Genomic DNA, 40915 nt, shown 5'->3' with positions numbered 1-40915 from the left:
TAACAGATGGTTTCATGCTTTTCTCCTTCCCCGACAAAACCCCTGACATCGTAACGCCTCTGGCCTGATTCTGACTTGATGAACCGGATCTTGCCGCTGTCTGCCCATTTTCTCAAGGTGTTGGGATGGACTCCCAGCATCTTTGCGGCAATCCGGCTTGGGAAAAATTCCATTGCGCCTCTTTGTTTGTGTTTATAAATAAAACTAAACAAAGATTAGTATTCTAGGTACTATGTGTCAACCTCCTGTTTCTGTTTTCTGATCGTTAGGGATACGAAAACAATCCAGCGGCTTTGCCATGCTCATCAGGCAACCACTTCTCCAGCATCCTGAAAAGAAGCTCAGGCTCCACGGGCTTGGAAAGATAATCATCCATACCTGCTTCCAGACACTTTTCCCGGTCTCCCTGCATGGCATGGGACGTCATGGCAAGGATGGGAACAAGGGGATTCCGTCCCCCCTGTCCCCGCCGGATGGCACGGGTGGTCTCAAGGCCATCCATGAGGGGCATCTGTACATCCATGAGCACCAGATCATAGGTACCCCGCCCCAGGGCTGAGAGAGCTTCCTTCCCATTTTCCGCCGTTTCCACATGAAAGCCCATTTTACGGAGCAGGCCCGTTGCCACCACCTGGTTGGTCAGGTTGTCCTCCACCACCAGCACCCGCAGACCCCGATCCCGGAAAAACCCCACCATGTGGCGGCAGACATGGTCATCCTCCGGGCATGAGGCATCTGCATCCTCCCACACCTGTTTTCCCAGACATACGGTAAACCAGAAAAGGGAGCCCCTTCCCTCCGCACTGTCCACCCCCATCTCGCCCCCCATGAGCGCCACAAGCTGCCGGGTGATGGCCAGCCCCAGGCCCGTCCCCCCGTATTTGCGGGTCATGGAGGCATCCACCTGGGTAAAGTGCTCAAAGATGCTTTCTTTTTTGGCTTCCGGAATGCCAATGCCCGTGTCCTGCACACAAAAGCGAAGCCGCAGTTCCCCCTGCCCTTCTTCTTCAAGGAGAACCTGCACCGAGACTTCCCCCTCTTCGGTAAACTTGATGGCATTGCCCGCAAGGTTGGTCAGAACCTGACGCAGACGGTGGGGATCTCCCCTCAGGGCATCGGGAATTTCCGGTGCCAGGGTACAGAAAAAGGAAAGCCCCTTTTCCCGGGCCTGCACGGCCAGAGCCGGGACAAAGTCTGCCATCATGCGGGTCAGGCTGAAATCCAGCAGCTCCAGCTCCAGCCGTCTGGCTTCAATTTTGGAAAAATCCAGAATATCGTTGATCACCGTAAGAAGCGTGTTGGCACTGCTCTGAATGGTCTCCGCATAGCTGCGCTGGGTGGAATCAAGGGCCGTATCCAGAAGCAGGAAAGTCATGCCGAGGACACCGTTCATGGGGGTTCGGATCTCATGGCTCATGTTGGCCAGGAACTCGCTTTTGGCCAGACTGGCAGCCCTGGCTTCCATGGCCATATGGTTGGCCCTTTCCATGGCGGCCTCCAGATCCCGGTTAGCGGCAAGAAGGGCTTCCCTGGCCTCCTTTTCCGCAGAGATGTCCTTGATAAAGGCCATGGCAGCGGGCCTTCCGTCCCACTCCAGAAAAACCCCGCTCACCTCCACCCAGGCCAGCACACCGTTTTTTCTGACAAAACGCACATGGTAGTGCTGCTCCACAGCAAGACCTTCCAGCCGTTTTCTGTAATTTTCAAAAATAATGTTTCTATCCTCCGGAAAAACCAGCTCCAGAAAAGGCCTGTCATGCAGCTCTTCTGCCGTATAACCGGAAAGCGTTACCGCCATGGGATTGGCATATTTGAGAAGCCCGTCCTGGGCCACCACAATGGCCTCCTGGGAGGTTTCCACAAGAATCCTGTAGCGTTCCTCGCTGCGACGGACGGCCTCCTCCATGCGTTTTCTGTCCGTAATGTCCTGATGGGTGGCAAGAATACAGCGCCTGCCCTCATGCTGGATGAAAAGGCCGCTGGCAATGACCCAGAGTTCCCTGCCGTCGAGTGTCCGCATGTGCAGCTCCCGATCCCGGACAAGGCCACGGGTCTCGATATCCGTCACCCACTGCTTTCTTTCCTCGGGCTGCATCCAGAGAAGGGGAGCCATCTCCTTACCGAGAACCTTCTCTTCACCCACTCCGAACATTTCAAGGGCCTTGGAATTCACATACAGAATCCCCCCCTCCAGAGACACAATGGCCATGCTTACGGGAAGGGTTTCCACCACCTTCTGGAACTGCACCCTGCTTTCCTGAAGTGCCACATCGGTCTGTTTTTTTTCCGTGATATCCAGCACAACACCCACAAGGCCCTGCACATGCCCATCGCTATCCATCAGACTGGCTTTATGAAAAACCACCTCCCGAAGTTCCCCTCGCTGGTTTTTCACCTGGGCCTCATAGACCTGCTGGCCCGGTCTTGCAAAAAGTTCTTCATCCTTTTCATGGTAGATACGGGCCAGTTCCGGCGGGCTGACATCAAAAGCGGTAGTCCCCACAAGTTCCGCCTCTTTTTTCCCGAAAAACACCTCGAAGGCCGTATTGCAGCCCTGATACCGGCCCTCCCTGTCCTTGTAAAAAACGGGAACCGGAAGGGTGTTGAACAGAAAGCAGGGTTCCCAGACCCGCCCCTTCCCCCCAGCCTTCTGCTCCTCAGAGTACCGGAGTTTGCGTTGCAGGCTGCGGCTGCGCCAGCCCCAGAACAGGGCCAGAGTCAGAAACACAAGGCTCAGTCCCCAGGGAAGCATCTGAAACTCCCCTGCCCCGTGATACCAGAGATCCCGGAAGGCGGTGCTGTCCGGTTCCGAAGCCTGGGCAGGGATCAGGCTTCCTGGAAACAAGAGGAAAAAAAGACAAAACAAAAGCCCCCTGCCGGAAAAAAAACGATCTTTCTCCGGTAAGGGGCATGGGGACAGGGCAAGTGGAAGGACGGTCGCTGTTTTCATGCTTTTTTTTACATCAAAGGCCATCCTCCGCGCAAGGGGTCAAAAACAGCGTTCACTCCGGTTTCACCACCACCAGCAGCATCTTGAAAGGCTCCAGGGCATCCAGGGCATGGGGAATCCCTGCGGGCATGACCACGGATTCTCCCGCCTTCAGCGCCAGTTTCTTTTCTCCGATGGTGATGGCGGCATGACCATCCAGAAGATAGACAAAGGCGTCTCCTGTGGAGGCATGGGCGCTGATGCCCTCACCTGCGGCAAAGGCAAAGAGGGTCACGCCCACGCCCTTTTTCTGGGCCAGGGTACGGCTCACCACCCGGCCTTCCTCATAATCCACAAGGGAGGCCAGCACAATGGCCTCGGAAAAGGGAATGTTTTTCATCAAGGTTTCTTTTTCCATGAGAGATCTCCTTTTCTTTCGAGAAGATGCGTTCTTTTTTAAGGATGCATGGAGAGAGCTCGAAGTGTCACCCTCTTCCCTATTGACGCTTTTATTCTCACATACCCGCGTGTTCCTATTCCTTGATACAGATCAAGATCCGGACAACTATTGTCAAAAATAAGGATCAATACGCTGTTTGGATACACGCCTCCTTGCCATCACAGGGAAAACCGGTCTATGGTATCCCTTCGACGCAGCAAGCCACCTGAACCATAAGCCCTCCCGGACAATCCCGATAATGATAGAAAAAAAATTTGATATCCCCTTCATCGCCCAGCTTGCGCTGCGGGAAAAGCAGATCCAGCAAAACTACAGGCCTGTCATTGCCGTACACAAATGGTTTGCACGACGACCGGGCACCCTGTTCCGAGGTCTGATCCTATCTGAATTTACACAAGATCCCCTCAAGGAAGCCTTCTATAAGAGCCATAATCTCAAGGGCCTCTGCCTGGCGGATCCCTTCATGGGGGGGGGCACCCCCATCCTTGAAGCCAATCGTCTCGGCTGTGATGTCATGGGCTATGACATCAACCCCATGGCCTATTGGATTGTAAAACAGGAAATTGAACATCTGAATCTTGATCTCTATGCCAAAGAGGCACAAAATCTAAGGGCTTACCTTGAAAACGAGATCGGCCCTCTTTACAGAACCCAATGCCTGACCTGCGGATCACACGACGCCCATGTTAAATATTTTCTGTGGGTTAAAACCATCCCCTGTAAAAGCTGCGGAGAAGAGATACGGCTTTTCCCAGGCTATCTTCTCTCCTCGGATGCAAGACATCCCAGAAATGTTTTTGTCTGTCCCCAGTGTGGTGGACTGACCGAAACAAAAGAAAAAAAAAATCCCGGAAACTGCATCCACTGCTCTGAAAAACTCCACCTTCAGGGGCCAGCCGCCAGGGGACACTGTGCCTGCCCCGCCTGTTCATCGGTCAATACCTTTCCCAATCCCTCCGATGGCCCCCCCGGACACAGGCTTTTTGCCCTTGAATACCACTGCCCAACCTGCAAACCTCAGCATATGGGAAGATTTTTTAAGGAACCCGACACCTCCGATCTCCATAAAATTCATGCCACAGAACAACGCTGGGCCAGCCTGATTCCAGCCCATGTTCCTGAAGACGAGATACCCAAAGGTGATGAAACCAACCGGCTGCACCGATGGGGCTACAGGAAGTACCATGAAATGTTCAACATCCGCCAACTTCTCGGACTTGAACTTTCCGCCCGCTTCATCGCCAGCCTTAAAGAAGAACGTACTCGAAACGCCCTGGCAACCAATCTTTCGGATCTTCTGCGCTACCAGAACATGCTTTGTCGTTACGACACCACTGCACTCAAATCCCTGGACATCTTCTCTGTACACGGCTTTCCCGTAGGACTGATCCAATGCGAATCCAATCTGATAGGCATTATGGAAACCGGGCGGCAAACCTGCATCGGAAGCGGTGGCTGGGCCAATATCATCGAAAAATATAAAAAGGCAAAAACTTACTGTACGGCCCCCTTTGAAATTCTTCACAATGGTTCCCAGAAAAAAATCATACCGATAAAAGATGAGTGGATCGGCGATACTCCCCCTGAAAACACGTCCAGGATACCGCGAAAGGTGGTGCTTTCCGTTCAGGATGCCGCCACAGGGGAACTTGAGGAGGCATCCCTTGATGCCGTTTTTACCGACCCTCCCTACTTTGGCAATGTTCAGTATGCAGAACTGATGGATTTCTGTTATGTCTGGCTGCGCCGCCTTCTCGTGTCCACATGTCCCGTTTTCCAGCCCACGTCAACGCGAACCCCCGGAGAATTGACCGGAAATGCGGAAATGGGCAGAGGGCTTGATCACTTCACAGAAGGCCTTTCCGCCGTATTCCGCCATATGGCAAAGGCTTTGAAACCCGGAGCCCCCCTTGCATTCACCTACCACCACAACAGCCTGGATGCCTATTATCCCCTGGCGGTCGCCATTCTTGATGCAGGCCTGACCTGCTCCGCCTCCCTCCCATGTCCTGCGGAAATGGGGGCATCCATACACATCAACGGAACCGGGTCTTCCATTATCGATACGGTTTTTGTCTCCCGCTCAAAAGGGATCACCCTGCGAAGATGGATAGGGCACACGCCGGAAGCACTTGCCGACATGGTGAAAAGGGATGTGTCTTTGCTGCAAGAGGGCAAAGTTACACCCAGTGCAGGGGATATCCGATGCATAGGCTATGGTCATCTCATCCGCCTTGCCATCTGGTTTCTAAGAGAAAACTGGAATCCCCAGAGCCCAACGTCCTCGCGCATTGAGAAGGTGGCTCAATGGATTCAAACCTTTGGGGGACGGGATAAAATCGAATCCCTGCTTTCCCGGCCAGAAAAAGGGACAATGGAGATCCCCTTGCCCGCCGTCCATGAAAACCCATCCCCTTATGGAGAAGACAATGCTGAAATTTCCTTTTGAAGCCACAGAAAAAGAGCTGGAAAACACACCGGATATCTATGTGGATGCCATCTTTTCCTGCCTTGAATCCGAATTCCTCACCATGCCAAAGGGTGCAGGGTTTATATCTTACCCGGTATTTGAAAGTGCCTATGAAGTCCTCAAGGCTGCGACATCAGGCTTTATGGCCCTGACCCCGGAAAAAATTCTTGAAGTCGCATTTTCACATCCCATGGTTCTTGTGGTACTCCGCACCATGCTGGGCTTCACTCCACCGGAATGGGCCTATCTCACGGCACAAAAAACAGGATTTCCACTATCCCAAAACGCCATCCGCACCCTGGACAGAAAAGCGAGAATCAACCCCCATACAGCCTTTCCGGACAAGGGGCTCACGGGGGACAGAATCCGGGCCATGGTCACAACGGCCTGTCTTTTTTTAAATGAAGGCGTTCCTGAAATTCCTGAAGAATACCTGCACCGCCTGGATAAGGCAGATACCCGGAACGGCTCAGAAAGCATCCGCAACCTTTCCCGCATGGGGCTTCCCTATGCCATGCTCCTCTATGAACGTTTCCTTGGACGGCCCTTTGCCGGACACAGGGATTCTGTCAGTGAGCTCATTGGAGATGGACTGGAATCTGCGATTGAAGCCGTTCTGCACAAGGCAGGGATCAGCTTCCGGAAAACCGGAAGGGCTGAACGTATTCCAGGTTTTGATCAGGCTCCGGATTTCATCATCCCCAGTGAATTCAATCCCCAGGTGATCATTGAAGCCAAAATCACCGAAGACGACGGTACGGCAAGGGATAAGGTTACCCGTATTCAGCATCTCGGTCAGCTCAGCCTCAAGGGTGTTTCCGGAACGGAGTCCCCCCGGTATGAGGTAATTGCCTGTATCGGAGGAAGGGGCTTTGGAGTACGGCGGGAAGATATGAAAAAAATGATCCTTGCAACGCGGGGTAAAGTCTTTACCGCAAAAAGCCTGAATCAGATGGTGGCCCATACCCGGCTCAAAGAGTTTAAGACTCTCTGATAAGTTTAATTGATTACCATCTTGTTTCAGCGTGGCAACGATAGCTGAGGCAAGGTGGTAATCAGATAAGTTTATGCTTACAGGAAGGCAAATCCTTCAGCCTGACCAGGAACAGGGGCCCGGGTTTTCCCGGAAACCCCTGTTTTTTTTACTGCATCATCATTCCGCAGCCTCCACCCGCTTATTGAGATCCCATACAGGATCCGCCTCCGGCAAAAGGGGCAGATACCCCAGCCAGGGATGGGAGGCCAGATGCTCCCTGCTCTGCTGAAGTTTCCGGCTGTGCTCCAGAATGGGCGGCACGACTTCCCGGATGTCACCCTCAAGCTTTGGAGCAATGGCATAGCCCGTCGCCTGCATGGCGTAGTTCACCGCCTCCTGACTGTACTGCTGGGAACGGGCCAGGGTTTCCAGGGCCTTGGCCGGATTGTGGAAGCCAGCGCTGTTTTCCGCAGACACCCAGTCCCAGAACATCTGCCCCTTACGGATGCGCTCCTGGGCGGCAATGAGAAGGGTTTCATGATTTTCCGGCTTCTCGCCCTCATATTCCCGTGCAAGACGCACGGCTTCATGGGCTTTTACGGAAAGCTCCTGGGCCTTCATCAGCTGCTCCCAGGTGCGCTCCTGGGTGTAGATCACCCGGCCCTTCAGGTACTCCGGCGTTTTGTCGCTGTGACACTGGCCGCAGGTGCGGCTGATCGACTCCGGACTTTTCAGAGGAGACGTCCAGTGATGGGAAGAAATCTTCTTTTTGCCGTCCATACGGCGGTAGGGCATGTGGCAGTCCGAGCAGGACACCCCGGCAGCGCCGTGGGGGCCGTCATACCAGGTTTCAAATTCCGGATGCTGCACCTTGATCATGGGCGTGTCGGAAACCGCATGGGTCCAGTCCACGAAATTTTCCTCAAAGCCCTTTCGTTTCGTGGAGCCTTTATCCTTATAATATTCATAGACATTTTCAGGATTTCTCCCCAGATCCCAGGGAAAGGTCGGCTTGTAGGGCACACCCACTTCCTTATCCTGAAAATAGTATTCCACATGGCACTGCGCGCAGACGAGAGCCCGCATCTCGTTTCTGGAGGCCTCCCGCCAGTCCTTCCCCATGCGTTTCAGGGCCTCATCCAGGGGAAAGCTTGTGATGCGCAGATCCATGGTCTGGGGCTCATGACAGGTGGCGCAGCCGATGGTGTTGTCATCCAGATCCAGCTCTTCCCGGAAAAGATTGAAATTCTTCGCCCAGAAGGCGTCTCCGTACTCCTCCACCCATCCGGGTATCCTGGCTGTCTTGCAGTTGTAGCAGGTGGCGGGAAGTCCGGCCTCTTCACCGTAACGGTTGATGCGGTCAATGTGCAGCACGTCATACAGGGCATAGGTATGGCCCCGCGCCCGGTTGTACTCGAAACTGAAAGGATAGCCCATCCAGAGATTTTTGAGATAGGGCTGGCAGTATTTGTAGCCCTTGGGAAGATCCCCGCAGCGGTGCTTTTCATGGGGCACGGAACCGGCATACTCCGTCATCTCTGTATCGTCGTTGTTGGCGAGAAAGGTTTCATACTGAAGGGGAAAGCGCTCCTTAAAGGCCGAGTTGCGGATTTCATCCCTGGCCAGACCCGTTTTGTAGGAAGGCGTTTTCGGTTCCGGCACCTCCGTACAGCCCATCCAGAAGAAAACAAAGAGCAAAAGACAGATCCAGGCGGATACGCCACCGCTTTTCACACAAGGCCTATTCATCGGCAACCCTCCTCAGGGCAATGGGAGATTTGGAAAAATGGGGAACCTGGCGATGGCAGTCCGTGCAGGATTCCTTGACATCCGCCACATTGAGGGTGGTCATCACATGGCAGGCCCTGCAGTTTTCATTCACCACATCCTTTGTGGCCTGATTGGTGTGGATCACATCCAGGACATCCCCGAAGGTATTCTGGTACACATCCCAGGCTCCGGCCTTGGCCTTAAACAGAATTTTCCGTATCCCGCCCCTGGGCGCATGGCAGTCATTGCAGGAAAGGGAGGCGTGCACCGAGCGCTGCTGGGTGCGCACCACCTCATACATGATGTGACAGGAGCCGCAGAACTGCGGCGTATCCGTGGCCTTCAGGGAAAAACCCGCTGCGGCATAAAGCCCCGCACCCGCCACCAGCAGGGCGCAGACGAGCAGGAATCCCATCCTGCCACCGGGAGGTGCCTTCATACAAACCTCCTGTAAAAAAGAACTCTGAAAGGGGGATGCGATCCTGAAGAACCGCATCCCGTCAATACACTTACTGATTACCATCTTGCTTCAGCTATCGTTCCCATGCTCCAGCGTGGGAACGCACTACCGGGCGCTCCTGCGCCCAAGGCCAGTATCCTCGGGAATTCCTTTTCTGGGAAATGGGTACTGACGAAGCTCCGGGACGATCCTGACCCAAACATGGGGAGTTTCCGGTTTCTGAACGTCCTACAGGCTTTTGGGCCATGGCAATGTTCCGGGGTTCAAGACGCTGGAGCGTCTTAAGATGCATTCCCACGCTGGAGCGTGGGAACGATGGGTTCAATGTTACAGGGGTAAAATCTGCGATTGCATGGCTGAGTCAGGGTGGTAATCAAAATACACTTTACCGGAAAACCCGCAGGATAAGCTTCCATGGCAACAGACTTTCTTTCCTGCGGGAACGCCCTATTTTCCGGCCATCATGGCCGCCACATCCTCTTCCGCCCCCGAAATGGGCCGGATATCAAATTTTTCCACCAGCACCCTGACCACGGCGGGAGACAGGAAGGCGGGCAGGGTGGGGCCTAAGCGGATACCCTTCACGCCGAGAAACAGAAGGGCGAGGAGCACGGCCACGGCCTTCTGCTCGTACCAGGCAATGTCATAGGAAATGGGCAGCTCATTGATGTCCGACAACCCGAAAACCTCTTTCAGCTTCATGGCGATGACAGCGAGGGAATAGGAATCGTTGCACTGGCCTGCGTCCAGCACCCTGGGAATGCCGCCGATATCGCCGAGATTCAGCTTGTTGTAGCGGTACTTGGCGCATCCTGCGGTGAGAATCACCGTGTCTTCGGGAAGACGCTCGGCCACTTCCGTGTAATAGCTGCGGCCCTTATGTCGCCCGTCACATCCCGCCATCACGACAAAGCGGCGGATGGCCCCGGATTTCACCGCTGCCACCACCTTGTCCGCCAGTGCCAGCACCTGATGATGGGCAAAACCGCCCACGATCTTTCCCGTTTCAAGCTCCCTTGGAGGGGGGCAGCCTTTGGCTCTGGCGATGAGGGCGGAAAAATCCTTGGCCCCGCCCTTCTGCCGCTCCGGAATGTGGATCGCCCCCCCATAACCCACAACCCCTGTGGTGAACAGACGGTCAAGGTAGGTGTTGGTCTTTTTCAGGGGAACAAGACAGTTGGTGGTGAGCAGCACAGGCCCGTTGAAGGCTTCAAATTCCTCGTTCTGATGCCACCAGGAACCGCCGTAGTTGCCCACAAAATGGGGATACTTCTTGAAGGCCGGATAATAGTTGGCGGGCAGCATCTCCCCGTGGGTATAGACATCCACGCCCGTTCCCTCGGTCTGGCGCAGAAGCTCCTCCATGTCCTTCAGGTCATGGCCGGAGATGAGGATGCCGGGGTTGCTGCCCACGCCGATGTTCACTTCCGTGATTTCGGGCTTGCCATAGGTACTGGTGTTGGCCTCATCGAGAAGGGCCATGGTGGCGACGGCCATTTCCCCGGCCTTCATCACAAGACTGATCATGGCCTCCACGCTGAGCTCCTTTGTGGTGGAGACCAGGGCTTCCATCATGAAATCAGAAATCTCATCCTGACGAAACCCCAGAACCGCCGCATGTTCCGCATAGGCGGCAATGCCCTTGAGTCCGATCACAAGCAGCTCCCGCAGGGAACGCACATCCTCGTTTTCCGTGGCCAGAACGCCCACGCTTTTCGCCTTTTCCGCAAAGGCCCCAGCATCGCCCGTCCAGAGTGCTGCATCCGGAAGGCTTCCCTGCCAGTCCTTTCCCTGCCTCTCCCGGTAAAGTTCCAGAAACTTTTCCCGCAGGGCCTCCCTGCGGCGAAGGCCCTCTTCAATCATGGCCGTGAAACGGGCGTCATCCCAGTTGGCGTTGGTGATAGTGGCAAAGAGTCCTTTGAGGATGAAGTCATCATGGCTGCGGTCGGACGCTCCCAGATCCTTCAGTTTTTCACCGTAAACGGCCATGCCCTTCAGGGTGAAGATGAGAAGATCCTGAAGGTTGGCCGTCTCTTCGGGCTTGCCGCAGAAGCCCTTCACCGTGCATCCCGTGTTTTTCATGGTTTCCTGGCACTGAAAACAGAACATGAGCCGTCTCCTTTTTCCCTGAATGATTTCTGTTCAAAAGCCATTGTTCCAGCAGACTCCGAAGACAAGAATAAAAACGATCTTTCAAGCGCTTTCCTTATTCCTGGCAGGCCTCATCCCCAGTACATCTGCATGTGTCTTTATCCTACAGATACAGCGATGATGAAAGAGGAATATATATAAAAAAAATAAACTTCTGAATTCAAAAGATATAAAAATGCAGAAACGGCTGTTCCTTGATACAGGTCAAGGACAGGTATGATTTTCCTGGCTAGTGTTCTCCATGAAAACACATGGCACAAGAGTAGTTCACTCTTAAATTTTCAGGAGAAAGCATGTCTGAAAAAAAAACCGAAGATACCCCCCATGGCTTATCCGATGCGGATATCATGGCCGCAATGCGGGAAATAGAAGGCTACATCGACATCACCCCGACAGATTTCAGGGAAATCTACCTCTCCGCCTATCATCATGCCCTGAAACGTCTTACCCAAAATATCCGGGTAAAAGACATCATGGTTCGTAATCCCCATGTAATCACGACGCACATGAACCTCCTCCAAGCAGCGCAACTTTTTTCAGAAAAAAATATTTCCGGTGCTCCCGTCGTAGATACATGCCAGAGGATCGTCGGCATCCTCTCAGAAAAGGATTTTCTTTCCGTCATGGGCATGAACCCTGAAAAATCCTTTATGCAGGTTGTCGCCACCTGCCTTGCAAACCGGGGCTGCCTCACCACGGACATCCGGCATGTCTCCATCACGGACATCATGAGCCAGCCCCCCGTTACCGCTGGCCCAGACACACCTCTCTACGCGATTTCAAGGCTTTTTCAAAAAAACAGCATCAACCGTATCCCCATCATTGACACCACAGACCGGGTCATCGGAATCGTCACAAGATCCGATCTCTCCAATGTTTTCGCAACCTTTCACAGAACAGAGGATACCTTATGACCTTCTGGCAGAAACTCAAAGGAAGAACCCAGAGTCCGCCAAGGGTGAGTTCCTGGGAAATTTTCTGGTCATGGCTTGCAAGCTTTCTTGGCCTTGCCGCCGTAGGACTCATTCATTTCAAGTATCTGGATCCCAGGGGCATGGTGTTCATCCTGGGATCCTTTGGTGCTTCCGCCGTCCTTATTTATGGCGCTGTCCGCAGCCCCCTGGCCCAGCCGAGAAACCTCATCGGCGGACATGTACTCTCGGCTCTGGTGGGTGTCACCGCCTTTCGCCTTTTCGGGCAGGAACCCTGGCTCGCCGCAGCTCTCGCCGTTTCAACAGCCATTGCCCTCATGCACCTCACCAGCACCCTGCATCCACCAGGTGGGGCCACGGCTCTCATTGCAGTCATCGGAGGCGACGGTATCCACAGCCTGGGCTATAACTATGTCTGGATGCCGACCGCTCTGGGTGCCTTTGTCATGCTTCTTGTTGCACTCATCATCAACAACCTTCCAAAGAACAGACGTTATCCGGAATTCTGGTGGTGAACATCAAGATAGTCCAGACGTATTGGGAACCTTACCGACGATGGCAAAAAGCCCTTTCAGAATGAAGTTATCATGGCTGCGGTCGGGCACTCTCAGAGCTTTCAGCTTTTTACCGTAGACGGTCATGCCCTTCAGGGCGAAGATGAGAAGATCCTGAAGGTTGACCGTCTCCTTTTTTTCCTTGCGGTTTTTGTGTGATTTTCCAGACTTCATGTAAATCCGGAAAACAAAAAAAAACGGATTCTGATGACTCCCCTGACCCCGCTCCAGGTTTTGCCCCTAACCTGTGTCATGCCCTGAGAGGTGGGAACTGGCCTGCATCTTCGCTTTGCAGCATGGACTCCATCGTTTCTGTTCTGCTGTATACACGTCTTTTTTTCTAACCTGATTACCATCTTGCTTCAGCTATCGTTCCCACGCTGGAGCGTGGGAACGATGAATTCAATGTTACAGGGGTAAAATCTGCGATTGCATGGCTGAGTCAGGGGGGTAATCAAATTTTCTAAAGCTGCACCCCGTACATGCAGACACAATCCCGGCCCGAGGCCTTGGCTTCGTACATGGCCCTGTCCGCCCTGTTGGAAAGCTCCATAAAATCTCCCCCATGATCCGGATACACAGCAACCCCGATACTGGCGGAAACCTTCAGGCTGTGCCCTACGATTTCAAAGGGTTTTCGAATCGCCTCGCAGACTTTCCGGGCCACGGTGAGGGCATCCTGAGGTTCCCGGATTTCGGGCAGCAGCATGACAAATTCATCCCCGCCGATACGGGCGGCTGTGTCCGAGTTGCGGAGAACATCCTGAACACGCTTTGCCACTTCCTTCAGAAGAAGATCTCCCACTCCATGGCCCAGGGTATCGTTCACGGGTTTGAAATGATCAAGATCCATGAACATGAGACCCACATGGCGAGGATGCCTGAGGGCTGCACTCAGGGCCATGCCCACCCGGTCTTCAAAAAGGGTACGATTGGGAAGACCCGTCAGGGGATCATGGAGGGCAAGACGGCTGATACGCTCCTCCATCTGCTTGCGTGCCGTGATATCTGTTTCCGTCCCTTGAAAGCCCCTCACCACGCCCATCTCATTGCGCACGGGCATACCGTTGGTCAGCATCCAGAGAACACGACCATCCTGTGTCACCTTGCAGTTTTCCGTATCCTTCAGCTCCTCCCCCGAAGCGATGCACCGAAGGCCATGGATTTTCAGGGCTTCCCTTTCCTCCTCAGGAAAGAATTCATAAAAGTACCGCCGTCCCACCAGCTCTTCCACGGCATAGCCCAGAATGCCCTTCACCGAAGCACTGACATAGGTAAAAAGCCCGTCTGTATCCACTTCCCAGGCATAGGTGCGGCTTTTTTCCGCAAGCCGGTCATAACGTCTCTGGGTCTCCTGCAAAGACATTTCAGCCCGTTTTCTGTCCGAAATATCAAGGATCAGCCCCTCCAGAACCTCCACTTCCCCGTCTTCCGAAAAAATGGGCAGACCCTGCTCCCAGACCCATTTCCGCTGGCCGGAAGCCGTAAGAATTTCATATTCAACCTGTACGGAAGTACGCCGTGCCACCCCCTTTTCCCAGGCCAGCCGGACAAGATCCCTGTACTCTTCAGCAATGAGGTCATTGTAGGCCATACGGAAATTCTCCAGAAGATCCATGGCCGCGTAGCCTGTCAGATCAAGGCAGCCTTCGGAAACGTAGATCATGGTCCACCGCCCGTCGTAACGACAGCGATAGGCCATGCCCTGGAGGTTTTGCAGCAGGACGGATTTGCTGCGCTCGCTTTCCCGCAGCCTGTCCTCCATCCGCCTGCGCTCCGTAATATCCACGGCAAGTCCCAGAACAGCCTGACACCTGCCTCCATTGTACAGATACGGAACCCGACTCACCTGAAACCAGCCCAGAACGTCTTTTCTCAAGAAAACCGGCTCTTCGGTCAACAAGGGCCTGCCACTTTCAATCACCTTCCTGCTGACATCCTGCCAGGCCTGCACCTCTTCCGGAGGCAGATCCATGTCCTCATCCTTCTTTCCCAGAAGGGCTTCCATGGGTGTTTCCAGAAGATTGGCAAGGGCCTGATTGGCAAACAGAAAATGGCCTTCACTGTCCTTTGCAAAAAGATAGCCGGGGATGATGTCCATGACCTGCCTCAGGTTCAGGGCCGCCATTTCCGCCTGACGGGCCATGTCCGTGGCCCGCTCCGTTGCTGCGGTAAGCTTTCCGTTGAGACGCTTCAGCTGAAGGCTCCAGACAAGCCCCAGAACAAGAAGAAATCCCAGAACACCAGCCACCTGAAAAACAAGGACATAATCCACCCGATAACCAATGGTCATGGCTACATGACGGTTGACGGCATCCTGTACCTCCTGAGCCGAGAGGCTGGCCACCCCCCGGTTCAGGATATCCCGTAAAAGAGGTTTCTCCCGGACAACCCCCACCCGCATCCGGTTCGCGTATTCAGGAATTTCCCCTGCGATTTTCAGGTTGAACCATCCCTCCTTCCGGATGACATGGGCGGCCATGGTCAGAGAACGCAGGGTCATATCCGCCTCTTTTTCCTCCACCATGCGAAAGGTCTCCGCCTCTGAATCCGCAATGCGCATCTTCAGGTTGGGATAGTCCCGCCGTACCCGCTCCTCGATGCTGGTACCTGCGGGAAGAGCAAGGGTCTTTCCCCTGAGGGCGGCGGCATTGGCGATATAATCATGCTCCACACGGGTAACAAAGACATTGGGATTGACAAAATAGGGTTCCGTAAAAAGAAGCCAGGTGTCGCGGTCGGGGGTCTGGTTCAGAAAGGCAAGGATGTCACAGCGACCCGTTCTGGAAAAATCAAGACTTTCGTCCCAGTTCCGGGTGGGGACAAGGGTAAGGGAAAGGCCGGAGCGTTCTGCAATCAGATGAATCAGGTCTGCGGCAATGCCGATGAATTCACCGGTTTCCGTAAGGCGCTCATAAGGCTCCCAGTCCGGATCCACACACAGGGTCACAGGCCCGTTTTCCGCAAGCCACGCCTTTTCCTCTTTGTTGAGGGGAAACCCCATGGCCGACCCCGCCAGTCCATGCAACAAGGCTGAAACGGCAAAAAAACAGCAGCACAGCACAAAGCCAAGCCCCTTTTCCATGTCCACTTTCCTTTCAGGATTTCAGCACTTTTCTGTCATCCTAACAAAAAGACGAAAAGAAAGACCAGTTCTTTTTCCCCGTATGCGTATCTCCCCCCCCTTCTTCAGCCATCGTTCCCATACTCCAGCCTGAAAACGATGGGGTCAATGCTGCATGGGCAAAATCTGCAACGGTATGGGAACGATGGATTACGTAAGAGGGGAATCCAACAACCGAAAACCTGCCCCCTGCAAAATACCCTTCCCCCACAACCGCCAAGCTGCTAAACTGCGTTCCGCCACTCAGGATGAAATCAACTCAAAGCTGACCCCATCCCCCATTAAGGTGTTTTTTCATGACATCCGATCCCCTGACCCGCTCCGGCCTTTTCATCCCTTCCGTGGATATGTTCAACATCCTGCCCCAGCCCATAGCCCTTGTGGACAAAACCTACCGGTACCGCATCGTGAATACGGCCTATGCCCTTTTCTTTGGCATACCCGTGGAGAGCATTACCGGTAAAAGGGTTGCGGAACTCCTTGGAGAAGAACTCTTTACAACAGAGATCCAGCCCCGCATGGATCGCTGTCTTGCAGGGGAATCTATAAGCTATGAGGTTCAGGTTGCTTTTCCGGCGAAGGGACTCTGCTGGATGGAAATGCGTTATTTCCCCCATGTGGATGCAGACGGGGAAATCAGCGGGCTGGTTGCCCATGGCCTGGACATCACGGAACGCAAGAAAACGGAAGTCCTCCTTCAGAAACAGCACAGCCAGGTTGTGCAGGAACAGGCCAACCTCAAAGCCATCTTTGAGGCTTCACCCGTGGGCATGTTCATTGTGGATGAAAAAGGCCGGGTCACCCGCACCAATGCCGCCCTGAAACGCTTTACCGGCAAGGTTCAGCCCGTTTCCGACAAAGAGCTTCCGGGAGACATTCTGGGCTGCGTCCATGCGGTACAGGGATGCCGCAGGAATGCAGCCTGCTCCCACTGCCGCATCCGCGCCGTACTGGAAGCGGTTCAGAATACGGGAAAACCCATCAGTGATGTGGAAAGCACCCACACCTTCACCCCCGGCAACACCCCCCATCCCCTTTCCTTCATTGTGGGCGGCGCCCCCCTCACGGTGGATGGCAGGCCCCATACCCTCATCACCCTCTCAGACATCAGCGACCGCATCCGGGCCGAAGAACGGGGCCAGTATCTGGCCAGTATCCTGGAGCACAGTGACACCATTGCTGTTCTTAAGGACAGGGATCTCCGTTACCTCCATGTGAACCGCGCCTACCTCAGGCTCACCGGGCATACGGATGTGCAGAAACTTAAAGGAAAAACCGACGCGGAACTGTTCCGGGGCCTTGCCACGGAAAAGGAAATCCGCCACTTCATGGAAAACGACCGCAAGGCCCTCTGTCTTCCCGAGGGAGATCAGATCAGCACTGAAGAAACCCTCTACGGAGAAGAGGGAAAAATCCGTACCTTTCTCACCCGGAAATTCCCCATCTACGGCAAAGACAGGGATCAGTGTCTGGGAGTGGCCACCCTGAGCACGGAAATCACCGAACGTAAAACCATGGAAAACGCACTCCTCCAGGCCAAACAGGATGCGGAAGCGGCCAACGCCGCCAAAAACACCTTTCTTGCCACCATGAGCCATGAACTCCGTACCCCCATGAACGGCATCATGGGCATGGGCTATCTGCTCCAGGAAACAGCCCTGGACACAGAACAGCAGAACTACCTCGCCCTTCTCATGGAAAGCTGTAAAAACCTGCTCACCACCATCAGTGATGTCCTGGACTTTGCCCGTATGGATGCGGGAAAAACCCGTCTTGTACCGGAACGTTTTCTTCTTTCCGAATTTTTGGGGCTTCTGATTCCCTCGCTGAAAAGCCAGGCCCGACAAAAGCATCTGGACTTTTTCTTTCTCAGGGAAAAGGACGTCCCCGGTCTTCTGGAAGCAGATCGCATGAAACTGCGTAAGATACTGGACAATCTTGCGGCCAATGCCCTCAAGTTCACGGAGAGGGGAAGTATCGTGCTCCGTGTCTCCACCCTCTCCGGCTACAGGGAAAAAAACTGGATACGCTTTGCCGTGGAAGATACGGGCATCGGTATCCCGGAAAACAAACAGGATCTTCTCTTCCAGCCCTTTGCCCAGATCGACAGCTCCAGCACACGGCGCTACGGCGGCACAGGCCTGGGGCTTGCCATCTGCCGGGAACTGGTAACCCTCATGGGCGGCGAAATTGGCGTCCGCAGCCGGGAGGGCGCGGGGGCAACCTTCTGGTTCATCCTGCCCTGCATACAGGATGCATCCGAAAAAAACGTGCCTGAGCCTGTTCCTGCGCCACCGCATCCCCGTTAAACAAAAGATTTACTGATTACCATCTTGCTTCAGCTATCGTTCCCATGCTCCAGCGTGGTAACAATAGCTGAAATGCTGCATGGCTGAATCAGGGGGCAATCAGAAAAGAAAAAAATTGGTTTTTCCCGGAAAATACCCTATCCTGATTGCCACACCAAAAGGAAACCCCATCTTTACATCTTCATTCCCCCCAAAAGGAGTTCCTCTCATGAACCTGAATGTCCGCTCCATCGGTTTCCGTCTTCTCAGCATGGGCTTTCTTTCCGTGCTGTTACCCCTTCTGGCTGTGGGCGTTATTGCCATCCAGCGTTCCTCCGCAGCCCTTACCCTCAATGCCTCGGAAAATACCCTGGGCATTGCCCGGGATCTGGCCACCATGATGGACAATATCCTCATTGCAGAAGTTCGTCTGGCTGAGTCCCTGGCGGACAAGGCTCTGGTACGGAAACTTGTCACCACGGCAAAGGAAAAGGGCATGGATGCCGCAAGACCCGAGGCCCTTGCACTTTTCAACAACCTGAAACACCACAGGCTGGGCAGCAACTATCAGGGCGTTTTTGTCACGGACGCCACAGGGCAGCTTCTCACAGGAATTCTCGAGAACGGCAGTGAGTACATCGGCCACAATGTTGCGGGCAACGATGAATTCAAAAAAGCAAAAGCCACAAAAAAAACGGTGGTCGGCAATATGCTGCGCTCCAGAGCCACAGGAGAACTGGTGCTGCCCATCAATGCCCCCATTCTTTCGGACAGGGGAGAATTTCTCGGGGTCTTCGCCACAGTCATGAAGGCGGACTACCTGGGTCACCTTGTATCAAACCGTAAACTGGGTCGTACGGGCTATGGGTATATGCTCAATGAAAAAGGCGTGGTGCTGGCCCACCCCGGAAAAGACCATATCCTCAAAACCGACATCAACCAGATTCCGGAAATGAGCCACATCGCACGGGAAATGCTGGCCGGTAAAAGTGCTTCTGAAGAATATGTTTTCCGGGGTGTGCGTAAAATGGCGGGCTTTGCCCCCGTAAAAAGCACGGGCTGGCTTCTGTCCGTCACCCAGGATCATGACGAGTTTCTGGAAAGCTCCAGGGATGTACGCAACGGCCTCCTCTCCGTTATGCTCATCTCCCTTGCCCTTGTGGGAATCATCGTTTTTTTCGTGGTGAAGTCCATTGTCACGCCCATCAATGCGGCGGTTTCAGGCTTAAAGGATATTGCCCAGGGTGAAGGGGATCTCACCATGCGCCTCAGGGTGAACACCCAGGATGAGGTGGGAGAACTGGCCCGCTGGTTCAACGTCTTTGTGGAAAAACTTCAGGGGATCATCCGGGATATCGGCTCCGGTGTGCAGACCCTGGCCGCTTCTTCCACCCAGCTCTCCACCATCTCGGACGACATGGCAACGGGTGTGAAGGATGTCTCCCAGAGAGCCGCCACCGTTGCCGCTGCATCGGAACAGATGAGTACCACCACCATGCAGTCTGCCGCTGCGCTGGAACAGTCTTCCAACAACACCAACCTGCTTGCCACGGCTTCCGAGGAGATGTCCTCCACCATCAGCGAGATTGCCCAGAGTGCGGGCAGGGGCAGAAATATCTCCGGCGATGCGGCCAGCAAAGCTTCCCGGATGTCCTCCCACATGGACAGGCTGAAGGCCGCTGCGGATGCCATCGGAAAAGTCATTGAAACCATTACGGAGATCTCCGAACAGGTCAATCTTCTGGCCTTAAATGCCACCATTGAGGCGGCAAGGGCCGGCGATGCGGGCAAGGGTTTTGCCGTTGTGGCCAATGAAATCAAGGAACTGGCCCGTCAGACCGCAACCGCCACCCAGGATATCAAGGACAAAATCGGAGATATTCAGCAGACCACAGCCACCACCGTGAAGGAAGTGGGGGACATTACCACGGTCATCAATGATGTGAGTGATGTGGTGGGCAATATTGCCGCAGCAGTGGAACAGCAGTCCTCGGCAGCCAGTGAAATTGCCGGAAACGTGACCCAGGTTTCCAGGGGCATTGAACTTGTGCATGAAAATGCCACCCAGAATGCCGGTGTGGTGGGCGATGTGACCCGTGAAATCGCCCGTATCAGCCATGCCATGGGTGACATGAAAGAAAGCAGCAGCCAGGTGAACGAAAGTGCCAGAGAACTTTCCAAACTTTCGGAATCTCTTCGGAAAATGGTCAGTCAGTTCAAGATATAAAGGAATCAGGCCCTGCTTCAGCCATCGTTTCCATGCGCCAGCGTGGGAACGATGGCTTCAATGCTGCATAGCTTACGTCAGGGCGCTGATCAGAAATCTTTAAGCCTGTCCTCTCCCCCCCCCAGGGAAAAGACAGGCCATCAGGGACAGAAGCTGAGAGGGTTGCTCTGAATCAGAATCTGAAAAAAACAGATCCGTTTTTGTAAGGAAAAACCTTCACCATCACCACATTCCAGCAAAAAAGGAGAATTCCATGAAAGATGCCTGGACCATTGGTAAAAAACTGATCACCTCTTTTCTTGGTGTGGCCTTCATCACCCTTGTGGTGGGGCTTGCGGGATTTTATGGCGCAAACCTGGGAGCAAAAGCAATTTATGAGCTCAGCGTTGTGCGGCTTCCCTCCGTGGACAGCCTGCTCATCGTCAAAAACAGCATGGATGCCGTACGGGGCAGTATCCGCACCCTCACCATCCCAGGTCTTGACATGGAACTTCGCCAGCGCCAGTACACCAACCTGGACAATGCAAGAGTGATCGCTGACAAGGCCATAAAAACCTATGAGCCTCTCCCCCAGACGGCGGAAGAGGCGAGACTCTGGCAACAGTTCGTACCGGCCCTCACCTCCCTGCGTCAGGAAAACAACAAGGTGGTGGAGCTTTCCAGAAAACTGGACGCCAATGGCATCGCCAACCCCATGGATTTTTCACGGCGCATGGAACAGTTCACCAAAGATCATTACAGGATAGTGAACCAGATCCGGAATCTTCTGGAAAACCCAGAAACCAGTTTTGATGGGGGAGACAGCCACACAACCTGCAACGCAGGCCGCTTCTTTGCAAGCTTTGAAACCCAGAACCAGCGTCTTCTGACCAGTATCCGGAATTTTGACGCCCCCCACCGCAGATTCCATGATACCGCAGGCCGTATCAAAAAACTTGTGGCCGAAGGCCAGACAGATGCGGCACACCAGCTCTTCCGATCCGAAATGCAGCCTGCCATGACCGCTGTGTTCGCAAGTTTTGGAGAGATGGAAGATCTGGCCAATGAGTCCATGGAAATGCTTCAGACCATGCGTACCCAGGCCCTCGGCATCGCCACGGTAAAACAGCGGGAAGCCATCAGCCTGCTGGATCAGGTGGTGGAAATCAACCGGAATCTCGCAGCATCCGAAAGCGAAAATGCTCAAAAACAGGCAACCTTCATCAAATTCCTGGTACTGATCTTCTCCGTTGCGGGTGTGCTTCTTGCCATAGGCCTCGGTCTTCTCATCACCCGTGGCATCAACACCGCCTTAAGCCGTATCATTGCCGGTCTTTACGATGGTGCCGATCAGGTGGCCTCAGCCTCGGGTCAGGTGTCTTCCGCCAGCGTCTCTCTGGCCGAAGGAGCCAGTGAGCAGGCAGCCTCCATTGAGGAAACCTCCTCCTCTCTCGAGGAAATGTCCTCCATGATCAAACAGAATGCGGACAATGCCGGGGAAGCCAATGCCCTCATGGGCCAGACCCGTCAGGTGGTGGAAACCGCCAACAAATCCATGCAGGATCTTACCCACTCCATGGGCGAAATTTCCAAAGCCAGCCAGGAAACCTCAAAAATCATTAAAACCATTGATGAAATCGCCTTCCAGACCAACCTGCTTGCCCTCAACGCCGCCGTGGAAGCGGCCCGTGCCGGAGAGGCGGGAGCCGGCTTTGCCGTCGTGGCCGATGAGGTGCGCAACCTCGCCATGCGGGCTGCGGAAGCCGCCCGGAATACCGCTTCCCTCATTGAAGGAACGGTGAAGAAGGTGGAAGAAGGGTCAACCCTGGTGACCCGTACCAATCAGGCCTTTGGTGAAGTGGCCTCCAGAAACACCCAGGTGGGCCAGCTTGTGGCGGAAATTGCGGCAGCCTCCAGGGAACAGTCCCAGGGGATCGAGCAGATCAACAAGGCCACAACGGAAATGGACAAGGTCATTCAGCAGAATGCGGCCAATGCCGAAGAATCCGCCTCCGCATCCGAAGAGATGAATGCCCAGGCAGAACAGATGAAATCCATGGTTCAGGAACTGGTGGCCATGGTGGGGGGAGCGGTTTCCAAAAGGCGTTCCTCCGGAGGAGACAGCTTTTCTTCCCATGACTATATGGAACTGGAAAGGCCCAAAAAACTCCAGACCGGCCGCAAACCCCTTCCCGCCACAGGCAAGGCGGGACTCCAGCGTCCTCCCAAGGCACCCGGCAGGGAAATCAACCCCCGTCAGGTGATTCCCATGGATGATGACGATTTTTCAAATTTCTAGCCCTTCAGTTCCGGTATCCTTCCATGCCGAGTGGAAAGGATACCGGAACTGAAGTCTCTGCATCCCTCTGTTCCCGAAAAAATCCGACATGCAGGCGTGCAGAACCGTACCGGATTTTTCCAAACCAAGTGCACGCAGGGCCTGGAAACAGCATCCCCTGATTCAGGAGAAGCCGCCATGAAAGAGACCCCCTCCCATGAGGCAGAATCTTCCTCATCGCTCCTGGCATTGGGACAACGCATTGCCCATCTGGAAGCCCTTCTCGATGAAAAAGAGAAAAGGCTGGCGGAATTGTGTGAAAACAAAACCCATCTCAACGCCATCATCGCCCATGCGCCGGACATCATCATGCGCTTTGATACCGAAGGCCACCATCTTTTCATCAACAGGGCCATAGAGGGGGTGGTTCCCCTCTCTGCAAGGGACTACATCGGAAAAACCCACAGGGAGCTGGGATTTTCCGAGGCCATCTGTCAGTTCTGGCAGAAAAACCTGAAGGAACTCTTTGAAAAGGGCGAGCCCATGGAAGGCGAAGCCCCCTACAGAAGTCCTTCGGGAAAACGGATTCTCAACTGGCGGCTGATTCCGGAATATGATGCGTGCAGCAAGGTCAGAAGCGCCCTGTGCATGGCGCGGGACATCACAGAACACCGCAGGGCCGAAAAGGCCTATGCCCAGCTTTTTAACACCATGCCCTCTGGTTTTGCCGTTCACGAAATCCTTGAAAATGCTCTGGGTGCCCCCGTGGATTATCGTTTTATCAGTGTCAATCCCGCCTTTGAACGGCTTACGGGGCTCAAGGCTGAAAAAATCCTCGGTAAAACCGTACTGGAAGTGCTGCCGGAAACGGAAAAGGAATGGATTCAGCGTTACGGAAGCCTGAAACCGGGCAGCCCCCCCATCCATTTCAGCTCCTACAGCGGCGCCCTTGGCAAATATTTTGAAGTCACGGCCTATGCCTCGGGTTCCGGCCAGTTTGCCACCCTGTTTCAGGATGTCACGGAGCGCAAGCAGGGGGAGAAGGAAAAGGCCAAACTGGAAACCCTCCTCAATCAGGCCCAGAAAATGAATGCCATTGGCCGTCTTGCCGGTGGGGTGGCCCATGATTTCAACAACAAGCTGGGGGTCATCATGGGGTATGCGGAATTTGCCCTGGACAATACGGAGCCTTCCCTGCCCCTGCATGGCGATCTGGAAGAAATCCTGAAAGCAGCCCGCAGTGCCAAAGCCCTCACCCAGCAGCTCCTGGCCTTTGCCCGTAAAAGCGAGCATCATCCCAAGCCCATTGATGTCAACAAGACCCTGGACACGATGCTCTCCATGCTGAAACGGCTCATCGGGGAAAACATTGAGCTTTCCTGGCACCCCGGAGAAAATCTGTGGCCCGTGTGCATGGATCCCAACCAGATGGATCAGATCCTTACCAACCTCTGCATCAATGCACGGGATGCCATTTCCGGTACGGGTACCATCACCATTGAAACCCAAAATACTTTCCTCGGCAGCCCCTACTGCGCGGAAGATCCGGAGCTTTCCCCCGGCGACTACATCCAGATCACCATCACGGACAATGGCTGCGGCATGGACGCAGAAACCCGCTACCAGATTTTTGAACCCTTTTTCAGTACCAAGCAGGAAGGGGAAGGCACAGGCCTGGGACTTCCGACAGCCTACGGTATTGTCAAGCAGAATGCAGGCCTCATCCGGGTTTACAGCGAGCCGGGGCTGGGCAGTACCTTCACCATTTATCTGCCCCGCTACCAGGAAGAAGCCCCCCTCTGCCATCTGGAAAACCAGGCCAGAGAAATCCCGAAAGGCCGGGAAATTCTGCTGCTCGTGGAAGATGATCCGGCCCTTTTGAGCCTGAACACAACCATGCTGGAGCGTCTGGGCTACACGGTACGCACGGCCTCCCTTCCCCAGGAGGCCCTGGCGCTGATGAAAAACAGCAAGGAATGCCTGGATCTTCTCATCACGGATGTGGTCATGCCCGGAATGAACGGCCCTGAACTTGCAAGACAACTTCAGGCCATGCAGCCTTCCCTCCGCTGCCTTTTCATATCCGGTTACACCCAGAACATGATAATGGAGGAAGGGCTCAGTCCGGACAGCAGCAACTTTCTCCAGAAGCCCTTTTCCTTCAAGACCCTCGCCCTGAAGGTACGGGAAATTCTTGAACAGAAATAGGAAAAGGATGCCGAGAATCTGTCTTCCAAGATGGGGAGCCCCATGGATATGATGCCCTTCCTCAACCCGGCCCTTGTCCTCAGCAGTCTGGTCTCCTTCCTGCTGCTGGCACTTGTTGTCTGGTTCTGCACCCTGAAACGAAAAATCCGCCTGCACACAAAGGCGCTGCTTCAGGAAATTCAGGAACGCAAATCCATTGAAACGAGACTGCTACAGGCGAAAGAGGAAGCAGAGCAACTCAACCTTTCCCTGATCCAGAAACAGGAGGAAGCTCTTGCCATGGCGGCAAGGGCGGAAGAAGCCAGCCTTGCCAAAAGCGAATTCCTTGCCCGCATGGGCCATGAACTCCGTACCCCCATGCATGGCCTTGGCGGCATGCTGGCCCTGCTCCGGGACACCCCGCTTGATGCCCAGCAGCAACGTTACCTTGCCCATGCCCTGGCCAGCAGCCAGTCCCTCATGCACCTGTTAAACGCCATCCTGGATTTTTCCAGTATACGGGAAGGGAAACTGGAGCTGAACAGACTCCTTTTTGATCTTGCCGCAACGGTCAAAAATCTCTGTAAGGATGTGGAGACTCTGGCAGAAACCAAAAATCTTCACCTTCACTGCAAAACCGATCCCCGCATCCCGGAACGTCTTTACGGAGACCCCGCCCGCATCCAGCAGGTACTCAGCATCCTGCTGGACAATGCCATCAAGTTTACCCACGAAGGGGAAATAGGGGTCACCCTTACCCTTCTTTCGAAAAATGGGCTCTCAGACAATACGCCCACCCTTTCGCTGCGATTTTCCGTCCGGGACACGGGCATCGGCATCCCGGAAACCATGCAGCAACAGCTCTTTGACCTCTTCTCCCAGGTGGACACCTCCACAACCCGGCCCTATGGGGGCACAGGACTGGGACTGCCCCTGGCCCGTACCCTCACGGAACAGATGGGGGGTACCCTGGGGTTTGAGAGCAGGGAAGGCAAGGGATCGGAATTCTGGTTCACCCTCTGCCTTGAAAAAGAAAAAGCCCCCCCCGTTCTGGATCAGAAGACCCTGATGAGCCGTTTCATGGACGACACCGATCTTGCGCATCGTGTGGTCGCGGTTTTCCTCAGCGATGTTCCGAGACAGATGGCGCTTCTGAACGGATATCTGGATCAGGGGGATGTGGAAAAGGCAAGGCGACAGGCCCACAGTATCAAAGGGGCCGCCCTCAACGTGGGAGGAAACGCCATGGCAGCCATCGCCCTGTCCATGGAAAAGGAAGACAGTCCCGCCCCCCTTCCGGCCATGCGGGCACACATGCCCGATCTGGAAAAGGCCCTCTGCCACCTGAAGGATGCCCTGACAGTGGCTTTCCCTAAAAAGGACAATCCATGAGCGACAAGAGAATTTTCATTGCCGAAGACGATCCCACCTCCCGCACCCTTCTGGAGCTGAGTCTTCAGAAATGGGGGTACACGCCCATCTGCGTGGAAGACGGAAAGAAGGCCTGGGACTTTCTCCAGCAGAAAAACCCGCCGGGACTGCTGATTCTCGACTGGATGATGCCGGGGATCAGTGGTGTTGACCTTGTCCGCCGCATCCGGATGCTGGAGGCATCCCAACCTTTTCATATCATCATGCTCACCACAAGGGACAGCCGGGAGGATATGATCTTTGCCCTGGAATCAGGAGCTGACGACTACCTGACCAAGCCCTTTCATCCCGATGAACTGAGGGCAAGGATCGGTGTGGGGTTCAGGGTACTCCTTCTTCAGGAAAAACTGGCTGCGCAGGTGCGGGATCTGAAGAAAGCTGCGGAACACATCCAGACCCTTCAGGGCATCCTGCCCATCTGTTCCTTCTGCAAAAAAATCAGAAACGATAAGGGATACTGGGATCAGGTGGAGGCCTATATCTCCAGACACTCCGAAGCACGGTTCAGCCACGGCATCTGTCCGGACTGTCTGCATGAGCATTATCCGGATTTCTCCGATGAGGTCTTGAACAAAAAATAAACGGATTACCACACTGCTTCAGCTATCTCCCATCCCCCGCCCAGCAAGGAGGCATCATGCATTTTTCCATTCGTCAGAAATTGCTTTTGGCCTTTTCCATGAGCATCCTTGTTCCCATCGTTCTCACCTTTTTCCTGCTGGGCTTCCAGATCCAGAAAGCAGCCATTCAGGCCTTTCATATCTCAGCAGCCAAAGAACTGGGGCATATCCAGACAGCCATGGATATCTTCATGGAAAGTGCCACCAATACCACCAGAATGCTGGCGGAACACCCGGATGTCAGAAAAATTGACACCTCCCTTTCCAATTACACCCAGACCCGTCAGCCCACCGCCCCAAAAGAGATGCGACTCCAAAGTCCTGAAAAGGAAATCCGGGCCTTTTTCAAACGCATCGAAACCAGCAGCCCCCACTTTGTGGAGGTGTTTCTGGGAACCCGCTGGAGCGGTTTCACCTATTCCGGAGAAGACGCCCTTCCCCCAGGCTATGATCCCAAAAGCCGGCCCTGGTATCAGAAAGGCCTCAAACATCCTGACAGCACCAGCATCACCGATGCCTATATGTCCACCACGGGTGAGCCTGTCATCAGCCTCATGCATGTCATCCGTTCCGCCTCAAAGGAAATTGTCGGAGTGGCCGGTCTGGACGTCAGTCTCGGTGCCCTGACCACCCTCATCCAGAAAAGCCGTATCGGAAAAACGGGATATGTCATGCTGATTCAGGGAGACGGCACCCTCCTTGCCAATCCGAAAAAACCGGATACCAATTTCAAAAAACTGCGGGAAACGGGCATCCCCGGTCTTGCGGCACTGGCGGATATCCAGTCCGGCAGCACGACCCTCTCCATGGATGACAAGGACTGGCTGGCCGAAATCCACAGAATTCCCGGACTGGAATGGAAGCTTGTCGGACTCATTGAACAGGATGAGGTGATGGAAGGCTTTTATGCCATGATGCGGCTCATGGCTGCCGTTGGCGTTATCGTCTTTGCCATCTTCATGGGGCTGGCCTATCTCATGGCCCTGTCCCTTTCCACCCCCATCCGGAAAACCACGGACAGACTCCGGGATGTGGCCGAAGGAGAGGGCGATCTCACCCGTAAGCTGGTGGTGGCCAGTCAGGATGAAATCGGAGAAATGGCCACGGGCTTCAATACCTTCATGGAAAAACTGCGGGAGATCATTTCCCAGGTGGTATCCAAGGCAGGGCTGGTCAACCATGCCTCCCATCAGCTTCTCGGTATTGCCAGGGAGATGGATGACAAGGTGGACGACACGGCCCGACGCGCCCAGGCCGTGGCCACAGCCGCAGAGCAGGTGAACACAGGCTTTGTTTCCGTGGCCGCCGCCATGGAGGAGGCCAACCAGAACACCAACATGGTGGCAACGGCCTCGGAAGAAATGTCCGCAACCATCGCCGAGATTGCACGGAATACGGAAACAGCCCGTTCTGTGGCGGAAAAAGCCGTGAAGGAAGCCCACAATGCCAACCAGTCCATGGATCTTCTGGGAGAAGCGGCAGATGCCATTGGCAAGGTCACGGCGACCATCAGCGAGATTTCCGAGCAGACCAATCTCCTGGCCCTGAACGCCACCATCGAAGCGGCACGGGCGGGAGACTCGGGCAAGGGCTTTGCCGTTGTGGCCAATGAAATCAAGGAACTCGCCCGCCAGACCGCAGCCGCAACGGAAGATATCAAAAAACGCATCGCCGACATTCAGGGCAGCACCCACAATACCATTGGTCAGATCCGCACCATCGACAAGATCATCCTCGAAATCAACGGCATCATCGCCACCATTGCCACTGCCATTGAAGAACAGTCCGTCGCCACGCGGGAAATCGCCAGCAATGTGATCCAGGCCTCCCAGGGCCTTCAGGAAGTAACGGGCAGTGTGGCCGAAAGCAGCAGCGTGATGGGAGAAATTACAAAGGATGTCAATGCGGTCAGCCATGCCTCCGTTGCCATGCGGAACAGCAGCAGACAGGTTGCCGAAAATGCCCAGGAACTTCGCATTCTTGCCGAAGAACTCCAGTCCCTTCTGGGAAGATTCAAAACATCCTGAAAGGCTTTCCCTCCAAACCCTTTCCCGCCTGGGGAGGCGGTCAGGAAAAAGGATACTCCATGGATTCTGCACAGAAATCCTCTCCCGAACCCAAAACAGGATGGCCCTTCTGGGTTCATGGTATCCTGCCCCTTCTCATCGGGCTGGGGCTGGGTCTCACCCTGATCCATCACCACCTCAATGACGAAGCGGATTCCCGGATCCTTCTGGAAGAAACGCTCCTTCTGGCCGAAACCCTGGATGGGGAAAGCCTCCAGATGCTGGCGTCAGGGGAGCTTCAGGCCGGAGATTCGACAAAAAAGCGCCTTGAAGATCAGATGACAAACCTTGTTTCCCTCCATCCCCAGCCCACCTACGGCTACCTGATGGCCCGCAGCCCCGACGGTTCTTTTTCCCTCCTTCTCGATGTACGGCCCGAAGGCCGCGCAGGTGTCCTTCCGTCAGCAGAAGAAGACATGCTGACAGGCGGCAAAGCCCTCCTCCTGAAGGATACGATGCAGGGCTTTCGTGCAGCCCTTGTCCCTGTACAGAATAAGGAAGTACAACAAGGGAAATTTTTTCTGGGGATGGAACAGAAACTTGCACCAGGCCTTGGCAAAGAGACAAGAATTCTTCTCTTTGCCTGTTTTTTTTTCACCCTTCTTTTTTTTTCAGGCCTGCTCCTTCTGTTAAAGGTACAAAAGCCCCGCTCCCAGAACTGGATCAGCCTCAACGGCCCTGCCTTTCTTGCCCTTTTCGCGGGAACCTGTCTGACTCTTGGAGCCGTCTGGTGGAATCACGAAGCAGAAAACCGGCGTTACCACAAAAATTTTCTTCACATGGCAGGTGTGCAGGCAGAAAAAATTATGGAGGACTTCAGGGATGTACAGCATTTTGCCCTGGAGGGCATGGGACGTTTTCTTGAAGCCTCGGAGGAAGTGGATGCCGAAGAGTTCACCCATTATGCCAGTGCCCTGCTGGATTTTCCCCTGATACGGAGCTGGGCCTTTCTTGCAGCAGATCCCCCGGATAAGGTACAGGACGGGGATGCAGTGGCAGGAGAAAAGAGGCTGCCCTTTCCCCCGATCTGGAAATGGGATGACGGAGGCCATAAAGTTCCGGTCTCTCCGGAAAGTTCCCCTTCCCCCATCCGCTACACCCTCTGCCGGAAAGGAGAGGGCCGGAACATGCTGGGCTTTGACATGGCTTCGGAACCTCTGGCTCTGGAGGCTCTGAAAAGGGCGAGGCAGTACCGGAAAGTTACGGCCACAGCCCCCCTTCCCTTTGGGTTCTGTCCTGAAGGCCATCAGGCCCTGCTCCTTTTCAGACCCGTATTTTCCCGTAAGCATCCGCAGGATCTTAGGGGCTTCATCCTTGCCGTTCTTGGGTTTGAGACCTCCCTGATCGAAAGGACTCAAACCCCTATCTCCGGGGCAGAACCTGCGGTCATCAGCGGTCTCTACCATCTGAACGCCGGAAAAAATCCAGCCCTTCTCACCGCCACCCTGCCCGGACATAGCGATGCCGGACATAGCGGTGAAGGTGAAGCACCCTGCCTGGAAAAAGGCCGCTACAAGCATATGCGTGTGCAGCCCTTCTTTTTTCTGGGACAAAACTTTGCCATCGTCAGCCATGAAGGCCCCGCCTTTACCCCTCTGCATCCTCCCAGGGCAGCGGGCCTGACCCTTGCCCTGGGCACTCTTGCCACCCTTTTTTCCACCCTCTGGATTGGATTCAGCACCCGGCGCAGGGCCGCGCTGGAAGATCTGGTACAAAAGCGCACCCATGAGCTTGCGGAAAGTGAAGAACGCTTCAGAACCCTTTTCATGAATTCCCCCGTGTCCATGCTCATCCATGACAAGGACAGTGGTGCCATTCTCGATGCCAACCCCGCAGGCTATACCGCCTATGGCTTTTCCAGCCTGGAGGAACTCCGCCAGGGAAATTTCTGGCTGGATCCCCCCTATGCCTTTGAAGATGCCCTGCGGCATATCCGGAAGGCAACCCGGGAAAAAATTCCTCCCCTTGAGTGGGCCTGCCGTACAAAATCAGGAACTCCCATCTGGGCCAAGGTGGCCCTGACGCCCATCTCCCTGAAGGGAATCCTGCGCATTCTGGTCACCTGGATCGACATTACGGAACAGAAAAGGGCGGAACAGGAACTGCGTACCGCCAATACCCTGCTTCAGGAAGCCACGGAGCAGGCAAAGGATATGGCCCGCAGGGCCGAAGCGGCCAATGTGACCAAAACGGAGTTCCTTGCCAACATGAGCCATGAGCTGCGTACCCCCCTGAATGCCGTCATGGGCATGACGGCATTGCTACAGGATACGCCTCTGACTGAAGAACAAGGATACTATACCGAGGTGGTGCAGAAGAGCAGCGAAGCCCTTCTCCATATTATTGGCGATGTTCTGGATTTTGCCAGACTGGAGGCGGGCAAGCTGGATCTCTGCTTTCAGCCCTTCCATCTGGGCAAACTGCTGCATAACCTCATGACGGTCTTTGATGTGGCGGCCAGACAAAAGGGCCTGCTTCTGAGCTGCCAGCAGGACGCCGGGGTACCGGACACGCTTACGGGGGACAGGGAAAGACTCCGCCAGATTCTCACCAATCTCATGGCCAATGCCATCAAATTTACGGAAAGAGGAAGCGTCAGCCTCCATATTTCCTGTGAGAGCACAGGAGAAAAGGACGTCTCTCTGCGCTTTTCCGTAGAAGATACGGGGATGGGCATCCCCCGGCAGAAACTGCCCCGGCTCTTTGAAAAATTTACCCAGGCCGATACCTCCATCACCCGCCGTTTCGGCGGTACAGGCCTTGGACTTGCCATCTGCAAAGAACTGGTACAGCTCATGGGCGGAGAAATCGGCGTACACAGTGAGGAGACCCAGGGCTCCTGCTTCTGGTTTTCCCTTCCCTTCAAAAAAGCCCCGGCCCACGCCGCCCTTCACCCGGAAAGCGAAGAAAACCCCCCAGGCATCCTGCCGCCCTGTCCTATGACAACCGAAAAAAATCCCGTCACCAGCAGGCCCCGGATTCTGGTGGCTGAAGACAACCCCACCAACCAGGTGGTCACGACAGGACTTCTGGCCAGACTGGGATTTCTGGCGGATGTGGCGGAAAATGGCCTGAAGGTTCTCGAGTTTTTACAGAAGAGCCGCTATGATCTGATTCTCATGGATGTGCAGATGCCGGAAATGGACGGGCTGGAAGCCACCCGACGCATCCGGAAAGGGGAAGCCCCCGATCCCGCCATTCCCATCATTGCCATGACAGCCCATGCCCTGAAAGAAGACCGAAAAGACTGCCTGGCGGCGGGCATGGACGACTACCTCGCCAAACCCGTATCCGCAGAGGCCCTGAGCCATATGCTGCTGCGCTGGCTTTCCCGGACAAGCCCTGAGGAGAACCACCTATGATCCTGCATATCTGTAAAGAAGGAAAAGCGGAAACTGCTGAAAAATGTCTCCTGGAAATGACAAGGGATTCCCGTGTTCAGGCCGTTCTGGTTCTGGCCTGTGATGCCAATGGCTGGACAAAGGAAGGGGTGGATCCCTGGATCAGAGCCTGCCGCATCCCCGTTTTCGGGGGGATCTTTCCCCAGATTCTGGCCGATGGGCAAAACCTCGAAAAGGGATTTCTCATGGCAGGACTTTTTCATCCCGTTGAAATTCTTGTCCTTACGGGAACCAGCCGACCGGGAATGGATTTTGACACCATCCTGGAAGAAGGAATACGGGGCATGGATTTTCACAAGAAAACCCTCTTTGCCTTTGTGGACGGACTCTCCCGCCGCATTGAGGCCCTTCTTCAGGGACTTTTTAACAGCATCGGCCTGATTCCCAATTACATCGGCGGAGGGGCAGGCTCCCTGAGCTTTATCCAGAAACCCTGCATCATCACGCCCATGGGCCTGCTCATGGATGCCGCTGTCCTGGCCCTTTCCGCTGTGCCCAGCAGCATCGGGGTCGCACATGGCTGGTCGCCCATATCCGAGGCCGTCAAGGTCACGGAATCCCGCCAGAACCGCATCATCTCCCTGAACTGGGAACCCGCCTTCACCGTATACCGCCGTATCGTTGAACGTCATTCCCGGCTTTCCTTTGAAAGTACCCCCTTTTTTGACATTGCCAGGGCCTATCCCCTGGGCATTGCCCGCATGGATGCGGAAATGGTGGTACGGGATCCCATTTTTACGGAATATGAGGCCCTCATCTGCGTCGGTGAAGTTCCCGAAGGCACCTATGTGCATGTCATGAACGGGGATATGCGCTCACTCATTGCAGGCGCAGAAGAAGCCAGAAAAGCGGCTTTCAGAGTCTATACCGGAAAGGAAGACCATCCCGTTCTGTTTCTGATGGACTGCATCTCCAGGGTGCTGTTCATGGAAGAGCATTTTAAACTGGAAATTCTGGCCCTTTCCCAAAACGGCTGCACCTTTGGCGCCCTGAGTCTGGGAGAAATCGCCAACACCGGAGAATCCTCCCTGGAATTCTACAACAAAACCGTTGTGGCGGGTCTTCTCGGAGATGCCCATGAATCCTGACCAGTACAGGGATATTCTTCTGGAGATTGCCTTTTCCATCAGTGGTGAATTTCAGATGGATAAACTGCTCCAGAACTGCCTGCCCATCTTCCTGCGCAAACTGAACTGCACCCTGGCGGCGGTTCTCCGCAGGGAAAACGGAAGCTGCCATACCATCCATCTGTTTCCCAGGGCCATGACCCAAAACCCGGCCTACCAGACCGCTGTCATCCGGCTGGAAACCGCCCTCAATACCCCTGCCTCCCAGTTCTGGCGATGCCTTGAAGGAGAACGGGACGTCTACTACGCCTTTCCCCTGGAAGACTGCGGTTTTCTCCTGCTGGCAAGAACCAAGCCCTTTGATAAATATTTCCTTAATGAAATGAAACCCTTAAGCAGAATGCTGGCCAGAGCCTGCCTGTCCTGCCTTGAGGTGGAAAAACGCAGACAGAGTGAAGCCCAGCTCCTGATCCAGAAGGCCCATTTTGAATCCATCTTCACCAACACCCATGACGCCATGGTCTATTTTGACGTCCAGCACAGGATTTTCAATATCAACGGGCGCTTTACGGAAATGTTCGGCTATACCCTGAATGAAGTGGCGGGAAAAAACATCAACAGCATTGTGGATCCCAAGGGGATGGAAAGGGAAAAGGGCTATGGCTCCCCCAGAATCCTTGCGGGAGAGACCCTTGAAATGGAATGCATCCGCTATGCCAAAAGCGGGGAAGGCATTGAAGTGCTGCTCAAGGGCGGGCCGGTGCATGTGGATGGCAGAATTCAGGGAGGGTATGCCGTCTATTCCGATATCACCCGGCGCAAACAGGACGAACGCAAGACCCGGGAAATCAATCTCCTCCTGGAAAAGGCCATCGACCGGGCCAACCGCCTTACGGTACAGGCAGAAGCCGCCAACATGGCGAAAAGCACCTTTCTTGCCACCATGAGCCATGAAATCCGAACGCCCATGAACACCATCATCGGACTGACGGATCTCTGTCTCCGCACCCCCCTCTCGGAAAAACAGCAGAACTACCTGACGAAAATCTCCCAGGCAGGGCATATCCTTCTCGGAATCATCAACGATGTACTGGATTTTTCCAAGATTGAGGCCGGAAAACTGCGCATGGAAAAAACGGCCTTCTGCCTGAACGATGTCCTGGATCAGCTTCTTACCCTGATGGGCGCACGGGCCAGAGAAAAGGGACTGCACCTGAAAACCATCCAGGATCCGGACATCCCCGCCTGCCTCATGGGAGATGCCCTGCGTCTGGGGCAGGTTCTGACCAATCTGGTGGGGAATGCCGTCAAATTCACGGAAAAAGGTGACATCCGGCTGGAGACACGGCTCCTGCACCAGGAAGATGCTGTGGTGTTTCTGGAGTTTGAGGTAAACGATACGGGAATCGGCATGACAGAAGCAGAACAGAAAAAACTCTTCCAGCCCTTTTCCCAGGCGGACAGTGCCACCACCCGTAAATTCGGTGGTACCGGTCTGGGACTGACCATTTCCAAGCAGCTTGTGGAACTGATGGGAGGGGAAATCCGTATGGAAAGTCAGGCCGGTCAGGGCAGTACCTGCACCTTCACCTGTAGGCTGGAACGCTGCCCGGACAGGGAAATCCCCCGCCTGCTTTCTCCAGCCCCAAGCAGCTCTCAGATTCAGGACGGTCTGAAAGGAAAGCGCATCCTTCTGGTGGAGGATCATCCCGTGAACCGGGATCTGGCCTGTGAAATCCTGCAACAGGCCGGTATGGAAGTGGACACGGCCTTCAATGGCCTGGACGCCCTGGAAACCCTTCGCAGCCACCGGGGAAGTCCCTATGATGCCGTTCTCATGGATATCCAGATGCCCGTCATGGACGGCTATGAAGCCACCTCCGAAATCCGTAAAGAAGATCGTTTCAAGGCACTTCCCATCCTGGCCATGACCGCCAATGTCATGGGCGAAGATATCATCAGGGCAAGGGCCTGCGGCATGAACGGTCACATTCCCAAACCCATTGACCAGAAACAGCTTTTCGCCCTTCTCCTGGAACACATCACGGGCGAAAAACAAGGGCTGCCGCCGGATCCTGCCCCCCTCCCCCTTCCCTCCCGGCATCAGGGCATTCCCCCCATTGCCGGAGTGGATGTCAAAACGGGCCTTGCCCGCCTGGCCTTTAACGAACAGATCTACCTGAAACTGCTGACCCGCTTCACGGAAAGATTCAAAGACACGGCAGAGGACATCCGTGGGGCCCTTCTTAAGGAAGACCGCACCCTGGCCATACGTCTGGCCCATACCCTGAAGGGACTGGCCGCCACCATCGGTGCCGATACCCTTGCGGACAGGGCTGCGGAACTTGAAAGCCTTCTGGGAAAAAATCCGGAAAAGAATCCGGAAGACAGCATTCTGGCCCTGTCCCTGGAACTGAAGGAACGGATACAGGCCATTGACAGGGGGCTCAGCGCCATGCCCGAATCCTGTCTCCAGGCTCTCGGCTGTCCGGAAAATTCCAAGGCAGATCTTTCCGAAGCCCTGTACCGTCTCTATGATCTTGTGGCCCAGTATGACACACGGGCAGGAGAAACACTGGAATGTATCCTGGTGGAGCGATCTCTCCCTCCCAGAATGCTGGAAACCCTGAGCTACATCCGGAAACGACTGAATCATTATGATTTTGACGGTGCCATGGCCCTTCTCCATCCCCTTGTACACAGTGCAAAATCCCACGCCAGACCTGCCCCAGGAAATCTCCCATGACCCCTGACACCCTGCTCCAGACCCTGCTGATTGTGGACGACAACCCCGAAAATCTGGATATTCTCCAGATGCTCCTGACACCCGAATACAGGGTAAGGGCCGCCACCAGCGGCACCCTTGCCCTGAAAATCGCCCGGCAGTTCCTTCCGGATCTCATTCTTCTGGACGTCATCATGCCGGACATGGACGGGTATGCGGTATGTCGTCAGCTCCAGGAAGATCCCCGGACAAGGGATATTCCCATTATTTTTGTCACCTCCCGCAGTGAAACCGAGGAAGAGGCCTACGGCCTGCTGCTGGGAGCCGTGGATTACCTTGCCAAACCCGTCAGCCCTCCCATCCTCAAGGCCCGTATCCGCACCCATCTTTCCCTCTACACCGCCAGAAAACACCTGAAAAAGCAGAATATCGCCCTCAGGGAAGCGGTTCGTATGAGAGAAGAGGCCGAGCACCTCATGCGTCACGATCTGAAGGCCCCGCTGAACGCCCTGGTGGGGATTCCCGCCATCCTGCTCATGGATGGCAACCTCACGGAAGAGCAGCGGGAGATGCTCCGCACCCTGGAGGATACGGGGTGGCGTATGCTGGGCATGATGGATCTTTCCCTCATCCTCTGGAAGATGGAGTCAGGCCGCTACCTCCCGGAACCCCACCCCGTGGATCTCATTCCCATGATCCGGAAAATCCTTGCGGAACTGGATGGCATGATCCGCCAGAAAAAACTGCGTCTTTCCCTGTGCACTGAAGAAAAAAGGGGGCAGCCTCTCCGGCCCCTGCATGAAGGCGACAGATTCATGGTACTGGCCGAAGACCTGCTCTGCCACAGCCTGCTTTCAAACCTGCTGAAAAACGCCATGGAGGCCTCTCTCCAGGGAGAGGTTCTGGAACTGACCTTCTTTTTTCAGGAAAAAGAAGCCCGCCTCTGCATTGAAAACAGCGGAGAAGTCCCCCGGGAAATCCGGGAAACCTTCTTTGAAAAATATGTCACCTCCGGTAAAAAGGGCGGTACAGGTCTCGGCACCTATTCCGCCCGCCTCATCGCCAGAACCCTGAAAGGCGATATCCTCCTGGATACAGGTGTCAGGGGACGTACACGGATTTCCCTGTACCTGCCGACGCTTCCCGCCAGTCCCTAATATGGAAAGTGACTTCCCTATGTCCGAACTGCGTGCCCTCATTTCTATAAAGAAGAAAAAATTCTGGCTGTCTGTGACAGCTCTTCTTTCTGCCATCACTGCTCTTGCAGTTTTCACTCCTCCCCTTTTTTTTCTCACGGCCTGCGCTTCCACAGCCATCCTCTTCTGGATCTACAAGCACAGGCAGGCGGTGACCGAACTGCGGCGCAGCCAGAAAAAAATCCTGGAAAACGAAAAAAAACTCACGGACATTCTGAACAACCTCACCCATGTGGTCTGGTCCCTCACCTGGCCGGACATGAAAACCCTCTTTTACATCAGCCCTTCCGCAGAAGCCCTCTATGGCCTTCCCCTGCACGTCTTTTATGACAATCCGGACATCTATTTCAAAACCATCCATCCCGATGACCTGCACCGTTTTGACAACGTACGGCAGATTCTTGAAAAAGACGGTTACAACAACCACAGCTACCGGCTGATCCATGCCGACGGGAGTATCCGCTGGGTCAACGCCAACTGCTATCTCGTTAAGGATGAAGAGGGCAGGCCGGTACGTATCGACAGAATCCAGACCGACATCACCCAGAAAAAAGAAGCGGAAGAAAAACTGAAAGCCAGTGAAATGCGCTTCCGGGTACTCGAAGAAAATTCCGACACCATCACCCAGATCATCGACCTGAACGGCAATGCCAGCTATGTGAGTTCCCAGGTGGAAAGCATCCTGGGCTATACGATGGAAGAAAAAACCTCCATGCAGGACAATCTCGCCCGCATCCATCCCGAGGATCTTCCCGCTGTCCGGGATGCCATCCGGAGAATCAGCGCAGCGCCCCTCGCCAGAGAACGCATCGCATACCGCTACCAGCATAAAAAAGGCCACTGGGTCTGGCTGGAAACAAGGGCCTGCAATCTGTTCCACAATCCCTTCGTCTCCGGTCTCTTCCTTTCCATTCAGGACATCACCACACGCAAGGAAGCGGAGATGGATCTGATCCGTTCCTGGGAAGAGCTGGAAGTCACCAACCATGCCCTGGAAGAGGTCATCGGTCAGGCCCAGGAAATGGCCATGCAGGCCCAGATGGCCAGCATCGCCAAAAGTGAATTCCTCGCCAACATGAGCCACGAAATCCGCACTCCCATGAACGGGGTCATCGGCATGACCTATCTGCTTCTCGATACGGAACTGAGTGACGAACAGCGCCATTATGCGAAAACCATCAGCAGCAGTGCCTATGTCCTTCTGGAGCTGATCAATGACATCCTGGATTTTTCCAAGATTGAGGCGGGAAAGCTGGATCTTGAAATTCTGAATTTTGACCTCGAAAAACTGGTGCAGGAGCTTTGCCTTTCGCTGGCAGTCCGCGCCGAGGAAAAAGGGCTTGAACTCATTTTCACCATGGAACCCGATGTGCCCTTTCTGGTACAGGGGGATCCGGGCAGACTGCGTCAGATCCTCACCAACCTCCTGGGCAATGCCATCAAGTTCACCCCCAGAGGCGAAGTCAGCATCCGGATACGCAGGCTTTCAGAAGAAAAAGACCACGTCCTTCTGCACTTTGCCATACGGGACACAGGCATAGGCATTCCGGAAGACAAACAGCATCTGCTGTTTGAAAAATTTACTCAGGTGGAAAGTTCCACCACGCGGGAATACGGGGGCACCGGCCTTGGCCTTGCCATCTCCAAAGAACTGGTAGACCTCATGGGAGGTGCCATGGGCGTGGAAAGCCGCAAGGATGAGGGCAGCACCTTCTGGTTTACCCTGAAACTTCAGCTCCAGGATCAGGTACCCCGCATCCCTGCCCTGCCCCCCGCTGGACTGAAGGGAATTCCCTGTCTCATTGTGGATGACAATGCCACCAACCGGGAAATGCTGAGAACCCGGATGCAGCTCTGGGGAATGCTTCCCGCTGAGGCGGAAAACGGGTTCAAGGCCTTGCAGATGCTGGAAGAAGCTGCCCAAAGCAGCAGGCCCTTCCCCATTGCTGTCCTCGATATGCAGATGCCGGGCATGGACGGCAGGGAGCTGGGACGTACCATCCGGGCCACCCCCCTTCTCGCTTCCACCCGGCTCATCATGCTCTCTTCCCTTGCCCAGCGCGGAGAAGCCAGTGAACTGGCCCGTATCGGCTTCACAGGGGTTCTCACCAAGCCGGTGATTCATCAGGATCTGCAAGCCCTGTGCTGCATGGCCTTAGGACTGAAGGATAAAGCCCTGCCCTCAGGCATTCCCATTCTGACCCGGCACACGGCCCGGGAAAGCCTGCCCTCCTTTGGCAAAAGTGCCTGCCGCATTCTGCTGGTGGAGGATAACCCCACCAACCAGAAGGTGGCCCTGGGCATTCTCTCCAGACTGGGACTGCATGCGGATACGGCGGAAAACGGGCATGAAGCCCTCAAGGCTCTGGAAAACCAGCCCTACGACCTTATCCTGATGGATGTCCAGATGCCCGTCATGGACGGGCTTACCGCCACCCAGAAAATCCGCTCATCCGACACCTTCCCCCAGAATCAGAACATCCCCATCATTGCCATGACCTCCTATGCCATGCAGGGAGACAGGGAAAAATGCCTTGAAGCCGGTATGGACGACTATCTTTCCAAACCTGTCACGCCCCATGCACTGACTCAGATGCTGCAAAAATGGCTGCCCGTTCAAAAGGATCTCCCCGCCGGAGTGCCAGCACGGCCCCCCGCCCCCCCGAAGCATCCCGCCAGGGTCTGGAATCCCCAAACCCTTGAAATCATGATCATGGGCGATCTGGAGCTGGCAGCAGGTCTCACGGAGGACTTCTACAATGCCATTCCCGTTCATCTTGAGAAAATGCGGGCCTGCCTTGACGAAAAAAATCTGAAGGATCTTGAACTGGAAGCCCACACCCTGAAAAGCACTTCCGCCCTGGTGGGAGCCGAAGCCCTTCGGGATGCCGCTGCCCGTATGGAAAAAATCGCCAGAGAAGGCGGGAGAGAAGCCGCTCCTGCGGCTCTGGCCGATGTGGCCCAGGAAATCCAGCGGGTGACAGAATATAAAGCTTCCCCTGAGAATCAGGATTTTTAACGGAGAAGAATAACGAGATCTTCCGTTTCCATAGCATAAATTTAACTGATTGCCATCTTTCTTCAGCTATCGTTCCCATGCTCCAGCGTGGGAACGCCCTACCGGGCGCTCCTGCGCCCAAGGCCAGTATCCTCGGGAATTCCTTCTCCAGGAACCGGATATTGATGAAGCGCCGGGACGATCCAGACCCAAACATGGAGCGCATCCGGTTTCTGAATGTCCTACAAGCGTTTGGGGTATGACAGTGTTCCGGGATTCAAGACGCTGGAGCGTCTTAACCCAACTTCGTCAAAATTGATCGGGCAACGCTTATTTTTTGCCCAAAACCCCATGTCTTGCAGGCATAACTGCCTGAAATCATTGTTTTGTACCGGGCAAAACCCAAATGTAGTGACCCATAAAACAAAATAATTATTGACACCCCCCTGTTTTTTAGCTACGGTGACGGGTATGTATATTAAACGCGTCCGCAAATCGAACCGTAACAGCAAGAAGGTGTATGAATATCTGCACCTTGTTGAAACTATCCGAACCCCGAAAGGGCCTCGGCAGCGTCTTATTTTAAATCTGGGGATTCTCGATGTGCCCCAGGAGCAGTTCAAAGA

The 40915-nt window shown here is 54.6% G+C and carries 25 protein-coding genes; 17 read left to right on the top strand and 8 right to left on the bottom strand.

Annotated elements, in window-relative coordinates:
* The 3 genes from BR04_RS15550 to BR04_RS15540 all read right to left on the bottom strand — a co-directional run.
* On the bottom strand, window positions 1-140 hold a 140-nt coding region (locus tag BR04_RS15550; RefSeq protein WP_496356943.1), incomplete at its 3' end, for a MerR family DNA-binding transcriptional regulator.
* Between the two features lie 125 nt (window positions 141-265).
* On the bottom strand, window positions 266-2866 hold the full coding sequence (locus tag BR04_RS15545; RefSeq protein WP_496356941.1) for a PAS domain S-box protein: 2601 nt from the start codon (window positions 2864-2866) through the stop codon (window positions 266-268).
* 136 nt (window positions 2867-3002) lie between these two features.
* Entirely contained in the window at window positions 3003-3347 is a 345-nt protein-coding gene (locus tag BR04_RS15540) for a cupin domain-containing protein (protein WP_496356940.1), read from the bottom strand.
* A gap of 280 nt (window positions 3348-3627) precedes the next feature.
* Here BR04_RS15540 and BR04_RS15535 point away from each other — a divergent pair, with 280 nt between their 5' ends.
* Together BR04_RS15535 and BR04_RS15530 are read left to right on the top strand one after the other, a co-directional pair.
* Window positions 3628-5838 carry a DUF1156 domain-containing protein gene (locus BR04_RS15535; protein WP_496356939.1) on the top strand — a complete coding sequence of 737 codons (2211 nt, stop codon included), beginning with the start codon at window positions 3628-3630 and terminating at the stop codon, window positions 5836-5838.
* Window positions 5819-6853 carry a hypothetical protein gene (locus BR04_RS15530; protein WP_496356938.1) on the top strand — a complete coding sequence of 345 codons (1035 nt, stop codon included), beginning with the start codon at window positions 5819-5821 and terminating at the stop codon, window positions 6851-6853. Before BR04_RS15535 ends, BR04_RS15530 begins: the two co-directional genes overlap by 20 nt.
* Before the next feature lie 159 nt (window positions 6854-7012).
* Here BR04_RS15530 and BR04_RS15525 read toward each other — a convergent pair whose 3' ends face one another.
* The 3 genes from BR04_RS15525 to hcp all read right to left on the bottom strand — a co-directional run bounded on the left by BR04_RS15525 (window position 7013) and on the right by hcp (window position 11174).
* A complete protein-coding gene (locus BR04_RS15525) occupies window positions 7013-8584 on the bottom strand; it encodes an ammonia-forming cytochrome c nitrite reductase subunit c552 (protein ID WP_496356937.1) in 1572 nt (523 codons plus the stop codon).
* Window positions 8577-9044, bottom strand: a complete 468-nt coding sequence (locus tag BR04_RS15520) for a cytochrome c3 family protein (RefSeq protein ID WP_496356936.1) — start codon at window positions 9042-9044, stop codon at window positions 8577-8579. The genes BR04_RS15525 and BR04_RS15520 overlap by 8 nt, the downstream gene beginning before the upstream one ends.
* A gap of 468 nt (window positions 9045-9512) precedes the next feature.
* Complete coding sequence (hcp, locus tag BR04_RS15515) at window positions 9513-11174, bottom strand: hydroxylamine reductase (RefSeq protein ID WP_496356935.1); 1662 nt, start codon at window positions 11172-11174, stop codon at window positions 9513-9515.
* Window positions 11175-11509: 335 nt separating this feature from the next.
* Between hcp and BR04_RS15510 the strand changes: the two genes are divergently transcribed.
* Both BR04_RS15510 and BR04_RS15505 read left to right on the top strand, forming a co-directional pair.
* Window positions 11510-12130 (top strand): CBS domain-containing protein, encoded by a 621-nt coding sequence (locus tag BR04_RS15510; protein ID WP_496356934.1) that lies wholly within the window; start codon window positions 11510-11512, stop codon window positions 12128-12130.
* The gene (locus BR04_RS15505) at window positions 12127-12663 is read left to right on the top strand and encodes an HPP family protein (RefSeq protein WP_496356933.1); all 537 of its coding nucleotides are present in this window, start codon (window positions 12127-12129) and stop codon (window positions 12661-12663) included. Before BR04_RS15510 ends, BR04_RS15505 begins: the two co-directional genes overlap by 4 nt.
* A gap of 3 nt (window positions 12664-12666) precedes the next feature.
* Here the strand turns inward: BR04_RS15505 and BR04_RS15500 are convergent, their stop codons facing one another.
* Together BR04_RS15500 and BR04_RS15495 are read right to left on the bottom strand one after the other, a co-directional pair.
* Window positions 12667-12876, bottom strand: a complete 210-nt coding sequence (locus BR04_RS15500; RefSeq protein ID WP_496356932.1) for a hypothetical protein — start codon at window positions 12874-12876, stop codon at window positions 12667-12669.
* Window positions 12877-13165: 289 nt separating this feature from the next.
* Window positions 13166-15787 carry a diguanylate cyclase domain-containing protein gene (locus tag BR04_RS15495; RefSeq protein ID WP_496356931.1) on the bottom strand — a complete coding sequence of 874 codons (2622 nt, stop codon included), beginning with the start codon at window positions 15785-15787 and terminating at the stop codon, window positions 13166-13168.
* Between the two features lie 335 nt (window positions 15788-16122).
* On the opposite strand from BR04_RS15495, the gene BR04_RS15490 reads away from it, so the two are divergent.
* The 13 genes from BR04_RS15490 to BR04_RS15430 form a co-directional block, all read left to right on the top strand.
* On the top strand, window positions 16123-18135 hold the full coding sequence (locus BR04_RS15490) for a PAS domain-containing protein (protein ID WP_496356930.1): 2013 nt from the start codon (window positions 16123-16125) through the stop codon (window positions 18133-18135).
* 208 nt (window positions 18136-18343) lie between these two features.
* Window positions 18344-20341: a methyl-accepting chemotaxis protein gene (locus BR04_RS15485; RefSeq protein ID WP_496356929.1), complete on the top strand. Its 1998-nt coding sequence runs from the start codon at window positions 18344-18346 to the stop codon at window positions 20339-20341.
* Between the two features lie 253 nt (window positions 20342-20594).
* Entirely contained in the window at window positions 20595-22619 is a 2025-nt protein-coding gene (locus BR04_RS15480) for a methyl-accepting chemotaxis protein (protein ID WP_496356928.1), read from the top strand.
* A 177-nt stretch (window positions 22620-22796) separates the two neighbouring features.
* Entirely contained in the window at window positions 22797-24806 is a 2010-nt protein-coding gene (locus BR04_RS15475) for a hybrid sensor histidine kinase/response regulator (protein ID WP_496356927.1), read from the top strand.
* Window positions 24807-24848: 42 nt separating this feature from the next.
* Window positions 24849-26177, top strand: coding sequence for an ATP-binding protein (locus tag BR04_RS15470; RefSeq protein ID WP_496356926.1), 1329 nt, complete (start codon window positions 24849-24851; stop codon window positions 26175-26177).
* Window positions 26174-26797 (top strand): response regulator transcription factor, encoded by a 624-nt coding sequence (locus tag BR04_RS15465; protein WP_496356925.1) that lies wholly within the window; start codon window positions 26174-26176, stop codon window positions 26795-26797. Before BR04_RS15470 ends, BR04_RS15465 begins: the two co-directional genes overlap by 4 nt.
* A gap of 56 nt (window positions 26798-26853) precedes the next feature.
* Window positions 26854-28863 carry a methyl-accepting chemotaxis protein gene (locus BR04_RS15460; protein WP_496356924.1) on the top strand — a complete coding sequence of 670 codons (2010 nt, stop codon included), beginning with the start codon at window positions 26854-26856 and terminating at the stop codon, window positions 28861-28863.
* 59 nt (window positions 28864-28922) lie between these two features.
* Window positions 28923-32264 carry a CHASE domain-containing hybrid sensor histidine kinase/response regulator family protein gene (locus BR04_RS15455; RefSeq protein WP_496356923.1) on the top strand — a complete coding sequence of 1114 codons (3342 nt, stop codon included), beginning with the start codon at window positions 28923-28925 and terminating at the stop codon, window positions 32262-32264.
* The gene (locus BR04_RS15450; RefSeq protein ID WP_496356922.1) at window positions 32261-33391 is read left to right on the top strand and encodes an FIST signal transduction protein; all 1131 of its coding nucleotides are present in this window, start codon (window positions 32261-32263) and stop codon (window positions 33389-33391) included. The genes BR04_RS15455 and BR04_RS15450 overlap by 4 nt, the downstream gene beginning before the upstream one ends.
* Entirely contained in the window at window positions 33381-36116 is a 2736-nt protein-coding gene (locus BR04_RS15445) for a PAS domain-containing hybrid sensor histidine kinase/response regulator (RefSeq protein ID WP_496356921.1), read from the top strand. Before BR04_RS15450 ends, BR04_RS15445 begins: the two co-directional genes overlap by 11 nt.
* Window positions 36113-37252 carry a hybrid sensor histidine kinase/response regulator gene (locus BR04_RS15440; RefSeq protein WP_496356920.1) on the top strand — a complete coding sequence of 380 codons (1140 nt, stop codon included), beginning with the start codon at window positions 36113-36115 and terminating at the stop codon, window positions 37250-37252. The genes BR04_RS15445 and BR04_RS15440 overlap by 4 nt, the downstream gene beginning before the upstream one ends.
* Window positions 37253-37271: 19 nt before the next feature.
* A complete protein-coding gene (locus BR04_RS15435) occupies window positions 37272-40310 on the top strand; it encodes a hybrid sensor histidine kinase/response regulator (RefSeq protein ID WP_496356919.1) in 3039 nt (1012 codons plus the stop codon).
* A gap of 450 nt (window positions 40311-40760) precedes the next feature.
* Window positions 40761-40915 (top strand): IS1634 family transposase N-terminal domain-related protein (locus BR04_RS15430; RefSeq protein WP_496356942.1); only part of this gene is annotated, 155 nt, incomplete at its 3' end.

The organism is Desulfobotulus sapovorans DSM 2055 (genome assembly GCF_059569355.1).
Note: the sequence above shows the minus strand (reverse complement) of the source record. Positions and strands in the feature narration are given on the sequence as shown.

Coding starts and splice junctions, on each gene's coding strand:
- BR04_RS15470 (WP_496356926.1), top strand. CDS start 24,849: ATGGATATGATGCCCTTCCTCAACCCGGCCCTTGTCCTCAGCAGTCTG.
- BR04_RS15535 (WP_496356939.1), top strand. CDS start 3,628: ATGATAGAAAAAAAATTTGATATCCCCTTCATCGCCCAGCTTGCGCTG.
- BR04_RS15490 (WP_496356930.1), top strand. CDS start 16,123: ATGACATCCGATCCCCTGACCCGCTCCGGCCTTTTCATCCCTTCCGTG.
- BR04_RS15520 (WP_496356936.1), bottom strand. CDS start 9,044: ATGAAGGCACCTCCCGGTGGCAGGATGGGATTCCTGCTCGTCTGCGCC.
- BR04_RS15445 (WP_496356921.1), top strand. CDS start 33,381: ATGAATCCTGACCAGTACAGGGATATTCTTCTGGAGATTGCCTTTTCC.
- BR04_RS15525 (WP_496356937.1), bottom strand. CDS start 8,584: ATGAATAGGCCTTGTGTGAAAAGCGGTGGCGTATCCGCCTGGATCTGT.
- BR04_RS15480 (WP_496356928.1), top strand. CDS start 20,595: ATGAAAGATGCCTGGACCATTGGTAAAAAACTGATCACCTCTTTTCTT.
- BR04_RS15500 (WP_496356932.1), bottom strand. CDS start 12,876: ATGAAGTCTGGAAAATCACACAAAAACCGCAAGGAAAAAAAGGAGACG.
- BR04_RS15440 (WP_496356920.1), top strand. CDS start 36,113: ATGACCCCTGACACCCTGCTCCAGACCCTGCTGATTGTGGACGACAAC.
- BR04_RS15540 (WP_496356940.1), bottom strand. CDS start 3,347: ATGGAAAAAGAAACCTTGATGAAAAACATTCCCTTTTCCGAGGCCATT.
- BR04_RS15435 (WP_496356919.1), top strand. CDS start 37,272: ATGTCCGAACTGCGTGCCCTCATTTCTATAAAGAAGAAAAAATTCTGG.
- BR04_RS15475 (WP_496356927.1), top strand. CDS start 22,797: ATGAAAGAGACCCCCTCCCATGAGGCAGAATCTTCCTCATCGCTCCTG.
- BR04_RS15510 (WP_496356934.1), top strand. CDS start 11,510: ATGTCTGAAAAAAAAACCGAAGATACCCCCCATGGCTTATCCGATGCG.
- BR04_RS15455 (WP_496356923.1), top strand. CDS start 28,923: ATGGATTCTGCACAGAAATCCTCTCCCGAACCCAAAACAGGATGGCCC.
- BR04_RS15450 (WP_496356922.1), top strand. CDS start 32,261: ATGATCCTGCATATCTGTAAAGAAGGAAAAGCGGAAACTGCTGAAAAA.
- BR04_RS15495 (WP_496356931.1), bottom strand. CDS start 15,787: ATGGAAAAGGGGCTTGGCTTTGTGCTGTGCTGCTGTTTTTTTGCCGTT.
- BR04_RS15530 (WP_496356938.1), top strand. CDS start 5,819: ATGCTGAAATTTCCTTTTGAAGCCACAGAAAAAGAGCTGGAAAACACA.
- BR04_RS15485 (WP_496356929.1), top strand. CDS start 18,344: ATGAACCTGAATGTCCGCTCCATCGGTTTCCGTCTTCTCAGCATGGGC.
- BR04_RS15505 (WP_496356933.1), top strand. CDS start 12,127: ATGACCTTCTGGCAGAAACTCAAAGGAAGAACCCAGAGTCCGCCAAGG.
- hcp (WP_496356935.1), bottom strand. CDS start 11,174: ATGTTCTGTTTTCAGTGCCAGGAAACCATGAAAAACACGGGATGCACG.
- BR04_RS15465 (WP_496356925.1), top strand. CDS start 26,174: ATGAGCGACAAGAGAATTTTCATTGCCGAAGACGATCCCACCTCCCGC.
- BR04_RS15460 (WP_496356924.1), top strand. CDS start 26,854: ATGCATTTTTCCATTCGTCAGAAATTGCTTTTGGCCTTTTCCATGAGC.